This is a genomic window from Rickettsia africae ESF-5 (genome assembly GCF_000023005.1).
In the GTDB taxonomy this organism is placed as follows: Bacteria; Pseudomonadota; Alphaproteobacteria; order Rickettsiales; family Rickettsiaceae; genus Rickettsia; species Rickettsia rickettsii.
In genome coordinates this window covers 749729-807197 of sequence record NC_012633.1, presented here as the reverse complement: position 1 = coordinate 807197, position 57469 = coordinate 749729, and the positions used below count along the sequence as shown (strand labels likewise).

The window sequence follows — 57469 nt, the reverse complement described above, 5'->3', positions numbered from 1 at the left end:
TAACTGCAGAGACCGGTTTTTCGGAAAGTATTTTAAGGGCTTGAGTACTATTAGCGGCAACCTTAGGGTTAAAACCTTCATCTTTCAAATTTGCAGCAATGAGATTTCGTATACTCTCTTCATCGTCTACTATTAAAACATCTAGTTGTGACATTACAATTTACCTTAAAAATAATAATACTAGGTTCTTGCGTACGATTGCTAATTGATTGATATTTTTTAGCGATAATTAATAAGATTTTTGAAAGAATTAGTTATTCATATTTCAAAAAAAATCTTATAATTTGTAGCAAAAAATATCAATCAATTAGCAATCGTACGCAAGAACCTAAATATATACGTTAATGCCGAATGTAAAAGAAAGCAACATTTTTTTATAACATTTTTGTCACAATAGCTATTTATAATGTAAAGGTTGGCTAAGATTACATAATATTAAAATTATTTAAGGAATTTTAATTAATTTTATTTGCAGTTTGTAGTGTTATAAATGATTATATATAATGAGAGGGGTAGGATATCCAAGTCGTCATTGCGAGCGACCGTAGGGAGCGTGGCAATCTCATGAAATAATAACAAGCTCCTGAGATTGCTTCGTCAATTACTTCGTAATTTCCTCACAATGACGATGACGATTGTGTATCCAACAGTAAAACCGATTTTAAAAATTATGCTTAACATCTTTTTAATTATTATTTCATTATTTATTTGCTTAATAACCTACCTATTTATCAGCAAAACGGATATTTTTACAAATTTATTGATTTTAAATAGCTTCACGACTTTAGCGAGTGTATTGATTTGTTGTTTAGGTTTATACTCAGGCAATAGTTCATATTTGGATATAGCAATTATTTATTTTCTTCTAAGCTTTATAGCAACAAACGGATATTTAAAATATTTCATAAATGAATCGAATGAAAACAAAACAGATTGATAGACATCTTGCCAAATTCGCTTATAGAGAGGAATTTGTAGGAGACACGAAACGCAGCACCGCAGCGTACACAAGCGTATGTGAGGATGCGAGTATCGGATCGACGCACAAATTACCTCTAGAAGTAGAAGAGTTTGGGAAGATGTCTAATACGGTAATTTTAGGATGCGGTCTTAGTGGCATGTTAACGGCGCTTTCTTTTGCACAAAAGGGTATAAAAACTACTATATTCGAGAGTAAATCGGTAAAAAGCCCAGAGTTTTTTAAAGATATAAGAACTACTGCTTTAACGCCGCATTCTAAAAATTTCTTATTCTCTATTGATATATGGGAAGAGCTTGAGAAGTTTGTAGCAGAAATGCAAGACATATATGTAGTAGATAATCAGGCTTCAGAGATATTAGACTTACGAAATGACGCTGACGCTGTACTTGGATATGTGGTTAAGAATAGCGACTTTAAAAAAATGCTATTGTCAAAAGTAACTAATAATCCGTTGATAACATTAATTGATAATAATCAATATCAAGAGGTTATAAGCCATAATGACTACTCGATTATAAAATTTGATGATAACCAAATTAAGTGTAATTTATTAATTATATGTGACGGAGCAAATTCAAAAGTGAGGTCTCATTACTTTGCTAATGAAATTGAGAAACCTTATCAAACTGCTCTTACATTTAATATTAAGCATGAAAAGCCGCATGAAAATTGTGCTATGGAGCATTTCCTGCCGCTTGGTCCTTTTGCTTTGCTGCCTTTAAAAGATCAATATGCTTCATCCGTAATATGGTCAACTTCTTCTGATCAGGCTGCTTTAATTGTTAATTTGCCTGTAGAAGAAGTTAGGTTTTTAACTCAAAGAAATACCGGTAATTCCCTAGGTAAAATTACTATTGATAGTGAGATTAGTAGCTTTCCACTAAAAGCCCGTATAGCAAATAGATATTTTCATAACCGTATAGTGCTTATTGCCGACACTGCCCACACAGTACATCCGCTAGCCGGACAAGGGCTTAATCAGGGCATAAAGGATATAGAGATTTTGAGTATGATAGTTAGTAATAATGGCACATTACAAGAATATCAAAAGTTAAGGCAAGAGGATAATTTTATTATGTATAAGCTGACTGATGAGTTAAATAATATTTTTTCAAATTATTCCAAAAATTTAAGATGTTTAAGACAAATAGGATTTAAGGTGATCAATAATTTTAAACCTGTAAAAAACTTGATTACTAGCTATGCGATGGGGAAGAGGTGAGTGTTCTTTTGTATCATTTCTAGCTAGTTCTGATGTCATTCCCGCGAAAGTGGGAATCCCGTAATCAAGAATCGATAAAAGCATTGTTTGTTTATACTTTTTAAAAGATGGATTCCCGCTTTCACGGGAATGACATAGAATGTGAAATAACATAGAACATAATTTTATGAGATATGCATGAGTAAAGAAAATTTAAGCAGTAAATCATCTATTAATACTCCTGAAGAAGGAATAAAAAATGCAGCAGAAGATAATAAGCTTAAATCTTCAATAAATACCCCTGAAAGAGTAGAGCTTTTAGAAGCAGCACAAACAAAAGCTTCTGAGCCTTCACAGGAGAACGGTAATCGTAAAATAAGCCAGCAGGAAAAAGAACGCTGCAAGAGGATACGGCACTTTACGGTGCTAGAGTTGCTCGTGCCGGAATCGCTGCAAGTGGAGTAGCAATCGAAGTGGTACAGGAGGGCAGTAAAGTTATCGCTAGTCCTACTCATATTAGTAGAAGGAGTAATTAACGTTGGAGAAAAAGTAGCAAAAGCTTATGATCCGGTTGATACACTTCAGCAAGGTGCAAAAATTAAAGAGAAAGGTCCCCCAAGTTCCGGTTTAGCCAATAAGGCATTAAATAAAATCATGACACTACCCGGTGGTGAAACTGCAGCAAATGTTCTAGAGAAAACATATAAAACATTAGGTAGTAAAGCAGTAAGACGTGTGGCTAGAATTGGCGGCGTTGCAGTATCGTTAGTCCTGAATCCCACTCCCGTCGGGGTTGGGCTTGCTGCACTTTCTTTATCAACCGTTGCTTACAATGTTGGAAAAGAAACTTTAGAAGTAAAAGAAGATAAGCGTTTAGATAGAAAGAAAAAACTTTAGAAAATATTAAAGCTAATTATGTGAAGCAATCAGAGTTAGTAGTTACTACTCGAATAGATAAAGCAAAAGATAGCCCTGAACTTAAAAATGTCTTGGATACTCAATTAGCTAAAATTTACCAAGAAAAAGTTGAATCTGAAAAATTAAATATAACTAGAACTAAAGAGATTTTAAAAGCAAGATACTACCTTAGAGACGGTATCTTTAGTAACACAAGTAAGCTCTGTAGGCGGTATTATAGGCGGTTTGGTAGCAGGTGCTATTGGGAGGAGGAGCGGAGCTAATGTAATAGGTGAAGGAGATGCTAATTTAGTGCGTATGGAGCGAAAAAAAGATAAAATAAATCAAATAAATAGTTTAAAACATCAATAGGAAATTATGAAGATAAGAAAGACTTGCTTGAAAAAGAAAGGCAAGCAAAAATAGATACCAAAGCATTAGAAGAATTTTTAACTATACCCTCTAAAATTGATCAATTAAGTGAAGGGCAGCTAAGAGAGCATTTTAATGTAACTAGAGCAAAGGTTGCAGCGAGACCTGAATTTGCTCCTCCTGCTGAAAAAACTAATTTTGAAAAAGTTAAATCGGCAGTAAAAGTAGGAGTCGGTTATTTTGTTGAATCACAATTTGGTGATTTAAAAGAAATGTACGGTAAAAAAGAAGAAATATTTCAATCTTTTATAACTCCAAATGTTAGTAATAAAATAAAACCTGAGCAAAATAAAGCTCATGAGCAAGCCAACATATGCAAGAGAATTTGTCACGTGGCAAGGGGGTTCGTTATGGTGCTAGCGCACCATCATCACACTCAACACCAAATGCTTCTAAACACCATGAATCTTCAAGAGGATTTTAATTGTTAATAAAGACTTATAATTATCTTATAGATTATATCTTGTCGCAGAGATGTTTAAGCGGTGCGGAAATACTAGGGGGAGCGGTGAATTTTGTAGCGATTGTTGGAAGAAGCTAGAGTTTATAGCAAGACCCTATTGTAGTATATGTGGACAAAGATTTAGTATAAAAATCTTAGATAACTGCATTTGTGGAAATTGTTATAGCAATAAACCTAATTATGAGTTTGCTCGCAGCTTATTTAAGTGTAATGAGCATAGCAAAAAAATAGTTCATCAGTTTAAATATCAAGATAAGACGATATTTGCTAAGACCTTTGCTAAGCTTTTATATAATAGATATAGCAGCGAGGATATAAAAGATATTGATTTAATCATACCTGTACCTACGAATGTATAATCCTGCTCATATTTTAGCTATGGAAATTGCAAAAGTTACCGATAAAATGTTAAAAGCTGAGATTTTAACTAAAGCAAAATGGACTAAGTCTCAGACTTTTCTCCCACGAAAACAACACAAAAATAATATAAAGGGTAGTATCAAATTTAACACAAAGTATAATATTGTAAGTAAAAAAATCTTATTAGTCGATGATGTCGTTACCACTGCTGTTACTATAAATGAATGTGCTAAAATTTTACGACAAGCCGGGGGTGGCGTCGGTAAAAGTCTTAAGTGTTTCTATGACATAACGTTATTGCAAGGGGACATGGTTGTGTGTATCGAAAAACACACTCGATGTCATCCCTTGGCTTGACCACGGAATCCAAAAAATAATAAAAATTTTTAGTATTTTTAACTGGACCCCATGGTCAAGGCAACGGGGTAACACAGAAGGTAACTTATGCAAAATGAAATAAAAAAAGTTTGTGTTATTGGTGCGGGAGTAATGGGTTCAGGGATTGCAGCGTTAATTGCTAATTCCTCTTATAAAATAGTGCTGCTAGTGCTGCTTGATATTATCGCTAAAGATTCCAATGATCCTAATAAAATAGTTAACACCGCTAAAGAAAATTTGCATAAACAAAAACCTCCACCTTTATCTTTTCCTGATAGAGCAAATTTCATTACCATCGGTAATTTAGAATATGATTTAGATTTAATTAAAGAATGTGATTTAGTGATTGAAGTTATTGTTGAGAAGTTAGAAATCAAACACCAATTATATAATAAAATTATTCCTTATCTTAAAGAAGATGCAATTATTGCTTCTAATACCTCTACATTACCGCTTGAAAGACTCAAAGAGAATTTACCAGATAATATTAAATCTAGGTTCGTTATTACGCATTTCTTCAATCCGCTAAGATAATATGGAACTGCTTGAGTTAATTATAGACCCTATGATAAAGGCTGAAGTAATAGAAAGAGTATCAGAGTTCTTAACGAAAACGCTTGGTAAAATTATAGTAAAATGTAATGATACGCCTGGTTTTATTGCTAATAGAGTAGGGTATTTTTTACTTGAATTAGTAGCCCGTAAAGCGATAAGTCAGAATCTTGATGTTGCTACTATAGATAAAATATTTACTATATTTTTGGGGTTGCCGAGTACCGGAATTTTCGGTTTATATGATCTAATCGGGTATGACGTAATGAAGTTAATTTCAAGTTCATTACTTGCCTCTCTTCCTGCAAATGATGCTTATCATAAAATAATATGTAAAGACCCCTGTTCTTGATAAGATGATAGAGAAGCAGTTAATTGGACGTAAAGGTGACGGTGGATTTGATCGTTTATCGGTATCAAAGGGCAAAAAGACTAAAGAAGTTATCAATATAAACGACTTATCATATAGTCCTGTTCAAAAAGTAGATATTTTAATCTTGATGCGCTTCTTGTAAGTGATTCGGTTTACGGTAAATTTTTTACTGAAATTATCACGGAATTTTATGTTTATTTAGCAGGTCTAGTTCCATCGGTTACGGATAATATTTATGATATCGATGCTGCTATGAAGCTTGGTTACAGCTGGAAATATGGTCCATTTGAATTATTGACTATAGCGGCTAAAAATGGTTGGAATTCGGTAATTAAAAATGCCGATTTAATGCATATCCCACTTCCGCAATATTTAGCCAATAAAGAATATCAAAAAATCGATAAACAAAAATTTAATTCTCACAAAGATATTTTACAAGCAAGTCAGATTAGTATTAGAGAATAGCTCGGCAAAATTAATACTTTATCAAGATGTTTTGATTTTTGTTATTACTATAAAAATGAATTGTTTAAATCATGAGGTGTTTTATTTACTACAAGAAGCAGCAAGTAAAGCCGAAAATGACGGTAAAAATCTTTATATTTATCCGCAAGGAAATAATTTTTCTGCCGGTGCTGATTTAAAACTTCTTCTGTCTTATATTGAAGATAAGAATTTTCACGATCTAGAGAATTTACTAAAGCTGGGACAGCAAACCATGCTCCACTTAAAATATTCCTCTGTACATGTTATTAGCTTGTGGTCTTGGTGTGGCACTTGGAGGTGGATATGAGCTGTTATTGCACTCAAGCTTTATTATAGGAAATCAAGAACTTAACGCAGGGCTTGTAGAACGTGGTGTTGGTTTAATACCCGGGTGGGGCGGTGTTACCGAAATGTTTGCTTGAAGTAATGGTAATAAAACTAAACTAATTAGAAATATCAGCAATATTATAGAGCAGAATAAAACAAGTTCAGCCGGATTACTTTAAAGCAGATTATGATGTAGAGAATATGCACGTAAATATGAACAAGCATTATATTTTAGAGGAAGCTTTAAAATTAAACCTACCTAAAAAGATAGTACCGATTCCGCATAAAATTACTTTGCCTAAAATAAATTTAGCACAACAGCAATAGATACATCAAAATATAACGATCTACAAAATAAGGTGCTTAGCAAATTTCAAGATATTATTGATACACATAATGAAACAAATGAAGAAGAGCTACTTGCCTATGAGCAGGAAATATTTTTAGAACTTGTAAAAGATCCAAAAACTATAGAGAAGCTGAAAGTAATTGTGGGATAAACTCCTACTATGTCATTCCTGCGAAAGCAGGAATCCAGAAAAAGTAGTCTTAATATTGACAAAATAAACCTAAAAAAACAAGTTTTTTGTAGGTTTTACTGGATTCCCGCTTTTGCAGGAATGACATAGAGAGCATTTACCGGTCCACGCAACAATGCTTCACGGGAATGACATAAAAACCGTGCGGGTAATGCTACTCCACAATAATATTGCCTATAACACCACGATAGTAAGTTTGAGGGTCGTACATAGCTTCACTGTAAATAGCAGGAGTAGAGAATATGCCCTTATTAACTGCTTTGATTTTATACTGATGCGTCATTTTTTGATCAGAAATAGTACCGAAAATCATAACTCTATCATCACGATTATTTATATATATCGGTTTCCATATCATTACTTCCTGCGTGCGTTCTAATATATTTATGTGGTTGTTATCCGGTAAAAGCTCGAAGCCTGCCGGTAATAAATCAAGTAGCACCATATTGCTCAAGGTTTTATTACTACCTGAACGTATGGTGATTTCCACCGTAATATTATCACCTAATTTTACTTTGCTAACCTCTTTATTATTTTCATCGAGATATTTTTTTGTTATTTCTATGCCTTTAACTATCTCTTTATTTTCTGTTAATTGCTTATCATAGCCTGAAGTTAAAAGCTGATAGAAAAAGCCGTTACTTGAGGATGTTAAGTCGATATTCTTATTTTCTACCGACAGCTCAGCAATCATCACTTTATTGCCTGTTAAAGTAACTTCTTTATCTGTAGAGGTTACTTTAATAGTAGTCTCATCTACATGATTTATTTTATCGGCATAGGCAAGACTTGCCATAATAGCATAGCTTGCGGATAGGCTATTATAGTTATCTTGAGCAAAAAGAGCGATATCCTGTACAATTTTTGGGTCAAAGTCTTTTAACCGTTCTGGAAAATGCATAGAAATTAAGTATAAATACTGACTATATTTTATTAGAGGATTGTAATACTGATAGTCTGTTTTTGATATAGGTTTATTTAGAGTAAATCTGTCTAATAATTTCTCTGCTTCTTCATTCATTTGCAGCATTTTATAGCTAGCTGCTAAATAAACGCTAGTCAAATCATCTTGCCATGTATTTTTATGGTACTCGTCTAAATATTTTAAAATATTTGCAATATAGCTTGTAGTAATAACGCTGTTTTGCGTCAGGATATAAACCGCATATGCCTTTTCTCTTGCTTCATCTAAGGAGTTTATTGATCTGTTAGCCATATTCTCTAAATAGTAAATACCTTGATTAAATGTATCACTTGGAACGGCTAAATATCTAGTTGCTCCCTCGCTTAAGAAATGCATAGCATAAACGGAAATAAATGGATCGGAATCGTCATTAAAATTGTTCCAATATCTAAATCCACCGTCATAATTTTGACGTTCTGATAAAGTTTGAAATATTTTTGATAATGATTCATCCATTTTTTTACGATCAGTTTTAAGAATCTGAACTAGTTCTTGTTCATTATATAATAAAATATTGGCAAAATTTTGGCTTATTAATTGTTCAGTGCAACCATAAGGATAATTATCTAGGAAATCTTTAAAGCCAGAAATAATAGCTAGCGGTGATTTAGAAGCGGAAATTTGTAGTTTAGCAAATTCAGGATATACATCCCGTAAGATTTTTAAATTAGCCTTGTTGTCTGTAATAAAGCCTGTATTAACTGTTGTAACGCTTGGACTAGCAGGGCGCACGCTCGTAGTACTAGTTAATTCGGAGCTATGTACTACTGCCATAGATATTATATCCGGCTTTAGGTGATTTATAGAAGCCACAACCTTTAAATCTGCTGAACCGAGTTGATCAGTCGCTTTTAATTTAACATTAATAGTAGCTTCCTTATTTTCGTCTATCGGGATCTCTTTAGGATAATCTAATATTTTAAGTCCTTCACTTGTTTCAATATTTAGAAAAACCTGAGCATTTCCTGAATCTTTTAGGTTATTAAATATTGTTACCGGTACTGTAAATTCATCATTTGGAGCTACAAATAAAGGTAAATTTGGATTGATAATAAGATCGGATTGGACTAATAAATCAGCTTTGGAAGTTCCTATAGAGTCAAGGCTTGAGGCTACCCCTATAACTCTTAAAGTGCCGTTAAAATAGCTTGGTATATCAAATGTGACTTCTCTCTCATCAAGATCTGCTTCTAAAATTCCTGACCAAAATGCTACGGGAGGTTGGCTTTTTCTTTTAAACGGATTAAGGTTTCGAGCGACATTTATACAACCGTCTCCGGCAGGAGCCGCCATATAAGCTTTCATTAATAAAGGACGCTCAGGTAATATTAAATCCATGATTTGTGATGTTCGGACTTCCAAGGCTTTATCGTTAATAAAGTAATTAAGCGGATCGGGAGTCTGATAACCAGCAAATGATAATATCCCTGCATCCACAGCAAATATTATTATTTTACCGGGATTTGTAGTACGGTAACGAATTGCTAGCTTTTCTCCCGATTTGATTTTTGCAGGAAGTGTTAATCCAATATCTTGTTTATGTTTATAAATGCCCGCAGTAAACGGTACTACTGCATAGCTAAACGGTGATATAAAGATTTCCGTAGCTTCTATGTCTCTTATAAATTGTACATTTACATATCCTTTACCCTCAAAGCCGTCAGGAATTTTTATTTCTTGAATGCTATTATTTTCATCAGCTTTAAACCATTCAAAATTATGTACTTTATCGGTTTCGATAGTAATTAACCCATAACCTGTATAAGGAGTTATAATATTTAAAAGAATAGTATCGCCGGCTGTATAATCATCTTTATCAAGTTTAACTTTTAAATTTGCTTTGTCTGTTAAATTAGCCGTAACATTTCCTTCACCTATTACCGAAAATTCAGCTTGGGCAAAGATTGTATCTTCTTTATCGGTTAAGTAAATAACGTAATCGCCTGCTTCTTTAGTAGGTACTTTATAAATATAACTTTCGTTTGCCGTGATATTAATTTTGTCAGAAGATATATTAGTCTCAATAGGTACTGAACTGTAAGAATAATTACCGTTACTATCTGCTACTAAGTTATTTACATAATTAATCTTTTTTAAGTTAAGAGTTAAATTAGGTGCAGCTACTTTTTCTGCTTTATTTGATATGGCTATGAATTCTATTGCCGCGCTTGTTCTTGTCTTAATATATTTTAGATCGCTATCGCTTCTAAATCCTATAATATAAGGCAGAGGTGACACTGTAAGCGATTTGCTTGCGTTTACGCTTCTTCCTGAATCAGGCTCAAATCCTTCTGCTGAAAATGTTAGATTAAAAGTAGCGTTATAATATTTCTCAAGGTTAAGGTCAAAGTTTGCCGTACCTTTAGAGTCGGTAGTAATATCTCCTAAACGTTCGTAAAAAAACTCTTTATTTCCTTTGCTACTATAAAATTTATATTCTTTAAATCTAGGTACGAAAAACTCGTTAGGTCTAATATCAATAAAGCCGCTGACTTTTCTATTTTCTGCAGGAGTGCCGTAAAGATTTATGAGATTAACGGTTGCTTTAAGATCTTTTGGATTCGTCCATAGCTCATCTTGTGAGTTATTGAAGTTTATGTTTATTTTCATGCGGTCAGGCTGAAAATCACCAACCCTGACAGACACGCTATTAAGATAGTTATTGCTGCCTTTATCTCCTACTAAATATAAGCTTATATTGTATAAGCCGGTTAAGGCATCATCAAGCGTTGAGAATAAATATTCGCCGAATCCTTCTGCATCTAGAACTATTTTACTTTTATCTATTACTTTTCCTCTAGGGTTAGTTACTTGTATTTCTAAAGGTAAGCCGTCAAATTTCCCTTGCCAGTCGGTTTGTTTGAGCATAATGCCTATGTGACCTTGCTCGCTTGGTCTATAGATGCCACGATCGGAAAATAAATAAGCTTTTAACCCTTGATCAGAACTAACGGCTCCTGCTACATCAAACCGAGAATAATTAACTTGTCTATCAATTCTACTATACGGCATAAATGAAAAATCATCCTTAGTAGTTAATATATAAGCCACTGGAGTTTTTTCTTTTGAAAAATCATTTATATTTGATAAAACGGCATGTCCTTTACTATCGGTTTTGCTGCTTACTAACACCTCACCGTTAAGTCCTATAATATCTGCTTTTACGCCTCCAGCCGGTTTACCGTTACTGATATAAGAAACAAAGATATGATGCGTCCCGGTTTTATCGGTTTTTACTATACAACCAAGATCGGTAACTAAAATTAATCTTTTATCTTGAGATATAATGTTATTATTGTCTTTAGCATAAACTTTTGCTAGAAATAACCCCTTGGAATAACTGCCTGCTTCTTCTAAATTAAAATATTTACTGAAATCTAAATCGGTATAATGAGGTAAATTTAAATTTTGAGAGTTCACTATTACTTCCTCTTGAAATACCTCGGAAATATTATACTCATTAAAGGTATATTCATTTATAAAAGTTGGGTTTTGGAAAATATTATATCTATTTGTTTGGCTGATTAAATGATTAACTTCTTGCTGATTAATCTTATCGATTTCTAAATATAATTTATCTATGCCAAGTGAATATACGGGAAGCTTTCTTTCGCCGGCTAATGAAAGAATAGAACCGTCGGACATTAGCTTAACTTCTTTAGGGTTATCCGGTATTTGTACGATTTGAAAATAATCTGAGCCGAGTGTTAAATTATCCGATGTTTTAACACCTTGATTTACTTTAACAAGCAAAGCTCTTGAGGCAAACGTATCTACTTTAAAACTATGCATAGTAGTAATGCTTGGGACGGAAGATAAAAGCTCAAAATTTATTTTTTCACTCGATTTAAGAATATCATCGGTTATTTCTTTCGGATTTTGCCATTTATAGTTTTTTTTGCCTGCAACTCCTAAGAAAGCCGGCTTATCCTGCGGTAATAAAAATAACTCTAAATGTTTTTTTATTTCCTCACCCGACACCGGTGTATTTGTGGTAATTATAATTATCTGTTCCGGTTTTAGTTTATCATCTTTAACAATTGTAGCAGTACTATTAGTGATTTTGAAATATGAGGATAGACTTGGAATTAATACATTTTCTTTATAAGAATATCTTATGTTATTTGGCGTCTTATTATTTGGATCTTTTACATTTTTATATGTGAAAACTTCTCCGCCATGTAGAGGTTTAACACCGTCTTTTATAATTACGGAAATTGTATCTTCTTTATCTGTAAGCGGTGGTATATTAGTAATAATCGTAGCTTCCGTATTATTGGTATTGAATTTGATAGAAAACGGTAATTTTTCTTTAGTTGAAGATTTTATAAACTCTATTCTTTCCTCTAGAGTTTTAGGATCGATAGGATAGTTAAAAGCTATTTTAGTTTGAACGAATTTTTTGGAAATATCGATATTATCCTGTAGATAATTCATTTCTTTAATAATAGGAAGTAGTGGTAAAGTCGTGAAACTTATATTATTACTTTTTAAACCGACAAAATTAGGGAATATATAATCTTTGATAGTAATCTTATAAGTTTGATGAGCTACAAAATTGCTTTCTGGAGTAAAATTTATGTTATACCACCAGCCAAATCGCCATTCTCCTTTAATATCAGGTGAAATAGATATGTAATCATTGATTTTTTTTCCGTTAAGCCCTAGCTCTCTTTGTGGCTTTGTACACCATTCTTTAATTCTAGAGTCGCAAAGGTCAATATTTAACGCATTTTGTCCTGCTAACAGATTTTCGTTAGTTAATTTAAAATATAAAGGTATTTTTTCGTTAAAGCTTGCAGCAATTAGTTGTAAATTTATTAAACATACGAAAATAGTAAATACAAATTTGCGGAAAATATTTTGCATATCTATAGCTTATTATTTATGATAACTTCAATTATATATAAATAAAATTAAGTAAAGTAATGAATAAGGATATTTTGTTCAATATTCAGCAAAAGTTTTTTTGTTATTTGGACAAGAAGAGTGTTATGAGATTATCATAATACTCGGATTTACTATATTAGGAGGCAACTATTTGCACAAGCTATTTGTGTATTACTTTTCACTACAATTTTAAATATATTGTTAAAATATACATTTGAAATACCTTTGAATCCTGCTCTAAATATTAAAGGTTTTGCTTTCCCTAGCGGTCATATGAGCAGCGGCGTAGTATTTGACGGTTGGTTTTTTGCAAATATTATATATTCCTTATTAAGAATAATAATAGTAGTGATTTTAACCGGTATGGGATTTTCGCTGATTTATAAGGGCTATCATTATCCGTTGATATTATTGCATCTATAACAATTGGAATAATGGTTATTGCTGTTATATATAGTGTAATCAAAGAAGAGATTATTCAAAAATATCCTTATATGTTTGGAGCGTTTTTATGGCTATTAACCGTACCGATGGTAGCTTATCTTAAAATTATTGACGTGAATTGTCTTGCTTGGGTATGGACGGTATTTTGGGGATTACTCGGTTTTACTATTTCTGGGGGGCTGTTTTATAAATATTTTGATTTTCCTCAATCAAAATTAAATCGTTTTATTAATTTAGCTATCATTGTTGCTTCAGTAGCTTTGATTGCATATATTAATTATCTATTCAAACAATATTTGGGATATAAGTTTTATTTAACTTGGTTCTTAATAGGTTTTAGTTTTCCACTATCGGTGAGGTTATGCCATATTCATATAAGATCAACGCATTAGTATATGAAGTGAGTTAAGTTGTACTTCGTTTCCTTATTTATCGTATAAAGCGAAATTTCCTATTGACTTTTATATAAAACAGTATAAGTTTCTTTACAATTTAATTTTTTATAAAGACATTATGCTCGGCTATGAGAAAGAACAAAGCAGCTTAAATCGTAATCAAAAAGAAGCAATAGGTTTATTATCTGTTTGTACATTTCTTGAATATTTTGACCTTATGCTTTATGTACATGTGGTAGTAGTATTCAATGAATTGTTTTTTCCAAAGGTTGATCCAAAAGTAGTTTTTATTTATTCATCTGCTTTTTGTTCAACATATTTATTAAGACCTTTTGGAGCTTTTTAATATTTGATTGGATAGGAGACGCTATAGGACGTAAAACAACAATTATTACTACCACCTTTTTCAATGTCTATATCTTGTGTAGCATAGATGATGTGAAGAAAGATGAGTCTCCCAAAAGACAAAAAATTGATCTTAGTCGAAATGATTTATTGTTGCAGAAAATTAAGAATAATGATCCTGAAATTGTTCGTGTAGAACTACCTTATGAAGAAGATAGTAGTTTTTTGTCAATTGTAATTAAAACTTTAGAGAAAAATACTGTAGTAAAAGAAATTGATTTATATGGCAGCAACCTTAGTAACGATGATATAAAAAATCTAAGTAAAATTGTAAAGTTAAATCAAATATTACATTTAAACCTGAATTCTACTTCTTTAGATAGTGAAAAAATAAAAATTCTTATTGATGTTTTAGCAGATAATACCTCTCTTGAATATTTATCTTTAAATTCTATTGCGCTGAAAATAGAAGATTTAAGAATATTAATAGATGATATTAAAAACCATCCTAATTTAAGTTCTTTAGCATTAGGTAGTAGTGAAGTAGGAAATAAAGGAGCAGCAATTATTAGTGAGTTGTTTCATTCAAAACTACCGTTAAAATCCTTAGATATAGGACAAATGAATATTACTGCCGAAGGGATAGACGACGTTATCGCAAATAATATTTAGCAGTGCAAAATTAATGTCGTTAAATTTAGGGTATAATAACCTTAGAAACGAGGGAGTCATAAAATTACTGCATGCTTTAATGGCTAATCAATATATTAAAGAATTAATATTAAATGAAACAAGAATCTCCGAAAAAAGTGCAGAAGTAATTGAAGGTTTTTTAACCTCACGCCTATTGATACTTTAAATTTAAAACAAATAACTGCAAATTAAATCCATGGTTAAAAACTCTAAATCTTAATAACAATAATTTAACCCATAATAATATAAAAGAACTTACTACTGCATTAACCGAAAATAAAGCGTTAGAAACTTTACTCATAAGCAATAATAGAGATAATAACATAACCAATTTGGGTGCGGAAAGCTTAAAAAGCATTCCAGGTAACATGATGATTTTAGTAGATGGTAATGATATTGATAATTCAATATTTGAGAAAAGCGTTGAGGCTTTAGGAGAAAATAATTAAAATTATAAAATAATATTTATATGGCAAATCTAACAAATGCACAGAAAGAAAGGTTAACAATAGAGTGTGTTAAATATGTAGATAGCCAGACAGTAGAGGAATCATAAGAGATAAAAAATCGAGAGAGGCTTTATTAAAAAGTATTATATTAAACGAATCTATATCTGCCTTAAAAATCCTTACTGAACACTATAAGAAAAAAAATAATAGTGAAGTCCTGGATGAAAGTTTTGAAAAATTAGCAGTTCTAGCGGTTTTAGCAAGTAAAACAGAAAAGATTATTCCAAAACAACTTGTGCCTTATATGGTATTTCATGTTGGATTTGCTGACGAGCATCCTACCCACGGGCTATTCAATGACAACCACAACTCAAATCTGCAGAATTTTGCATATGTTTTCCGTACTCGACTTAACTCAAAGATTATAAAAGAAAATGATACTCCTTTACAAAATAGATGCTTTGATGCCTTAGGTAGGTTAATTCAATATAATAGCCAATGTAGTGCCGTATGTTTTGACGGCAAACAAATTTTAGTAGCGTTCAACGAATTACATAATTCTAGTGTGAACACAAATAAAGTTGAACAAATTGAGACACATACCACAAAAGTTTTTAAATATTTACAAGATTATGCTACTTACACAGCTTGACCTACAGAAGAGCAAAAAAATTTTCTATAACAACAAAATCTATCTACTCAACGAAAAGCGCTACTTCTAGATGTTGCACAATATTATTATAAAAATAATAGCGACCATAAGGATATATTACCACGTATTTTGCAAGAGCTAGAAAAATATCCGAATAATAATCAAGAGGTTCAACAAAAAGTCTGTAATGTAACCAGTGTAAGCCCAAAAGTAGTGAAGGCAGTAGCTAGAGCTAGAAGAGATTTGATGAAATGAGAAGATGCATTAAACCCTGATACTATTGATGCAAGTAAAAAATTTGTCCATTCAATTATTGAAGCTATAAAACAACCATATAAAATTGTATTAGATGGTCCACTTAGCGATAAAGCTCATGCTGAAATGAGCATAATACAGTATATAAAAGCACAACTTCCAGATCGTGATAATCAATTAAGTGCAGAAATATAATACATAGGATTGTCTAAATTTTGTTGTATTAGTTGTGATTTAATTATAAATAAAGAAACGAAAAATGTAGATTTGCATTTTACTGATAAGAGTAAACAAAAACACTTAATACCGCTTAATATTACTACTAGCGGAGGAAATGGAGTAGGATATGAATGGGATTTAATAGATGTTATAAGAAAAAATCCTGACTGGTTAGAGGATTTTCTAGGTAAAACAGCATATGAACAATATAACGCTTTATCAGAACAGGAGAAGAAAATAGCAATTAACGGTATAGTAAGATATATAGGCAAAGGGGAATTAAAGATTAAAGACACCCCGCTTAAAATAAACCCGGAGAAAGAACATAGCAAAGATAAAGAACATGAACCTTTGAAAAAACAGAGACAAAAGAAATTGACTGCTGACACTTCTCCTAGTGAAGTTGAAGCAAAAAATGAACCTAGGCAAAAGATAATTGCTGCTAAGTACAATGGCAAGCTTTAAACGATCAGTCAAAAAGCAATATCTCAACTGGGAGATAACTCTATAATAGAAGAAAAATCTTTATTTCCCGGGAATAAATGTGTTTCTTTCTTGCTTAAATCTCACTTGGTAAAGCTAAATCCACCTCGCTCAAAATATAGTCCGTTCCAGCTTACGGCATTTAACTAAGCCTTTAAGTTCTTTATCCTTTACATAGGTAATTGTGTTTAAGAAGTCAAGATAAGAGCTAACTTTTTGGCTTTTCCTTTTTTTACAAGTCTTTTATAAAAAGGTTTAACTGCAGAATTATATCTTACAGACGTAACAGTTGCCATATATAATGCCGCCCGCATCGTTTTTCTACCACCTTTAGTTTTTCTAACCTAACACTTAAACCTGAAAAGCTTGATTTTATGCTGCGTCCACCGTTTGATTCATTCATAAAAGTGAAAGAAATTGAAGAATGGCGCACCCGAGAGGAGTCGAACCCCTAACCTTATGATCCGTAGTCATATACTCTATCCAATTGAGCTACGGGTGCCTAAGTTTGAAGTACTTATTTCTAAGCCTTATTTCTTGTTGCTAACATACGAAGAAGCATATATAAAAGCATAGCATTTGTCAAGAAACATAGAGTGTTCTTATGTTTCTCTGAATAATAAAATATAAAAATTACAATTAATAGTTGAATTATCATATTATATATTGTATATAGAGGTTCATAAATTGATATGAGAAAAAAATGAATAAAATAAAATTAATCATAATTTACTTACTTTGGATTAATATGACTGCACAAGCAGACAATATATCAGAAAGTGCTAAAAAAAATTTAGCAGTAATTAACTTTTTCAATGTTGAGGAAAAGTGGTAGAAAGGTAATGTAATAAATTGTAAGTCGGGAGAAACTTTATTAGAAGAAACAGAAAAATATAATTCTCCTAAGTTAAAGCGTTTGACTCATTGTAGTTGTTTTGCGTATGCTGCTAGTGCAGCCTTGGGGCTTCCAAATCAGTCTCTACCATCCTGAAAGCGATAAAATTTTTATACCGTACTTTATCAAATAAGCAAGCTGAGTGGCTTGAAAAAGACCGAATAAAGAACGGATGGCATTTTGTTAAAGCAGGAAATCGTGATGATAGTTTTATTCAAGCGCAAAAATTTGCTAATCAAGGATATTTTGTTGTATTCGTATATAACAATGCTAATCCAAAAAGAGCAGGGCATATTGCCGTTGTAGTACCAAGTAGTAAGGATATAGAGAAAATAAAAAATGAAGGACCGGATACGGCTCAAGCCGGTAATATTAATTTTTCCTGTAGCTCTTTGAAAAAGGGTTTTAGGAATAAAAAAGATGCATTTAAAAACAACGAAATAAAATTTTATTATTATAAAATATAACAGATATCAGTAAGGTAACTGGACAGTTTTTATTCTATGTCATTCCCGTGGGGCATTGCCTGTATGGATCGATTTCCTGTTGTCATACCGTGGCTTGACCACGGGATCCATAAATATGATAAAAAAAAATACTAGTATTTTTAACTGGACCCAGCAGGTACAGGCTACGGGGTGACAATGGTGGAATCGATCTACGCGGGCAATGTCTTCCTGCAGCAGCGGGCATCCCCAGTGTTTTAAGTTATTTTTTTGGATACCGTGGTCAAACCACTGTATGACACAGTGGATTTTACTGATTCATGCAACAATGTCTTGCGGGAATGACACCGATTTATGCAACAACGTCTCTGGTTTGCAGGAATGACATAATCAGTTTTTTTAGTTATTGGCTATTTTAGAGATTTATGCAACAGCATCTACTCATGAAATTTCTATGCTACCGACTAGATCCACTTGAGGAGTTTTGCTGTAGCTTGGTAAGTTATCATGCACAAGATGAGCTAAGCCGGCTATTCCGTTTACTATTCCTGCTGTATGTTCATAAGCAAATTTTGCTGCTTCTATTCCTGTATAAGTCGTATTTTTTAATAACTCAAATGTGTTCTCCGGCGAATATGCAAGAGCTGTTCCAACACAAATCCCCATAGCAACTGTAGGATGAGCATAAAATCTCCATGCAGCCGTTGATATTGCTGCTTTTACAAATATTCGCATGATAATCTAATATATCAAGTATTGACAAAGTACTTACATTCTTTATAACATTGAAAATGTTTGTATTATGAGTATCAAACTAGATTCTTACTAACAAGATATTGAAGATAATTTTGAAAAGTAGCAAAAAATTGATGATAGAAGTGCAATAGCTTTGCTTCAAAAATTTGCAAAAGCACATATTAGTAAAAAAAGATCTGTTACTATTAGGATTGCAGAACATGACATAGAAGCAATAAAAATTAAAGCTTCTAAGTATGGTTTGCCTTATCAGATCTATCTTAATATGCTAATTCATTCAGACCCTACTAAACTCTAAATATTATGACCAAGTATAGATATAATCATGAACAGAACGTTAAGTTATTGAATGAGCGTGGTATAGGCTTTGAAGAAATAATACAGTCGATTGTTGATGGTAATTTATTAGATATTAAATTACATCATAATCAAGAGCAATATAAAGGTCAAAAAATTTTATATGTTCAAATGATTGCGCAAGTATATGCAGTACTTTTATAAAAGGTGATAAAGATGCTATTTTCCTTAACATTTTATTTCCTAGCAGAAAAGCAAAAAAGGAATTTTTAAAAAATAAGAAATAATATATGCGTTTTATAGAAGAATTTATAAATAAAGGATATTTCCATCAATGTACCGATTTGGATCGGTTAACTGCTATAACGAAAGAAACAAAAATAGCTGCGTATATAGGTTTTGACTGTACTGCTACATCACTCCATATCGGTAGTTTAATGCAGATAATGATTCTGCGATTGCTTCAGCAGCACGGGCATAAGCCTATTGTAATTATCGGCGGTGGTACGAGTAAAATCGGTGATCCTACTTGGAAAGACGAAGTGCGCAAAATTGTAAGCAAAGAAGATATAGCTAAAAATGCCGAAGGTATTAAAAAATCTTTGTCGAAGTTTATCAAATTCGGTGACGGTAAAAGTGATGCTATTATGCTGGATAACGCAGAGTGGTTAGATTCGTTCAATTATCTAGATTTTCTACGGGATTTCGGTAGCTATTTCTCGGTAAACCGTATGCTGACTATGGATTCGGTAAAACTAAGGCTTGAGCGTGAGCAGCATTTAAGCTTCTTAGAATTTAACTATATGTTATTGCAGGCCTATGATTTTTACTATTTAAGCAAGCATTACAATTGCAGCTTGCAGCTTGGCGGTAGTGATCAGTGGGGCAATATCGTAATGGGAGCGGATTTAATTCGTAAAATAAGCGGCAAAGAAGTATTCGGTATGACGACACCGCTACTTACGACTAGCTCTGGTGCTAAGATGGGCAAGACTGCTGCGGGAGCGGTATGGCTTAATGAAGATTTGTTAAGCCCGTATGATTATTACCAATATTGGCGTAACTGCGAAGATGCCGACATAGTTAGATTTGCCAAATTATATAGCGAGTTCACTCAAGAAGAGCTTAATAGGTTTGAGAGTTTAGCGGCAGAAGATATTAATGCAGCTAAAAAACAGCTTGCTTATGAGCTAACTAAGCTTTGTCACTCGGAGCAGGCAGCAAAATCAGCTCTAGAAACTGCAGTAAAGATATTTGAAGAAGGACAAATCGATGAGAATTTACCTACCGTTGTTTTAGAGAAGGAAGTATTACAAGCAGGTATTAGTGCATATGAATTATTTCATGAAGCAGGGCTTGTTACTTCTAAATCGGAAGCACGCAAGCTTATAAGAGGGAATGGTGCTAAGATAAATGATAGATTAGTCGAAGATGAAAATATGATAATTAACACTAATTTCTTACTCGATAAAAAAGTTATAAAGCTCTCTGCCGGTAAGAAAAGACATATATTGGTTAGGGTTTGAATATTTTTCTAGATTACCATGTTCCCTTCAATTGCAGCATTATTGTATGGCTCAAATATATTATGTCTAATTGAAACTGTAACTTTCAATTAGACAAATTGTATATTTTCTATCTAATGGGCCCTTATAACATAAGTTAAATTCAAATTTAAACAGTAATGACTAAAATAAGGCTTGATAAATATTTGCTGCAAAAAGGTTTTGTAACAGATATTACCATAGCACGAAGTTTGATTATCCAAGGTAAAGTACATAATAAGCATGAGCAGTTAATTAAGCCTGGGATACAGGTTAATATAAATGACACCGACATTAAGGTAAAGCTACCGCAGCATAATTATGTTTCAAGAGGGGCATTAAAATTAATTGCCGCTTTGGATTATTTTAAAATTGATCCCGAAAATTTAGTTTGTATTGATATCGGTAGTAGCACCGGTGGTTTTACAGAAGTGTTACTTGAGCGTAAAGCAAAATTAATTTTTGCCGTAGATGTCGGTTATGGCGAACTTCATCCTAAATTACGCGACAATTCACACATTAAGGTGCTTGAGAAGACTAATGCACGATATTTAACCGATCAACAAATAATAACGAAACCTGATTTAATTGTTTGCGATGCCAGCTTTATTAGTTTAACTACTATATTACCGACTGTACTAAATTTAGTTAAAGAAGATTGCATGCTTATTGCTTTAATAAAACCGCAGTTTGAGGTCGAAAAGCATGAAGTAGAGCAGGGAGGAGTTATTAAAAATCCTCTCTTACATCAAAAAGTATGCAATAAAATCAAAGCTTGGCTTGAGAAAGAGCATAATTTTAAAATATTCGGTATAATAGCAAGTCCAATACTAGGAGCTAAGGGGAATCAAGAGTTTTTAATATGCGGAAAAAGAAAAACGCTTATTTTTCTATAGTTTATCCTTAATTTGAATTGTTTTAGTAATCATTGCATCTTCTAATGTATAATTATTCAATGTTTTTATAAATGCTTCACTTGCTTCTTTAATAAAATGTTTAAATTGGCATGAATTTGTAATTTTGCAGCTATTAGTATTTTTATTGAAACATTCTACTATATCCATATTAGGTTCTAATTTTTCTATTATATCTCCCAACTTCATGGAAGAAGGGCTAAATGCTAGCTTAATTCCTCCTCCTTTTCCTTTACTACTATTAATATATCCTAATTGTGCTAATCTATGAATCACTTTTATCAAATGATTAAGGGAAATATTATGGTACTCTGATATCTCTTTTACACTACAAATTCTTTCCGGTTTTGAAGCAAGATATATAAGGCTACGTAATCCGTAATCGGTAAAACTTGTTAACTGCATAAAAATTTTATTTATTTTTATCTTGAATATACAAAAAAACGTCTATATAAGTCTAGTTACTATAATATGTATTTTAAATGTATATTATAGTAAAGGTTATATTATTCAAAAAGGAGTAATTATGTCTAGAACAACTATAGTGAGAGAAATAAGAAAAACTGCTGAGCTATTTAAGAATTTTGATATTACTAAATCTTTAAATTTTTATGGAAATTTAGCAACTAAATATGAAGCAGTGGTAAATGAATTTTTTAATAGTAAGGGTTTTAATACTGAAAAACCTGAGAAAGGAATACAGCCAAATGCAATGAAAAATTTTTTAAATCTTACCGGCAGTAGTATTCTAAAGGTTTTAAGTGCATATAGCGAAACAGATGAAGTAGGTCTTTTAGAAGTGATCCAATCCAAGCATTAGAGAATGATCATAAATGTAAAAGGGCGGTATCAAAAATTGTTGGTATACATGTAGGGCATAATATTCTTTCAGAGTTATGTCAACCTGTTGCTGAAGAGCTTATATCAAATGTAGATGAGGGTAACAAGCTGGTAACCGAAATATTAAATATAGTAGGAAAGCATTTTGTAAGTGCTGAAAAGAAGCAATATGATGAATTAAAAGCAAAGTATAATATAGCGAGTTTTGAAAGTCATAAAATAAAAATCGAAATAGAAAGTGCTGAACAAAAAGTAATACCGCACAAACATAGGCAAATTATTACTGTTAAAGTAGGAGCAATATACAGTGAATTTACAGTTATAAAAACCGGTCATGATGAAGAAGGTCATTATTATGAATACTTAATAAAGAAAAATCCTAATGGAACTGTAACAAATTATCTATTTGATTCTGAAAATCATCTGGTAAAAGTACACCCTTCATATATTGAATCGGATATAGAAAACAATAAAGATCTCGTTCTTATCAGCGGCGGGTCGGGAGGCAAGCCATTCTATTTCTAGAATTAATAGTATAACAAATGAAGAAAATGTTAAGCTTTCCGTCGTTATGCACATTATTCACTCTACTAGAAATAAAAACAGTGATACATTTCAATTAGATGCAGCTGTAAAAAAATTAACTGATATGGCAGCAATATGCGATACTGAAATTCACTATAAATTTTATACTCAAGATAGTTATAATAATATTAATGAGAACGATAATATACATTATCATACCGGTAGAATAGCTGAAGAATTTTTATGAGGCCTTTTAAAAGGTGAAACTGATGAAATTTGTGGTCCTCATTCTTTTAACGATCATGTGCAGCATATATTAGAAGCGAAAATGGGGGTTATGTGTATACTCAGATTCATGTAGAAGCGTTTTATTCATCAGGAGGAGACTATGATCCATCTCTAAGCAGACCAGAGGGATTATCGAGTATTTGCCCCTTTATGAATATGTAGTTTTACAAAAATATAAAGTTAAATATTGCTTATATATTCTAATTAGTGTATTTTCGTTACGGATAAGCATTATAAAAATTATAGATAGGTGGGTTTATCCCACCTTTTTTGTTATAAATATCAAATATGCAAACTATTGAACAACAAATAGCAAACGTAATAGAAGAATCCTTGACAGATATGGGGTTTGAGTTAGTTCTTGTGAAGTTTAAAGGTGTTAACCCTAAAGTAGTCGAGATATTGATTGATAGCTTAAACAGCGAAAAAATATCTGTGGAAGATTGTACTAAAGCAAGTAGGACTATCTCCGCTATTCTAGATGTTGAAGATTTAATAGAAGCTGCATATTCTTTAGAGGTAGCATCAAGCGGTCTTGAACGTCCGTTAGTAAAGTTTGAAAATTATAATAGATTTTTAGAAAGAGAAGTTAAAATCACACTTAAAGAATTATTGAACGGCAAAACTCGTTATCAGGGTAAAATAATTAAAGCCGAAAATAATAAAATATATTTAAAATGTGAAGAACAAGAAGTACTAATTGATTATGATTTAATTAAAAATGCTAATCTAGTTTTAACTGAAGAAGTATTTAAAAAATTGCTAAAGCAATAAGAGATAATGTATGTCTAATATAGGTAATGTAGAAATTTTACAAATTATAGATTCTGTAGCTCGTGAGAAAGGAATATCAAAAGAAATTTTGATTTCAACGGTTGAACAAGCGGTACAAGCAGCAGGACGAAAAAAATACGGTAATGAATATAATATTAAAGCTCAGATAAATAGGAAAACCGGTGAGATAAATCTTTTAAGGATCTTAAAAATAGTAGAAGATGTAGAAGATTACTTAACGCAAATCTCACTTGAAGAAGCTTTAATAAAGAATCCGGAAGCTAAAATCGGTGATGAGATATATGAATATTTACCGCCGATTGATCATGCTAGAGTATCGGCTCAAGCTGCAAAACAAGTTATAACTCAACGTGTTATAGAAGCTGAACGTGAAAAACAATATCATGACTTTAAAGATAGAAAAGGCGAAATTATAAATGGGATAGTTAAGAGAATAGAATACGGTGATATAATAGTTGACCTGAGTCGTGCTGAAGCAATAATAAAAAAAGATCAATTAATTAAGGGTGAGAATTTTAAACCTAATGATCGTATAAAAGCATATGTACAGGATGTAAGGCAAGAAACAAAAGGACCGCAGATTTTCTTGTCTAGAGTAGATAACCAGATGCTAGTTAAACTATTTAAGCTAGAAGTACCTGAAATTCTTGAATCTATTATTCAAATAAAATCAGTAGCACGTGATCCCGGTTCAAAAGCAAAAATAGCGGTATTTGCTTCGGATAGTAGTATAGATCCCGTAGGCTCATGCGTAGGTATTAGAGGTAATAGAGTAAAAGCCGTAACAAATGAATTAAACGGAGAGAAAATTGATATAGTATTATGGAGTAATGATCTTGCACAGTTTATAGTTAATGCTCTTGCACCGCTTGCACCTGGGGAAATCACAAAAATTTTGATTGATGAGGATAGGCATAAGGTAGAAGTAGTAGTTTCGCAAGAAAATCAAAGTATTGCAATAGGTAGAAGAGGGCAGAATGTTCGTTTAGCTTCTCAGCTTACAGGTTGGAATATCGATATAATGACCGAAGAGCAAGAATCAAAAAGAAGAAATGAAGAGTTCTTAACTTCTACGGCATTATTTATGGAAGCTTTAGATGTTGAAGAAGTTATAGGTCAGCTTTTATCGGTAACGGGATTTAATTCAGTAGAACAAATTGCTAGTAGTGAGATTAGTACTTTAACAAGAATTGAAGGCTTTGAGGAAGAACTTGCCGTAGAGATTAAAAATCGAGCTATTAATTACGTCGACCTTAAGAATGAAAAGATTATCAAAAAGCTAGAGGATCTAGGAGTTGAGCAAGAATTAATAGATATATTAGAATTATCGCTTGAATTAATATTACAATTTGCCGAATATGGTATAAAGACCATAGAAGATTTAGGAGAGATGAGTGTAAATGAATTTAAAAATTTAGCTCCAAATTCTAATATAACGGACGAAAATATTAAATTGCTGATTAAAACTGCTAGACAGCATGGTGCATTGAAGGATAGTTAGTGGGTTGAATGTAGGGTGTATGTCATTCCTGTGAAAGCAGGCATCCAGAATAAATAGCTTAGTAATTAGGGCGTCCTTGAAAAATAAACCTATAAAAATAAGTTTTTTTTATAAATTTTAGTGGATTCCCGCTTTCGCGGGAATGACATAAACGAGCCATGCGAGCAACGCCGCTTTTAGTTAGGAATGACATAATCAAGTAGTAGACGGAAAAAAACAGAAACACAAAGGTTTTAAATATGACGGATAACCAGGAAATCAAACCCAAAAAGTTGACACTTGGCAATTCAAAATTATCGCTTAATAAGTCTTTTGACTCTCTTACAGGAGCTCAAAGCTTTGTTAATGCTAAATCTAAAACGCTAGTAGAAGTGAGAAAAAGCTCTACCGGTAGTGCTACTACCCTTTCATTAAATAAAGAAAGGAATAGTTTAGATCAAACTGTTATTGATGCTAATAAGGAAGAATTTAACAGACGTTTATCTATTCTTAAAAAAGCTGCTGAGCAATCTCAATTAAATGACCCTTTAAAAATAAGCACTTTAAGCAAACTTGCAAGTATTAACCAGTCTGCTAACTCAAAAATAGAACCGCTGGAAACTGATAAAGAAGTTGAACAAAAACAGCAAAATACCGAAGAAAATAAAGTAGAAGTTAGTGCTAAAATCGTTCAAGATGATGAAGATATACCGTCACAAATACCTAAAAAGAAAGAAGAAACTTTTGTAAAGTCTCCTTTAGTAGGAATGCGAACACGTTACGGTATAGAATCAGAGAAAGAATTAGATAAAACAGCAGAGAGTAAAATAATAGCACCAAAAATTAAGCTAGAAGAGCCAAAAAAATTCAAAAAAGCCGATCTTTTCAATATGCTTAGCGACGACGAAAGCGGCAGCGGTAGAACTAGAAGTCTTGCTTCTATAAAAAGAGCTAGAGAAAAAGAAAAGCGTAAATTAGTATCACAAGCACCTGAGAAAGTATATAGAGAAGTAACGATCCCGGAAGCTATCGGAGTCGGCGATCTTGCAAATGCTATGTCTGAAAGAGTGGCTGATGTAATTAAAGGATTAATGAAACTCGGTATTCTTGCAAATGCTAGCCAAACAATAGATGCCGATACGGCAGAATTAGTTGCAACAAATTTAGGGCATACGGTAACAAGAGTCCAAGAGTCAGATGTTGAAAATGTTTTAATTAGTGATGATAAGGTTGAGGATTTAAGAACGCGTGCTCCGGTTGTGACGGTAATGGGTCATGTCGATCATGGTAAAACCTCATTGCTTGACTCTCTTAAGTCTACAGATATTGCTGCAGGTGAGCTAGGCGGAATTACACAACATATTGGGGCTTATAGAGTAACTCTTGCAGACGGTAGAGCAATTACTTTTATTGATACTCCGGGGCATGAAGCTTTTTCGGAAATGCGGTCAAGAGGTGCTAAAGTAACGGATATAGTTATTATAGTGGTCGCAGCAGATGATGGAATCAAAACGCAAACGGTTGAGGCAATTAATCATGCAAAAGCAGCGGGCGTTCCTATAATTGTAGCTATTAATAAGATTGATAAGCCTGATATTGATATTGAGCGTGTAAAGAACGAATTATATGTCCATGAAATTATCGGCGAAGAGGCAGGTGGTGACGTTATGATTATTCCTATCTCGGCACTAAAGAAAATTAACTTAGATAAACTTGAAGAAGCAATTTTATTAATTGCAGAAATGCAGGATTTAAAGGCAAATCCTTTCGGTTCAGCTGCCGGTGTTGTAATCGAGTCAAAAATTGAACAAGGAAGAGGAACGCTAACCACTATATTAGTGCAGCGAGGTACTTTAAGAAACAGTGATATTATAATAGCTGGTACTGCTTACGGTAAAGTTAAAAAGATGACTAATGATAAGGGACTAGAAATAGTAGAAGCAACTCCGTCTGTTCCTGTAGAAATTCAGGGGTTAAATGAAGTGCCTTTTGCCGGTGATAAATTTAACGTAGTACAAAATGAGAAACAAGCAAAAGATATAGCCGAATATAGAATGCGTCTTGCTAAAGAAAAAAAAATATCTATTGCACCGCGTTCAAGTTTAGAAGATTTGTTTTTAAAAGCTTCCGGTAATAGTAAAATTAAGGAATTACCTTTAATTATTAAAGGTGATGTTCAAGGCTCGGTTGAAGCTATTTCAGGTAGCTTATTAAAATTACCGAGTGATGAGATAAAGCTTCGTATACTTCATAGCGGCGTAGGTCCGATAACGGAATCCGATGTATCTCTTGCACATGCTTCTTCGGCTATTATTGTCGGCTTTAACGTTAGAGCAGGGGCAAATGCCTTAACTGCCGCAGAAAAAGAAAAAGTCGATATTCGATATTATAGTATAATATATCATTTAATTGATGATATAAAAGCCATTATGAGCGGTATGCTTGATCCGATCGTTAGAGAGCAGTATATCGGAAGCGCAGAAATTAGACAAATATTTAATATTACCAAAGTTGGCAAAATCGCAGGTAGTTATGTAACTAAAGGGATTATTAAGAAAGGAGCGGGCGTACGCTTATTACGTGATAATGTAGTCATGCATGAAGGAAAACTCAAAACTTTAAAACGCTTTAAAGATGAAGTTAAAGAAGTTAGAGAAGGATATGAGTGTGGTATAGCATTTGAAAATTACCAAGATATTAGAGAAGGAGACACAGTTGAAGTTTTTGAGCTAATTCAAGAACAAAGACAATTATAATATACTCGTTGAACTTCAAAAATTGGCTACCTTATCATACAAGTACTGCGGCGTTGTTGCATGGATACTACTAAATCGTCATTGCGAGTAGTTGTAGACTGCATGGCAATCTCATGAAATAATAACAAACTCCTGAGATTGCTTCGTAATTTCCTCGCAATGACGAAAAGTTAGAACCACGCAACAATGCCCTGCTTTCGCGGGCATGACATTTAGTAGAATATCCCTTTTTGATAAATTAATCAATTTTAAGTAAAATATAATAAAAAGTTAATAATTATTAGCCTTTATCTTGACCTCCTCATAATTTCTATTATAATGCAATGTTGATTATTATAATCAGAAATGAGGAAAAATTATGGCCATAACATTAATTTTTAATAAGTTACAAAATTTAATCCCAAATAATACCTCTCCAAAGTCAGCCTCCTATCTTGCTAACGATGAATTTGAGTTTATAACTTCTCCTACTAAGCAAGAAGAAAATACTGATTTTTTAGCAGCGTGAGATAATTCAATTAAGCAGTATGACGAAAAAAGTGCAAGATGTAATAAAAAAATAGTAGAAGCTCAAGCTAAATATCCTTTTTTAAATTCTAAAATAATCTTCCAAGAAGCAGTAAAAGGTCAGCCAGATACTCTAGGCATCTCTCAAATCAGATTTACAGATCTTTTAAATAAGCTTGATGGTAGTGAAAAAGTAACTAACACACCTAAAAGTAAAGGTTTTTTCAGTACATTTAGTTCATCATTAAAAACAGTTTATGATTTCGGAGTAAAGAGTTTTAATTTTATAAAAAATACATCTAGTATTCTTTCTTCTAAAGTTGCTGAAACTTTTAATTTTGTGAGTAATAAAGTTTTTTCTTATTTAAATAATAACGCTGAAGAAACATTTAATCTCTTAGATCAACTAGAAACTCTTCCTGATAATGAGTTAGTAGAAGCAATTTTAAACACGTCTGAAAATGCATTAGATGAAGTTTTTGAAAAGATAACATATAAAAAATTGGTAGAATTAATAAATAATATTTCTGATGAACAAGCACAAAAATTAGTTCATTATATTTTGCCGGAGCATTTTGAAAAATTAATGCAATTTATTCCAGTAGATAAATTAAATACATATATGGATACTACCCTTTCTTTAGAAAAGCTTACCGAGCAGGAACTAAAAAAATTATCAGATGAGGATATTTCTGATGAACAGCTTGAAAATATAATTATTTTAGCAGGAGAAGAAAAGCTTGCAGAAAATTTTGATATTATTCCAAATAAAAATTTAGTAAGAATCATGAGCCATATTTCAAATGATAAGCTAGCACCAATAATTTCGCACGCCTCAGATGAAAGTCTAGTAAGAATCATTGATATTATTGACTCGGATAATCATGATTTATCGAAATCATTAGTTGGGCAAATAATAGCCTTAATACACGACAAGAAGTGTGTAAAGCAAGAATCAGGTGCAGTATCTGATAGTGATTCCGGATTCTTTGATTATGAAGATGAAATAAAAGTATCAGACAATCAAGTAGAATACTCTAATAGTGATTTTACTATGAAATTATCTTATAATTTTGGAGTCTTTAATTATGAAGATGATGTAGTATACTTATAATAAAGCGCTTATATCATTTCGTTGATTATAGAAATCCAGTAAATGGATTCCTACTTTTCACTAGGAATGGCATAATTGATTGCGATTTTAGCATCAGGAGGGCGTATGTATAGTGGCTCGATAGAGTTATTTAATTTTACATCGCTCGACAATCTACTAGCAATATATCTACAGGTAACCCAAGCTTTAACTCGTGCAAAACGTGGCAAGGTTATTATATTCGGCAAATGCATAATTTGGTGATATATAAATTCAAGTCCGCTACCGCAACAAACTATATTCCCTTTCTCATTTGTAAGCAGTTGTATAGCATACTCGAAATCTATCAATAACGGCTCTTCTATTTGTCCTGATTTATGAAAAACTTGCATATAAAGCTGTGAGCGATAAGCGTTTAAAAAGACATATATTTTATCATAATCTGTAACTTGAGTTATGGCTCTAAAATAAGCATATTCAAAATTGCTAACCGCTACTGCTTTAATATTCTCCTTGGAAAATAATATACCTTTAGCACTAGCAAGTCCTATTCTAATGCCGGTAAAGCTACCGGGTCCGTTAGTTACCGCTAAATAATCTAAATCATCATATGCACATTTAGCTGATTTCATCACGTCTTCTATCATCGGCATTAGATTTTCTGCTTGCATAGAAGGACGTAACTCTTCTATACATGCAAGGATATTCTCATTTTCGGATATTGCTACCGATGCAGTATTATTGGCTGTGTCAAATGCTAGTATTTTCATAGATTATTATTTGAATAAGTCACTATGTGTACCGGTATGTATATAGATAGTGTACCAGGAAATTTTTAAAAAGTCCTTATGTCATTCCTGCGAAAGCAAAAATGACATGGAATAAAATAGTAGAAGGTTTGCAGAATCATATTAAATTAAGCTTTTTATACATTTCTTTATACGCAGAATATTTATTAATATTTAAACCTTTTGCTGATTCTTCTAATATTTTTATTGATTCTGCATTTAATGCTTTTTCCTGTGCTATTTTATGATATATCGCTTCTCTTACAAAATTCATAATAGTATCATTTTTATGTGCAGTGTGAACTTTAAGAAAATGATGTAATTCGTTTGGTATATCTATGCTTATTCTAGTCATATTACATACTTATTTAAGTAATTACTTAAGTAAGTATATCATAAAATAAGAAAAATAAAAGTAAAAATATAGTCTCTAAAAATTATTTAAAGTATATTCAATAAAAGTTTGGCGTGCTTCAACCTGTCTATTATTATGAAATAAATATCTATTAAAAAAATAGTTTGTTAGAGCTAAAGCTTGCCGTTTTTCTTCTAATGTAATCTCACTATTATCTGAAAGTAAAAATCTTGGTAACATCAATAATTTATCTTTATAAGGTTTTCCTACTGCATATGATAATGCTCTAGCTGATTTAGGTGATACATAGATTAAATCAGTTGTAACATGGCTCACGCCGCATTTGGTAAGATCAAGCTTATAACCCGTCTCGGCAAGTAAAGCTAGCTCAAAATTAATATAATCACGAAAACAAAAATTCTTTGATAAATTATCTAAATAGTTAATTAGAAATGAAAAAAATTTAGAATGTTCTTCTCTTTCATGAAATAACTCTTTGATTAAAGATATAACGGAATTAAAGGCATATAATTTAGCTTTATTTGTGATAAAATAACCGGTGTAAGATTTAATGAGTTCACATTTAGCCATGCCAATATGTTCATGTAATCTTGCCTGCCAAAGAAAATCTATAATATTCCCTTCTTGATATATAAATTTACTTTTTTTAGAAAATTCTTTTACAACTCCCGAATATAAACCATGATTTTTAGTAAAAACCGTAATAATAAATGTATTTTCTTTCAAAGTTTTTTTAGCAATTATTACTCCTATATCTTTGATATTCATGGTTTTTTATTAAATTTTCGTCATTGCAAGGAAAATTACGGAGTAATTGACGAAGCAATCCAGTTAAAAATGCTAATTTTTAGCATTTTTTTAATTATTTTCTGGATTGCCGTGCTCCTTTCAGTCGTTCGCAATGACGGTTTGATATTCGTACAACAACCCCCTAGCTTCCTCAGAATTGCCTGTATATGATATATTCTTATACCCTAGTTTGATTGCAGTAAATAAAGCGGCGTGATCCTCTCCTACATTTACGGTAAGATCTAAAACTTTTTCCGGAAATTCTTTACTTAGAGTTTTAAACATGTAATCAATTGCTAGCATACCGTAATATTTTACGCTAGAGGCATGATTTGTTAATATCAGCTGTTCTTCTACACTAGATAAAAAATTACGTGCTTCTTCCAAATTTCTTATTTCATAAACTATACTCATTTAATTATCTCTTTTAGGTCCTTTAAATGTGAGACGGAAGACATGAAGTCATACGTTAAATTTTCAAATTTAGAGCAGATAATCTTATTAAATCCAAGTTTTACGGCTTCTTTTATTCTTGTTTCTGCTTTTGCGGTTTTTCTTATTTCACCCGATAAACTGATTTCGCCGAAAAAGACGCTATGTTCGGGTACAGGGTTGCCGGTTGCAGCAGATATTAAGCTCGCTGTTACTGCTAAATCAGAAGCAGGATCGGCAATTTTAAGTCCCCCCGCAATGCTTAAATATACCTCATAATTAGCAAGATTCAGTCCTATCCTACTACTAAGTACGGCAAGTATCATTGATAATCTATTAGCATCCCAGCCCACCGCAGAGCGTCTAGGAGTTACCATATTTGAGGGTACTATAAGGGCTTGTACTTCCATAAGTAACGGTCTTGAACCTTCGATTCCTGCAAAAATAGACGTACCTATAACGTTCTGTTCTCGCTGCATTAAAAATAGTTCAGACGGGTTTGTTACTTCAATAAGCCCGCTGCCGCTCATCTCAAATACTCCTATTTCACCCACACCGCCAAAACGATTTTTATATGAGCGTAAAATACGGAAATGATTATTATGATCTCCCTCAAAATATAGCACGGTATCAACTAAATGTTCAAGTATCTTAGGACCTGCTAGTTGTCCGTCTTTAGTGACGTGACAGCTTAATAAAATAATTATATTGTTTTGCTTAGCATAATTAACAAGCTCATTTGCACATGTACGAATTTGCGAAACAGTGCCTGGAGGCGATGATAATTCTTTTGTGGTAATTGTTTGAATAGAATCAATCACTATTAAATCAATATTATTTTTATTAGCTTCTATACTCGCAATAATATCTTCCAAATTAGTAGCTGCTAAAATATCGGTATTATAGTTAGTTAGGTTTAGCCTTATGGCCCTTAATTTTATTTGGTCTAACGATTCTTCGCCTGTTATATATAAGCAATTAATCTTTGATGCAAAGTTACTTGCTGCTAGCTGTAGTAACAAAGTAGATTTGCCTATACCAGGGTCTCCTCCTATTAATATAGCAGAACCAAGCACTAAACCGCCGCCTAGTACTCTATTGAATTCACCTATAGGGGTAGGGATGCGTAACTGCTCGGTTACATGCCCTGAAAGCTTATCGAAGTCTTGCTTACTACCGACTTTAACAATTGCTTGATTTGTACTTATTATCTCTTCGACAATACTACCCCATACACCGCAATCAAAGCACTGCCCTGACCATTTAGGACTAATATTTCCACAGTTAGAACATATGTAATGTTTTTTGGTCATGTTTGTTTTTTAATGTCTTGTTACGCGGTTCTATGTCATTCCCACGAAAGCGGGAATCCAGAAAAAATAACCTTAATACAGGTACAAAATTACATACTATTAATAAAATAAAAATATAAAAACAAGTTTTTATATTTTATATGTGTTACTGGATTCCCGCCTTCGCGGGAATGACGGTAAAGCTCAAAACCAACAGCTTACTCTTACCATATAGTTTTTCACGTATAATTTCAATATTTTCATCTAAAATATAATCATCTGTTTTAGCCATCTCAATAACTATAATAGCACCGTCTTTGAGCCAATTATTTTTTATCAGCAGTTTCATTACTTTAGGCACTATATTTTTATGATAAGGGGGGTCTATAAAGACAAGATCAAATGATTTATTAGACATCTTCCCAAACTTCGCTTCTAGAGGTAATTTAGACGTCGATCCGGTACTCGCATCCTCACGTACTAGTGTGTACGCTGCGGTGCTGTGTTCCGTGTCTCCTTTAGATCCCTCTCTATAAGCTGGTTTAAAAAGATGTCTAGTAGCTTTCGGTAGATTTAAAGCATTAATATTAACGAAATTAACATTATTTTCAATGTTTAGAGATTTAGCAAACCCTTCTGCTATTTTTAATGAGGATGTATCAATATCAATTAAGGTAGCAAAACCTGCTCCTCTTGATATGCTCTCAAAAGCAAGGCTACCGCTACCGGCAAATAAATCGAGAATGTGAGTATTTTCGTTAAATAATTTATTACCGGTAAACTCACCGGAGGTTAATACACTAAATATTGCCTCTTTGAGCTTACCGGTGGAAGGTCGATATTTGATATTTTTAGCGGTAGGTATAATTTGGTTTCTATATTTACCGGATATTATTTTTAACACTTATTTAGTTATATGCTTCTTTTATTGAGTGTGATTTTTTTTCGTCTTTTATTTTTGTGGCAAATCCTTTGCCTTTAGTGTTAGGCTTGAATTTTGCTGCGAATGTATTAGATTTTGCTTGTTGTTTTTCTACAGTTTTATCTTTCTTTTCTTTGATTTCTACTTTTGGCGTTGCTTGGTTTAAATTATTTTGTGCTTGTTTTAAAAGATCTTGTTCTTTAGCTTTATCAATATTATTATTAACATTATTTAAATTTTCTTCCCTTTTTTTAGATTTTTCTGTCTCAGCTTTTTGTCTTGCTTGTTGTTTTGCTGTTACTAATTCATCAATATTTTTAGGAGGTGGTGAGATATATTTATCTATACTACTAGTTAAGTTTTCAAATGACTTCTGAAGATTGCGTAAAGGTTTTTGAGTGAGTTTATAAGTTCCGGTAGCGATTAGCCCTCCGGCCACAATACCTGCTCCTAGAATGAAAGCTTTAGTAGTAAGGGCCGTGCCGGTGACCAATAACACAGGCATTGCTACGAAAGGTGCAGCTGCTACTGCAAGACCGGCTACTACGGCAAGTCCTACTACAAATTTTTTACTTGCTAAAAATTTTGTTACGCGGCTAATTCCTGATGTAGTACTTTTAGCAAGTTTTGTACAAAGCTGTCCTACTCCGGTTTTCAGAAACCAACCGCTTTTCTCTCTTGCATGAATTTTATCTTGTAATTTAGCATGTTCGTTAACATTGACAGATGTTTTTTTACCGTCTTTATCTTGATGATCTAAATTCCCTTTAGCCTCACCTTTAGTATCATGCATCTTTGTAGCATCGTTGATTTTTGCTTTATCAAAATCTGCTCCTTCTTTATTAATTCCAGCTAGATTTGCTGCTTTTAGATTCGCTTGTTTTAGATTTGCTTCTTTAAATATAGCCTCGGCTGCTTCCACTGCTTGCATATCGGCATTTTCCAACACTGCTTTAGTGAAATTGGCTTTAGTAAGATCGGCACGCTGCATAATTGTATTTTTAAAGTTAGCTTCCTTAGCATTAATATTTTTAGCAATAGCATCCGAAATATTTAATCCCTCGGCTTCTGCTTTTTCTAAAGTAGCATTACTTAACTTAGCAAATTGTGCAGTTGCATTAGTAAGCGTAGCGTTTGTAAGATCGGCATATTCAAGATTTGCTTTATCAAGCTGTGCTTTTGTTAAATCAGCGTTCTTAAGTTTAACACGCTGCATTATAGCTTCTCTTAAGTCAGCTTCTTTTAAAGATAGTATATTTTCAAATTCAGCATCGCTAAAATAGGCATTTCTTGCAGTTATGCCTTGCATGTTACATTGCTCTTTAAATTTTGCTTCTAATGCATGTGTTTTATTCATAAAAACATTTTCAAGATTAGTAGAAACGATATTTGCTTGATCTAGAAGTGCATTATTTAAAACTACCCCCTGCATTTGAACTCTTTGCATATCTGCATAGGCAAGTGATATACCGGTAAGATTAGAATTTGTCCATTCTGAATCTTTAATAATTAACTTTTCGGCATCGGCATTAACCATCATAACCGCATTAAATTTGCTATTTGTTACCTCTACTTCAGATAAATCTACTTTAGGCATGTAAGCTCTTGACATATCACTATTTTCAATTTTGCTCTTTTTAAGATCAGCAAAAAGAAATCCTGCGTTACGAGCCGTAACATTTTGAAAAACGGCATTTTGTAAATTAGCTCCTTCAAAATTAGTAAAATCTAAATTACAATTTGAGATTTTGACATTCTCTAAGTTGGCTGAAGCAAATAATGTGTTCTTCAGGTTAAGATTAGTAAGAGTTTTACCTGATAAATTAATCGCTGAAAGATCAGGAACTATATTTAAATCTTCTGAAAGATTTTTTTGCTTTCTAACAAATTCGGTAAGAGATAATTTTGTATTGGATTGTTTTGCTGCTTCAGCTAAATATAGATCAAATTCGACAGAAGTTAATTTTATATATTCTTTCGGTATATCTCGTTCTGTGGCAGTCGAACCTATAATATATGATGGGTCTAGTGTTATTTGTATTTCTTCGTCTTTTAACTGCTCAAAAATACCATCTAAACCCTTACCGCAGAACATTCTAAGATTATCTAAAGCATATACTTCAGTTTCTAATTTGTTTACTTCATGCTGTAACTTGTTGATTTTTTCTAGTTCGTTTTGTCGGTTTCTAGCAATAGTTTCTGCACTATTCCAAAAAGCATTTAAAAGATTGGTAGCAATCCCAGGATTATCTAAATTTTGCTTTAGAGTTTCTAACTCTTCTTGCTTAGTCTTTAGTTCTTTTGATTTGATGTCCCATAAAGTTTTTTCGTCTTCTCCAGCCAAAATATATTTCTTTGTCTTCGTAGCTTCATCTATAACTATTTCTTTGATATGTTCTTTTTCTAAATCTTTATCTATATATTGATTTAATCTTGCAAGATCTGAAAAAGATAGTTTTATATCTCGTATTTTATCTTTGAGATTGGGAATTTTATAGTTATCATAATCTTTATAATTAAAATCTGTATAATGAAGATTTGCTCCTCTAAAGTCGGTACCGATAAATGTACAATCATTAAATTTTACATTTGTTAAATCTGAATCACATAATATGGTATTTGTTAAGTCACAATTATTAAATACGGCATCTGTTAGTATTGTACCTTGGAAATTAGCATTGGCTAAATCTGCGTTAATTTCCATATTTTCTAAACTAGTAATGATAATGTTATCATTATCTTCAGCGAAATATTTATTTTTGATAAAATCATTTAGCGAGACACTAGGGGTATCTTTTATATAACCAAGGTAATCGTTTAGGTCTTTTTCTGTACATTTATATATATTAAGATTTGTCATATGTATTCTATATGATTAGTTAAAATGTATTAATAATAACACATTACTAATGATTTTCCAGTATTTTATTATTTATTTCTTTATAATCTCCGGGTTTTAGATTATCTATTGTAAAACTACCATATTGAATCCTAATTAATTTGTTAACTTTTAGTCCACAATACTCGAATATTCTTCTAATTTCACGATTTTTTCCTTCAAATAAAACTACTTCAAACCAACAATTAGTTTTATTTTGCTTAAGTAATTTTATCGAATGAGGGTTATAAAATATCCCGTCAATTTCTAAATTTTTATAATTGCTTTTTAGTAGAATATCAGACTTCCCATACGCCCTAACATGATATACTCGCTTTAACCTACTTGAGGGGAGCTCAAACTGACGAGCTAAATCACCGCTATTAGTTAGTAATAATAAACCTTCGCTATTTAAATCCAGCCTACCTATTGAAATAACACGAGGTAAACCGGTTAGCTGTTCAAACACCGTTTTACGAGATAAAGGATCTTTATGAGTGGTAATTAAACCAACAGGTTTGTAATAAATCCAAAGCCTTGGTTTGTGTATATTATTGATTAATGTGCCTGATACTTCAATTTGATTACTAATATCAACATTTGTAGTTGGTGATAAAATTGTAACGCCGTCTACTTTTACCTGTCCTTCAACTATCAGCTTTTCAGCATCACGCCTAGAACAAACTCCTGCATTACTAATTATTTTAGCTAATCTATGCATTTTTAAATATAGTAATTTTCAATAGACCTCTTCCCAAGCGTCGTTTCTAGAGATAATTTATACGTCGATTCGGTACTCGCATCTTCACGTATTTCTATATATGCTGTGGTGCTGTGTCCCGTGTCTCCGTTAAATTCCTCTCTATAAGTTGGTTTGGGAAGAGGTCTAATAAGAATATATAAAAATACCCTTAAAAAGCAAGATTAATAATTTTACATAAATTATTAATATAATTATACTATACCGCTACATATGTTTTAACAAAATTATACGAATGTTAATTTTACTTATCAAAACTTTTTATTCTTTAAAATTCTTATCGTCTTTTTTTAGCTGAGTTTCTTTTTAACAAAAATTAAGTCCTTTGCTTTAATCTAAACTTCATTAAATTATGCAAAAACTTATTGGTTCAATCCTGTTAATTTCAGGTACTTGTATAGGTAGCGGTATGATAGCACTACCCATGGTATTAGCAAAATTAGGTTATAATACCTAGTATAATATTGATGTTTGTAATTTGGTTTATAATGTATTATACTTCTTTAATTAACCTAGAGCTTAATCTTCAAGCGGGTAAAGGCTTAACACTTGGGCATTGGGAAAATATTTTTCAGGACATACTGCTCAAATCATCGGTACTGTAAGCCTTAAGCTCCTTTCATATGCTTTACTTGCAGTATTTATATACGGAGGCTCTTCAATATTACAGAAGTTATTAGCTTTAAATACAAGTATAACTTATTTATATAGGAGCATGGTGTATTATTACCTCTAAAAGAAATATCTATATGAGGTATAGTCACTCCGGTAGTTTTTACTTCATTTAGTTTCCAAGTAATCTGTCATACCTTAACTAATTATTGTAACAAAAATGCTAAAGACGGCATTTTTATTTGGAAGCTTAATTCCTGCAATAGTATATATAATTTGGACTTGTAGTATTCTTATTGTAGTACATCATAATAATCCAACATTTTATCAACAAATGATTACCAGTAATGTAGAAGTCGGAGATTTAAGGAATTAAGTAATATAGCAAAATGGCCGTTCGTACAACTATTAGTTTGGATAATTTTAACTCTTGCTATCGTTACATCAATACTCGGAGTAGGAGTAGGGCTATGTGATTCCCTTAAAACTATGTTTATGAATCCGATACCGAATGTAGTAATGCGTAATATGACCGCTTCTATCGTTACTATATTACCAGTTTATATTGTAGCAGTAGTACCTAATGCTTTTATTATAATTTTAGGATTTGCTGGTATGATTCTCGTAATTATTGCAATTTTATTACCGGTTTATCTGTTATATAAAGTAAAGATAAATAATTTATTATCTTGAATTACAAAAACAATATCTAATTATTATATGTGTAATTGTTGAAATGCTTATAATGGGCTATGAACTTGTTAATATAGTAACTAAATAATAAGGTTATTTATTATTAAATACACTAATAATATTGAAAAATAGGAATTTTGTAAATATAAATATTATGATAATAGGAAATAATATAGAAATAATCAAACATGTAAGAAATAATGGGCAAATATCCGTGGGGAAGAAATATGCAGGAAAACAGATACAAGTTTTAACATCAAGTGACGGTACTATAATAATAAAGCCCGGTAAGTTCATTCCTTATAATGAGATGTGGCTTTATAGGAACAATAATAATGAGGTGTTTGATAAAGCAATATGATAGACAGAAAAAAATAAAAGATAAACATCATCATTGCGAGGAAGGTACGAAGTAACTGACGAAGCAATCTCAGGAAAAATTCCTGAGATTGCCACGCTCACTAACGTTCGCTCGCAATGACGATTTGGTATTCACGCAATAATGATGTAAAACAATTCTGATTTAATTAGAGTTAAAAGTTCTTGTCTCCAAATTACCAAATTTAGAAAATTGACTATCATAATAAATCGGAACATTTCCAACTGGTCCGTTACGATGTTTTGCAACAATTATATCGGCAATATTATATACTTTGTTGAGTTTATCTAACCATGCGGCATGTTTAGCATCGCCTGCTGCCGGTTCTTTTCTAGTTAAATAATATTCTTCACGATAAATAAACATTACTATATCAGCATCCTGTTCTATAGTTCCCGATTCTCGAAGATCGGATAGCATAGGTTTTTTGTCCTCACGTAGTTCTACCGCTCTTGAAAGCTGAGATAACGCAATAACCGGAATATTTAACTCTTTTGCTATTGCTTTTAAACCTTGGGTTATTTCTGAAATCTCGCTAACTCTATTTTCGGATTTACTTACTCCTCTAATTAATTGTAAATAATCAATAAATAATATACCGAGATTATGCTTGCGTTTCATTCTTCTAGCTCTTGTTCTTATAGCGGAAATAGATAGAGCAGGGGTATCATCGATAAAAAATTGTAATTCCGATAAAGTATTTGCTTCCTTGCGAAGACGGTTATATTTTTCTTCACCTAGAATCCCCGTACGAAGAGAAGTAGAATCAATTTCTGCACACATTGAAAGTAGACGTGTGGTTAGCTGTTCTGAGGACATTTCTAAAGAGAAAAAACCTACTGACTGAATTTCTTGATTATCTCTAATATTTTTAAGACGCATATTATTACAGGCATTAAGTGCAAGATTTATAGCAAATGCCGTTTTACCCATAGACGGACGTCCTGCAAGAATTATAAGATCGGAATTATGAAAGCCGCATAATTTATTATCTAGATCAATCAAACCGGTAGATATACCGATTATATGATCATTATTTTTCATAGCCCTATTAATACTAGCTAGTGATTCTGAAATAGATATACCGATTTTGGTAAAACTTTTTTCATTCAAGCCTTCACTAGCTAAATCGTAAAGTTTAGCTTCGGCATGTTCAATCTGTTCCTTTGCTTCAACTTCTAATGAAGAATTATAGGCATTATTTACTACTTCTTCACCGATATTTATTAAATTACGCTTTATTGCTAAATCATATATTATTTTACCATAATCACGCGGATTTATTACCATCATTGACATAGTTATCAATTTTGCTAAATACTCCGCTCCTTCTACTTCTTGAAATAGTTCATCTTGAGTTAACATACTACGTAAAGTAATAGGTGTAGCTGTCAGCCCTTTTTCAGTAATTTTCTCAATTGCCTTATAGATTTTTTGATGAATAGGTTCAAAAAAATGTTCATCACGTAAAAATTCCGATACGTAATTTAGTAATTCGTTATTGGTTAAAATCGCCCCAAGTAGCATTTGCTCTGCTTGAACATTTGAAGGTAAAACCCTTGGTATAGGTAAATTATCTTCGTTATCAGCTAATATATTTGTTTCGTTATTTATTTTATTACGTGCCATTGTTGTTTGTTAAATTATTATATGGTTTGAAAAAAGAAGCCCTTTATGTCATTCCCACGAGGTATTGTTGCGTGGATACCGAGTCGTCATTGCAAGCAGCCGTAGGCTGCGTGGTGATAAAAAAATTCTGTAAATCAGAATTTTTACTGGATTGCTTCGTCAATTACTTATGTAATTTCCTCGCAATGACGTTAAAACCGATCCACACAACAAAGCCCAAAACAGAACATTTTACATTATTCATTCTTTGCTTCATTTCTACGTTCAGCGATTAATTTATCTACTAAACTTTCTTCCGGTGAAAAATATTTGTTAATGATATTACAGGCTTTTTTAAATGCAAGTTTTAATAGTAAAGTTGATACTTTATTGCTCATAACTATCCCAGCGTTTAATTAAATTAGTTTCGATATCGAAAAAATCTAAAACTCTAGTAATAGAATGATTCACTATATCATCTATACTTACAGGGTTATTATAAAAAGCCGGCACGGGCGGCGATATAATGCCGCCGTAACTCGCTACTTTTAACATATTTTCTAAATGTCCGATATGCAAAGGAGTTTCACGGGTCATTAAAATAAGTTTCCTTCTGTCTTTAAGTACAACACCTGCCGCTCTACTAATTAAATTATCTTCCATTGAGTGAGCAAGACTTGCTAAGGTCTTCATACTACAAGGGGCTATTATCATGCCTGAAGTTTTAAAAGAGCCGCTTGAAATAGTAGCACCTAAATCTTTATCGTCATAATAATAATTAGCCAGTAGTTTAACTTTATCTATAGAATACTTAGTTTCGAGCTTTATAGTAAGAGCTGCTCCCTCTGAAATAACCAAATGAGTTTCGATATTTTGTTGCTTTAGTATTTCAAGCAAACGAATACCGTATATTGCTCCTGAAGCTCCAGAAATTGCTATAACAATTTTTGTTTCTTTATTCATCTAGGTTTCTATAATTTATCAGTTTAGTATATAATAAAAAAAAAATTATAAAATACATTATATATGCGAATAGCAAAAATATTATTACCGGTAGCAAAATTATTTCCGCTAGATTATTTAATACCTGAAGATTTAGAGCTAAACATAGGTGATCTTGTTGTAGTGCCTTTTAGAAATAAGGAATTAACCGGCATAGTATGGGAGCTTGTTTCAAATTCCGAGGCAAAAAAAATAAAAACTATTAGAGTGAAAGTACCGTTAAACTTAAATATTACTTCAGAAGTTTTAGAATTAATTAAATGGATGAGTAGCTACTATATGTCAGAGCTTGGGAGCATAGCCAAGTTAGTATTACCTATGGATATTGCTGAAAAACCGATTAAAGTTAAGGAGCAGAAAGTCAATAATAACTTTGTGCTACCTGATTTGTCAGAAGAGCAGAAACAAGCAGTAACAATTTTAAATGAAAGTAATAAGCCAACACTTGTTAAAGGTATTACGGGATCAGGTAAAACAGAAATATATTTTCATCTAATAGCAGATTACTTAGCAAAAGGCAAACAAGTGCTTGTTATGTTGCCTGAAATTGCTTTAAGTACACAAATTATTAATCGTTTTATAGAGCGATTCGGTTTTGAGCCTATCATATGGAACTCAAGCGTTACCAAAGCGCACAAGAAAATGATTTTAAGAGGTATATTAAGCGATAAAGTTAAAGTAGTAATTGGGGCTAGAAGTAGTTTGTTTTTACCTTTTAAAAATCTCGGTTTAATAGTTATAGATGAGGAACATGACGATTCCTATAAACAAGATGACGGTATATTATATAATGCTAGGGATACGGCTATCGTAAGAGGTACATTTGATAAAGCACAAATTGTTTTGTGTTCGGCAACACCGTCTATTGAAACGATACATAATATAGAAATTGGTAAATATCAATTGGTTACATTGGTTAATAGATACAAAAATGTCGATTTGCCAAATATAGAAATAATCGACATGACTAAAGAAAAGCTATCTAAGAATTCCTATTTATCCAAGCTTCTTATAGAAGCTATCAAAGGTAATTTAGATAATAAAAAGCAAGTCTTATTATTTCTTAATAGGCGTGGTTATGCTCCGCTCATGCTATGCAAAGCTTGCGGTCACAGATTGACCTGTAAATTCTGCTCTTCTTGGATGGTAGTACATAAAGCGACTAAAAAACTTGAATGTCACCATTGCGGTTATCAAAGTAAAATTTTTAGTTCTTGTCCTGAATGTCTAGAGGATGAAACATTAACTATCTGTGGTCCAGGTATAGAGAGAATAGAGGAAGAAGCAAAAGCACTTTTTCCTGAGAGTAAAATTGCGGTGATAAGTAAAGATCATGCTAAAAGCCCGGAAAAAATAGCACAGCTTCTACATCAAATGGAAAATTTAGAAATTGATATTTTAATAGGCACACAAATAATAACAAAAGGTTATCACTTTCCGAATCTTACTTTAGTTGGAGTAATAGATGCCGATCTTGGAAGCAATAATGCCGATCTTAGAGCATCTGAGCGAACTTTTCAGCTACTACATCAGGTAGGTGGTAGAGCGGGTAGAGGAGATAGTAAAGGTGTAGTATATTTACAAAGCTATTATCCTGATAATACAATTTTTAGTTATGTTAAAGCCGGTGATGAAGATAGTTTTTTTGCAAATGAACTTGAAATAAGAAAATCAGCAGATATGCCGCCATTTTCCAAAACAGCATCGGTAATTTTGTCAGGTTCCAGTGAGGCTAAAATTCTAGAAATTGCTAGGGATATGGTCCGAATTGCACCAAAAGCAAACGTGAAAATTTTAGGACCGGCAAGCTCATTAATGTCAAAGCTCGCTGGTAAATATCGTTACCGAATACTTATTATAGCCGATAAGAAATTTAATTTGCAGAAATATTTAAAATTTTGGCTAAGCCTTATAAAAATTCCTTCTTTTTGCCATCTAAAAATAGATATCGATCCTAAAAGTTTTTATTAGCTTCTATATCTTTCTCCTTGATTCTTCGACGGTGGAACATTAGATGAATGAGGAGAAGGATTGGTAAGAGATTTTTGTATTTCTGCTATAGCTTTTTTAGTATTTTGAGTAGAATTTTTATAGCATCTTTATAAAAAGCAGCTTTAGCTTTATCTCCAGTAAAAGAATATTTTATAAAATTACCAATATTTTTCCAAATAGGATTATTATCCATTTTTGTAGTTTCTTCACACCATTTACCTACCTCTTGCAGTTTTGCTTCAACTTGAGCTATAGCAGCTGGATTATGTTTATTATCATCATAAATCTGAATAATATTATTTACTTTTTCTTTAAATTCAATGTGTTTTCTACTTTGTTTCAAATGAGCTATTATAATCATCATTGTTTACTAATTCTCTCAGATTATCAATTATATCAGATAGTGTAGGTGGTTCAGGTAATTTATAATGTTGATTGATTTTTTCAAATTTATCTTTGTGTGGATGATTCTTGATTAGATCATCTTCTATAAAAGAAACAAACTCTTTTTGAGGTACTCCTACTTGTTTTATTAGCCGTCCTAATGATTGTTCATAAGCTTTAATAGTTAACATCAAGACGCTTCCCTGCCATAGAACCGCTTAATGCTATATAGTGGCTAAATTCCGGAATCAAAGCATCTTTAGTATCAATATTATGATCTTTAAAAAATTGCTCTATTTTCTCTTTTACGGTTAAATTGGATTGTTTTTTAGGTGTTGTTTCCGGTACTTTTGTTTGTTCCGGAGCCGGTTTTGAAAAAATAATAGGCTTTTGGGTTTCAACTTGCGGAGATGGGGTGTCAACAAATATATCAAGTGCTTGGGAATGTGTAGTTAAGTCAGTCTGTTTTTTATGTGCTTCGTTCCATGCCTTTATTTGCTCAGAAGTGGGTTTTGGAGGAACAGCCGGTTTTGTATTTTTTGGTGGGTTATTTGACATATTTTTTGATTTTTTTCCCACTCTTGTATTCTATCTTTGACTGATTTTGGAATATTATCTTGTGCCATATTAAGCTCCTATGTTTATTTACATAATTAAACAGCTTGCTTAAATTTTTTATAAATTGCAAGCAAAATTTCTTTTTGTAATGCAATATTTTTACTATAAGATAGTTAGGTTATATATTTTATATATTAGAATCCAAGTTATTAACTAAAATGAGATATGAATTTTATGTACCCCCATATTAGACTTAGAAGAAATAGAAAAGCTTTTTGGCTTAGAGAGTTAATATCCGAAAGTAATTTATCGGTTAGTGATTTAGTGTTGCCTTTATTTGTTGTTGAAGGACATAATGAAAGGCAAGAAATTAAAACTATGCCTGGTATATATCGTTTATCGATTGATCAAATAGTAGAAACGGCAAAAGAAGCAGCAGAGCTGGGTATTAATGTTATTGCATTATTTCCGAGTATTGATCAAAGTCTAAAAAGTGAAAATGCCGATGAGGCTTATAATTTAGATAATTTAATATGTAGAACTATTAGAAGCATCAAAAACGCTAATATCGATATTGGTATAATATGCGATGTAGCACTTGATCCTTATACTACACATGGTCATGATGGTATTGTGCATCATGGGGAAGTTGATAATGATAGATCAGTAAGAGCTTTGTGTAATCAGGCATTAGTGCTAGCAAAAGCTGGAGTAGATATTGTTGCACCTTCCGATATGATGGATGGAAGAATCAGGGCTATACGGGAATATCTTGACAAAGAGGGATTTATAAATGTTGGAATTCTTGCTTATGCCGCTAAATATGCTTCAAGTTTTTACGGTCCGTTTCGCGATGCTGTTAAGAGTAATAAAAAGAATTATTTAGATAAATCAAGCTATCAAATGGATGTACGTAATATTAAGGAAGCAATACTTGAGATTGAGCATGATATAGCAGAGGGAGCCGATATGGTAATGGTGAAGCCTGGTATGCCGTTTTTGGATGTTATTCGTGAAGCGGCAAATAATTTCAATGCTAAAATTTTTGCATATCAGGTTAGTGGAGAATATGCAATGTTAAAATTTGCAGCAGAAGCAGGGGCAATGGATTGGGGGAGAGCTTTGATGGAGTCATTAATTAGTTTTAAACGTGCCGGTGCCACAGGTATATTTACCTATGCAGCTCTTGAAGTAGCTGAAATATTAAAGAACAATAAAATTAAGTAGAAAACGGCTTCTGATATAAAATAAATAATATGTTTTATAATTATATCAAAATTATCAATGTGGTGTAAATCATTATAAAGAGGCGAAGATGACGCAAAATAAGCAATCAGTATTTAAAGGTTGGAATTTTTTAAAGCCTAAAGAAGGCGGAGCTAATGAGGTAGGAGAGCATGGCGGAGTATATCAAAGCTTAGACGGTAAAATTACGGCGATGATAAAAAAAGAGGCTTCAAGCTCAAAAAATATAGCCGAGTTTTTAGGATCTCAAATTTTTGAAGCTATAAGTCCTGGAAATGGAGCAAAGGTTAATTTAATTGCTCCTGATGATTTTAATAAATCTAAAGCTGTTGATTTGCAAATATATGTCAAATCTGAATTTTTTGAGAATTATAGTAGTGATATGTATGTGGACATGGATAAACATATGTCTGCTAAAACTAAACCGAGTTCTTGGTTTAGAAAGGATGGCGGTAGACCACTTTTTATGGGGACTAGAAATAAGTTATTTAGAACCTTAGAAAATGCTTTTAAGGAAATTAAGTATCAGAACTTTGAAAACATTATGCCGGCAAGTTTATTGATCGGCGATTTTGATATACATGTTGGAAATATAGGAGTTATCAGAGATCAAAAAAATCCAAAAACTTTACCTAAATTAGTAAGAATTGATTTTGCTGGTAGTTTTGATAATTTAACAAATAATATATATCCGCATTCAAGAGCCAAACATTTGCCTGGATTCGGTCCCACTAACCATTTTAGAGAATTTCCTTCTAATTTAAGAACAAAAAATCCTAATTTTGCCGATAGCTTACTTGCAGTTTCTAAAATTGATTTAAGCAAAACTATTGATAAAAGTTTTGATGCATTAACTAAATATTATAGTAATGAAGCAATTGCAGAATTTGCAAAACAAGCGATGCCACAGCAATTTAATAATAAACAATCTAAAGAAATAACGCCTGAAGAAATTAAGGCTAGTTTAATAGATACAATGAAAAAAAGGCAAGAATCCTTAAAGGAATACGGCTTAGAAATTAAAGTAAATAGTTTAATTTCTAAAAAATATAGTTTTCCTTATTACGAAGTGAAAGAGCAAGGATTAAAAACATTAATGAAAGAGTATCCTGATTATTTTGCGAAAATTCTTAATTATGAAGAAAGAAAAAAAGGAGGACAAAAACTTAAATTAAGAAATAAAATTACTACTAATTTTGCAAGAATTTTAGAAATACTTGGTATTAGAGATAGTGCGAAAAAACATTTAATAAAGACAATAAAAAGTTTAAATGAAGATATTAAAGATGAAAGAAATTTAGCTGGTTCTTCTGATAAAATAAAGAAAGAACCAAAACAAAAATTGGTAAAGACAAATATATATGCAAACAGAGAATATGTAGATGCTCTAGAAAAATTTAAGAAAGAAGTTGGAACGGATGATATTGTTAGTGTTACTCCAAGTCAATTAGGTCTAGCTAAGAAAGCTAAACAAAAAGACCAAGATGTATTAAAATTAGATGAAGAAAATCTAAAACATATAAAGAATCTAAAAGAAAAGATTATGAAGCCTACTCAAACTACTGTAGTTAGTGTTGTTAATAAAAAGTCTACACCGGCTAAAACGAGATAATAAATGAACCAAGCAACAAGAAGCCTACAACTAAGTAATTAATCAGTAAAAGCCCATATTGCATCGGCAGCTTAATTATCTCAATCTTTTTAGAAAAATACATGGCTTTTACTACTTTAAGATAATAAAACGCAGCAACTACGCTGGTAAAAATACCACAATAAGCTAATGCGAATTCTTCTTGATTAATTGCTTGGTAAAAAAGGTAATATTTACCGAAAAATCCTGTAAGAGGAGGGATTCCAATCATTGAAAACATAACTATGCTAATTACGGCAGCTATAGTTTTATGATACTCTGCAATTCCTTGTATAGTTTTAAAACTAGCTTTATCGACGTCTTTACCGAGCAGTATAATTAAGCAAGTAAAAAATCCTATACTCCCTACCGCATATATTAGAATATATAGCAGAGCTGCTTTATATCCTTCTTGATTATGCAGAAGAACGCCGATTAATACATAACCGATATTTAAAATAGTACTATAAGCCATTAATCTTTTTAGAGAAGTTTGACGAATGGCTCCAAAAGCTCCAAACAGCATAGATAATATAGCAATTATCTTTATTAAATTATAATTAATAGGATAGTAATTACCTATAATTAATTTGCTGATATTTAATAAAACAATAACCATACCTATTTTTGAGGCAGCGTTGAAATAAGTAACCGAAGTAATCGGTGATCCTTCATATACGTCAGGGACCCAAAAATGGAGTGGAACACTTGAGAGTTTAAAGAAAATACTACTTAAAAATAGTATAATACCGATTATTAAACCAAGATTCATTCCGGAATTATCATTTAGTTTATATAAGATATCCTCAAATTGTAGGCTTCCGCCGAATCCGTATATAAAAGAAATACCGAATAATGATAAACAACTAACTAAACTACCTAAGATAAAATATTTTAAAGCACCTTCCGATGATTTCATATCATTTAATTTGAATCCTGCAAGTGCATATGAAGTTAAAGCAGTAAGCTCCATACCGCAGAATAATAATAGAAAATTCCGTGATGAAATTGCAACAAAAATACCTACAACCGATAATAACATTAAAGTAATAAATTCAAACTTTAATTCATCAGCAACAAGAATAGAGTAATCACGGTATATAATCATGGAGATAATAGTGAATAGTAGCACTATGCTTTTACTAATACCGATATTTATTCCGGTAGCAAATGAGTACCATACTCCTTCATAACTTGAGTATTTAAAGGTAAGAAAAATTGATAATATGCATAGTAAAATAATGATATTAGAAATAATTCTATTTTTATTTGGGATCATTACGGCAAAAAACTGCCCTAAAAGTGCTATTAAAGTCAAAGTTATTTCAGGAAGTAGCAGTAGCATATAAAACTAATATTATTTATAGAAATATAAATATTAGTAAATAAATCATTTTTTATCAACAAACTTATATATAATATTGCACTTTAATACTACCTCTAATTAAAATTATTTTCTTCGTAAAATTATATTATACAAAAAAAAGCCTAAACATGATGAGATTGTACGTAGTGCATTTGAAAACCCTATAGTTGCTAAAGCCCTCTACAGCTTAGTTCTAATAATCCTTCTTTGTTCTTATTCTTTAGCAGGCTTCGTATCTTGTGCAAATATATTATTACCGGCTATTAAAATTCCTATGGTTAATATTTCATAACTATAAGTGCTAATTTTGTTGAGTGTATAATGTCTTATACATTAATAATTAATAGTTGCAATAAATAAAAAAATAAATTATTTTGGTTAATCAATTTTAAATTGCTTAAATAAAATTAAATTCTTAAACTCACACCTATAATTGTTTTAATCTAATTAGGTTTTCTAATAAAAATATACTTTCTACCATTAAGTAAAAATATGAAGCCTTCTACTTCAAAAGCATTAACAGACAAGTTAAGAACCTTATATAGTTCTCACGATACTTTACCAAAGCTAATAGAAGATACGAAAAAAAAGCTCAGTCTTTAGATGAATATTAAGTAAAATTACAGTTAAAGCCATAGATACGGAAAGATAAGAGAGTTGTTTAATAAAAATTATCAAGTTCAAGAAGAAAAAATTGATAATATAGTTAAGTCATAAATGAAGAACATAAGTTTGAGATACTTCACAGAAATCTACCTAATAAAAGTGAATCAGAAATAAAAAATATAATTGAGCAAGTAAACAGAATAAAAGCAGATGTCGGTAAAGTACTGTTACTCGGTAGTGCAGGAATAGGTAAAACCACGTTAATGCATTATATATCTTATAAATGGGGAAAAGGGGAGTTATGGAGTGATAAGTTTGATTATGTTTTTAGAGTTAAGAATTATTAAATGAAAGTTAGAAAGACGGTTATAGTGGGTATTTTGATATTAATAATTTATCTATAAAGATAAGATGTTGTTATTACTTGACGGGTATGACGAAGTAGCACATCTAAATACTCAAGATGTAAAAAGTTAATAGATAAAATATTAGAATATCAAAACGTAATAATGAGTTCTAGACCTAATGTGGTTGTAGAAGAAATGCGTAAAACAGGTTTGCGCGGAAAGTAGACAATACAGGACAGGCTGGGATAGTGAGGGAATAGAGCAATATGTACATAAAAATTTTGAGTATGATAAAGAGCTAGGAGTGCAATTAAAAAGCTTTTTGGATACTCATAGCCAAATAAAAGAAATATGTGAAGTTCCTATCAATACTGCATTAATATGTTTGGTTTGGAGTGATCAAGATATAAGGGATCAGTTTCACAAAAACAGCGATGAAGATTTGAATATAAGTCGTTTATATAGTGAAGTAATAAACTGGCTTAATAATAGGCATATAGAAAAAAACAAAATATAAAAATAAAACTGAAGCTAATGATATAGATGAAGTTATAGAACAAGGATGATTAAAAAGCAAAGGAAGTAATTATCAATTTATTCACTTAACTATTCAAGAATTTTTAGCCGCATGTTATTTAAAAAATCAGTTAACAGATAATAAGATGCAAAAATAAGGTTGAAAACCAGTAATTTTAAATTACTAGATGCCGGGGCAAATAAAAGATTAGATGCCTATGAAATTAAGATAAATAGCCACAATAAAACACTATAGTGGAACAATACAAAAAGCAGAAATCTTTAGAGAAATTGAAAGTTTAGTACAAGAAAGCCCATTATTATACGATTACTGTAATGCATTTTATTGGAATATAAAAATATCATAAATGCTTGCTGTATTGCTGAAACTAAAATATTTAAAAATAATATTAATGAGCAAGAGGGTATAATAAAAATATTAGTAAAAGGTATAGATTTAATAACGCAAAGTTTCTTAATAGATATATTAACAGATGTGGCTTGCAGTATAGTAGCAGCAAGGTATGAGAGAAAGCATGGAAATAAAGTAATTAGTATAAACGATATTATTCGCAATAAAATTGGAATAGAAGATTTAGACGATAACTTAAAGAAAATAGTTATTATTAAAACACAAGAACGTAGAAACGAAATAATAAATCTCTCAAAAACACCTATATCAAATTCTGATTCTACTAGATTTCGAGCTAATATAAAAGAATTAGGTAATGTAGTTAAAGAATTTAGGCTTTCTAAAGCTATAGAAAGACCTGATCAGGATAATATAGCTGTGCAACTAGCTTTAAAGGACTCTATTTTATTTATTGAATCTTTATATACAAACCGTGATGATATATTGAATGAAAAAAACGATTTTTACGTGCAGGATGAAAAGGGTGAAAATAGTAATATTGTCTAATGTTAATCTCTTCTGACATCTAATAAATGTAAAATCAGATAAGCAGCAATTGCCACTCTCCTAAGAATCATGTATGCTGGTTTTCCTGCACACAGCTCAAACCTTAATGCACATGTGATGAGTTTCGTTTGAGTCGGCTTACGCTTTTCAAAATATTTCTTATATGCCGGATCATATATTGTAGTATCCATTTTAACTTTCACATGTCTTACAATCGGTAAATATTTCATTTTGAGTCTCTTTATTCATACTCTTAGGTTCATTTAGTGACATAGATGGTTGCCTAGCGGAAACAACTCTTTGATACAACCTCGTTGTCACAAACTATTCTATTAAAAGGTTCTTGCACGATAAACTCAAAAACATGATCTCTAATACGTCCGATTGTATACCATACAAATTCTGGAATCTTCTTAAAACCGTCATATCCAAGCAAAGTAAAAATAGGATTAGTAATTAACTTATTATCATATATAACATAAGCTCTTTCGCTATAGTATATTTACCCGTCCTGGGCTTTCCTATTAAATAGATAATATTTTTAGAGGCAATTTCTATAGCCCCTAACTTTGAGCTATCGAACCAAGTATTATAGAAGTTTCTACAAGATTCAAAAACATCATATTGTCCACTCTGTAATCTTACAAAATCTTCCGTTAAGAAGAGGTGGTCAGTTCTAGTTTTTAATCTTTTTAATCGTTCTTCAACCGGACAAAAGATTCCTTAAAAAGGTTATTTTGTAACCATGTAGATATTTAAGATAAAATTTAGCAAGTTCTTGAGCATCCAGACCATCTAGTACCGTATCGATTACAATATTAAAATTTTTATCTAATAATGCTTTTGCGGTTGTAAGCAATATCAACGCAACAATTTTTCTTCTTGCTAACCTATTATTATTAAAACGACCTTTTAGTCTATCATCATTGTTTTCAGTGCCGGCTTCATTTTCTGCAAACTTAAATTCTGTAGGAAAAATCGTACTATAAAATGCTTCGACTTTATCAATTTGTAAATGAATAAATTTATTATTAGATTGCCTACAAATTTCTTTGGCTATTGTTGTTTTACCTGCACAAGAAGGACGGACCGTTGATTATTATAACTTGATTCATATTGAACTAATCTCAATTATGATATAATAAGTCGTTCCACAAGTAATTTTTAGAAAAAATATATTTATGTATAAACTTATTAAAGTAGTTTATTTACTTTTAAATCTTTCTTCAAGTTCCTTATCTAAAAGCCAAATATGTTCTTTTCAAGTATTTCATAACGTAATTGTTCTTTTTCTTTATCTATAATATGCTTTGATTTAACATGATCTTTAATGAAAATTGAATCACGATAACTATTAAATATTTTCATAAAATCATTTAAAATTTTAACTTCACTATATATTATGCACTTAAGTAATAACTCCATTAGGCTTATGCGTTGCACACATTATAGCGAGTGGAAAGAATACCATCGCATACGAACTGAACAAATCTTTGATACTATAAACGTAAAATATGATTCTAACCATCCAACTATAATGGCAGAGAATCATTATCATTTTGTGTTATATAAAAGAGTTAAAATCGTTGCAACTGCTCATATAGAATTTTTCAATGAAAATGAATTGGCACTAAGGTCACTTGCAGTAGATAGGCCTTATCAAAACCAGGGATTTGGTAAATATACAATGAAGCTTGCGGTTTTAAACCATTATTTTTAAAGCCACAAAACTATGAATTTAATATGGTGTTATGGTTAAGAATCTAGAATCTAACAATCCTCTACAAAATTTAATTCTGCTTGAGCAAGACGCACGGGGGCGGGGGCTATGGTTTTGATTGGCCGGATCATGAGATGATTTTAGAGCAGGCAATAGATGAATGTAGAGAGATAAAAGAAGCTATTGACGATGCCGAACCACCGGAAAGAATACAAGCAGAAATAGGGGATTTGCTCCATACGGCGATTTTGTTGTGTATTTTTTCAGGGTTGGATGTTGAGACAACGCTTAGCAAGACAAATGAAAAATTTGAGAAACGTATGAGAACAATAAAAATGCTTACCAAAAAGCATAACCTGCCAAATCTGCAAGGACAATCCGTAGAATTGATGCTGAAGCTTTGGAAAGAAGCAAAAGAGATAACTAAAAATGTTAAACCCTAAAAGCATTCTTAAATTAATAATCTTTCTTAGTATATTTTTACTTACTTTATACGGAGTAAATTTTGCTTTGCATTGGCATAATTCCGATGTAAATAATGAAGTAGCTGATGATATAGGAATTTGTTTATATAAAAATGCTCATAAAAGCCTACAGGTTAATTCTATGGGAATAGCATTTAATATTTCCTATACCCCAAATGCTGAAAAAGACTGTTTTAATCCATCTTTCCCTATTATTCATACTAAAACAGATGCAAAACATAATACTTGGTTTCACATAGTTCGCACTGATTTGCTCGGATAAGGAATTACAAGAGTTTATAGACGGTGATATAAAACTCAATTACTCATTTTACACTTTAGAACAAGATTTTTATGATGCTCCTTTATGGTACTACACACTTTTCTCTAAACCTTTATCTTACTGGATCGGTTACGTTTATGCCATTAAAATTGATCATGAGCGTAAAACAATAAAAGTTATAGACGGTATCAAATGGGGGTTTAAGCTCTCGTATTTTCCCATTAAGCCGAGCATGATTTTACCATCGCCGCTTAGTTTAGAAGACTGGCAAGAGGATTGGAATATTTTTACAGAAGAATTAAAAGGATATACAACGAATTAAACTATCACTCAAATATGATCTTTTTAAGATTTTTAAGAAATTTATTATTTACTCAAGTGGCATAATACGCTCAAAATATTCATCCCTTATTCCTAAAAACAAATCAAAAAAAGTAGAGCTAACTGCACTTTGTACATGGCAATACTCTATTTTAGAATTTTTTATTGTCCACTTCTCCTCAAGTGTTTTACTTACTTTTTTATGTATATTATTTATAATTATACTAACGATGTTATCTGCACATCATCTTTCAATGAGATATAATATATTCATATTTAGCAATTTGATGCCATATATCACTGACTTCTTTTTTCCATGATGAAGACCATTCACCTTTAACTATATTTCGCACAGAATTTAAATATTCTTTTTTTCGTATCTTCTATTAGCTTTGGTAAAGTATCGTGAGAACTATATAAGGTTCTTAACTTGTCTGTTAATGCTTTTTCTTGATTGAATTTGAAGGCATCAAGACTGCTTGTTAAAGGATTAATTAATACAAAATCTCTACGACCTAGATGTCCTACAATATGATCATTTAAATCTTCGTCCGGTGCTAAACTCGGTACAGAATATCCTTTTAAATATGGCTTTACAAATTCAAGGTCTTCAGAAGCAGCATGTTCTACTACACTTAATAAATATAAAGCATCTTTTAGAGTTAATTCTTCAATTGGTGGAGCTTTTTTTATACAAAAATGTATCTATTAAAATACGTCTTTTTGCTTCTTTTTCAGTTTGTTTTTGCTGTTTTATAGATTTCTCTTACAATTATCACATGAACAACTAGAGTTATTGTTATGATTACATATAGGACCCAATAGAGCAAAACTCGTTTCTCCATAAACATAGCTATAATAATTTCTACTCTTTAGCTTAATAACTCAATTTGTATCTCGGTAGTATTTACAGAATAATTTATGATGCGTAACAAGCGGCAATAAACTAACTAAACTATTGGGAAGATACATTAACATTAAATTCTTCTAATAAATTAGCTATTTTCTCATAGTTATAATAACGTTTTATTAAATCTTTGATTTGTTCTTCTGTTAAATGTGATAAATCTTTATGCGCCATAACTTAATATAAATTAATTGATTCTTAGGTATATAATTGTAACTTATAAAATTGCAGTTGTAATAAAAAAACAATATAAATATACAACTATTTTTATTATAAAAGTAAAAATAGAAATTAAAAGACTATCAATATGAGGTAATTAGTAAACGATAAGCTTTGTAAAAAGCTTTTAGACTTTATAAATGTAATAACAAATGCATATGAAACTTTTAAATACTCGACAGTGGAAACCTTGATTACTATTTGGCTTTCCGGTTCGATAAACTACAAAAATTGGCTAACTGTCCAGACTAGAGCATGGTAAGTTAGTATTACAGAAAAAAGATATTTTTGTTTAGGTAAAGTTGATGGTAATATTTTAACAGTCCGTTTTACATTCCGAGATAATCATATAAGAATTTTTAGAGCAGGATACTGGTGCAAAGGTAAGAGAATATGAGCAAGAGAATAAAATACACTGATGGGGAAATAGGGGAAGTAAAAATAGTAAAAGATTTCTTGCCGCACCCTAGAGAACTTTTATTAAAAGATGATTCAGTAAAAGTAACCATTTCTTTAAGTAAAGAGAGCGTAGAACTTTTTAAATCAGAAGCAGCAACTGCACATGTTCCTTTACTAGATAAATATACTAAGTATTATAAAGAAAATAAACGAGCATAACATACTCTTCTGCTTTTAAGAATTGCTCTTTGTTATTTGCATGAATTTACGTACTCACTTATTAAGTATAAACTGTACACACTCACCATTTGATAACAAATTCAATTCTTGAAATCATACGAGTATACCATAAACTGAGCTGGCGGAGAGAGGGGGATTCGAACCCCCGACACGTTGCCGTGAACACGCTTTCCAGGCGTGCGCCTTAAACCACTCGGCCATCTCTCCCAAATTTTTAGCATTGCTTGTATGGCTTCCTCCTATGTCATTCTCACAAGGTATTGATGTTGTTGCATAGAGTAAAAAGCCTACTCGATATCATCCCAGTGGGAAGCGAGGATCCCAAAAAATAAACCTATAAAAACAAGTTTTTTATAGGTTTTACTGGATTCCCGGTTTCTCGCAGGAATGACATAAAACAATCTATGCCACAAAGCCCTTAGTCGCTTGCAATGACGACTCGGGTATCCATACGACAAAGCTAAGACTTATTCTGAGAAAAAATATTATTAGCTTCTTCTAGCTCATTTTTAGTATTAACACCAACAATTAAATCATGATCAGTAGATAATAAATATGAAACTTTTTCACCGTGATTTTTACATATTTTTACTATTTCAGTTAAATAAACTTCCTTATGACCGTTAGTATTAGTAGCAAATAAAGGTAAGTATTTATTTAAAATTTCGCTACTGAAAGCCATAATACCTGAATTACAAAGCTTTATGTTTTTCTCTTCTGCGCTTGCATTTTTATGTTCGATTATCTCTAAAAATTCACCATTTTTATCAGTAGCTATTCTCCCATATTGAACCGGATTTGCTCTCTCAAAGCTTAAAGTCACTAATGCAGAATTAGTAAGGCTTAAATAAGCTATTAATTCATGCATAAGTTTTGGAGTAATAAGAGGATGATCAGCGTATAAAAC

64 protein-coding genes, 2 tRNA genes and 5 pseudogenes (2 of these 71 cut by a window edge) are annotated in these 57469 nt (G+C 31.8%); 44 read left to right on the top strand and 27 right to left on the bottom strand.

What is annotated here, in order from left to right; all coding sequences use genetic code 11:
* Nucleotides 1–154, bottom strand: partial view of a sigma-54-dependent transcriptional regulator gene (locus tag RAF_RS04325; protein WP_012719845.1) — the start only. The gene continues 1271 nt to the left of window position 1, outside the view; the window shows 154 of its 1425 coding nt (coding positions 1–154); it begins with the start codon at nucleotides 152–154; its stop codon lies beyond the left edge, outside the window.
* 516 nt (nucleotides 155–670) lie between these two features.
* Between RAF_RS04325 and RAF_RS04320 the strand changes: the two genes are divergently transcribed.
* The 15 genes from RAF_RS04320 to RAF_RS09930 all read left to right on the top strand — a co-directional run bounded on the left by RAF_RS04320 (nucleotide 671) and on the right by RAF_RS09930 (nucleotide 6951).
* The gene (locus tag RAF_RS04320) at nucleotides 671–937 is read left to right on the top strand and encodes a monovalent cation/H+ antiporter complex subunit F (protein WP_012719844.1); all 267 of its coding nucleotides are present in this window, start codon (nucleotides 671–673) and stop codon (nucleotides 935–937) included.
* Nucleotides 918–2204, top strand: coding sequence for a 2-octaprenyl-6-methoxyphenyl hydroxylase (gene ubiH, locus RAF_RS04315; protein ID WP_041471897.1), 1287 nt, complete (start codon nucleotides 918–920; stop codon nucleotides 2202–2204). Before RAF_RS04320 ends, ubiH begins: the two co-directional genes overlap by 20 nt.
* 177 nt (nucleotides 2205–2381) lie before the next feature.
* A complete protein-coding gene (locus RAF_RS04310; RefSeq protein WP_012719842.1) occupies nucleotides 2382–2648 on the top strand; it encodes a hypothetical protein in 267 nt (88 codons plus the stop codon).
* Between the two features lie 189 nt (nucleotides 2649–2837).
* On the top strand, nucleotides 2838–3080 hold the full coding sequence (locus RAF_RS04305; RefSeq protein WP_041471896.1) for a hypothetical protein: 243 nt from the start codon (nucleotides 2838–2840) through the stop codon (nucleotides 3078–3080).
* 20 nt (nucleotides 3081–3100) lie between these two features.
* Entirely contained in the window at nucleotides 3101–3364 is a 264-nt protein-coding gene (locus RAF_RS07975; RefSeq protein ID WP_148206971.1) for a hypothetical protein, read from the top strand.
* A gap of 111 nt (nucleotides 3365–3475) precedes the next feature.
* Nucleotides 3476–3943, top strand: coding sequence for a hypothetical protein (locus RAF_RS04300; protein WP_041471895.1), 468 nt, complete (start codon nucleotides 3476–3478; stop codon nucleotides 3941–3943).
* Between the two features lie 115 nt (nucleotides 3944–4058).
* Nucleotides 4059–4334 carry a ComF family protein gene (locus RAF_RS09935; protein ID WP_231287785.1) on the top strand — a complete coding sequence of 92 codons (276 nt, stop codon included), beginning with the start codon at nucleotides 4059–4061 and terminating at the stop codon, nucleotides 4332–4334.
* Complete coding sequence (locus RAF_RS04290; protein WP_012719840.1) at nucleotides 4327–4692, top strand: ComF family protein; 366 nt, start codon at nucleotides 4327–4329, stop codon at nucleotides 4690–4692. Before RAF_RS09935 ends, RAF_RS04290 begins: the two co-directional genes overlap by 8 nt.
* An 87-nt stretch (nucleotides 4693–4779) precedes the next feature.
* On the top strand, nucleotides 4780–5247 hold the full coding sequence (locus tag RAF_RS04285) for a 3-hydroxyacyl-CoA dehydrogenase family protein (protein WP_041471894.1): 468 nt from the start codon (nucleotides 4780–4782) through the stop codon (nucleotides 5245–5247).
* A gap of 1 nt (nucleotide 5248) precedes the next feature.
* Entirely contained in the window at nucleotides 5249–5617 is a 369-nt protein-coding gene (locus RAF_RS04280) for a 3-hydroxyacyl-CoA dehydrogenase family protein (protein ID WP_041471893.1), read from the top strand.
* A gap of 4 nt (nucleotides 5618–5621) precedes the next feature.
* Nucleotides 5622–5780 (top strand): hypothetical protein, encoded by a 159-nt coding sequence (locus RAF_RS09405; protein WP_200858167.1) that lies wholly within the window; start codon nucleotides 5622–5624, stop codon nucleotides 5778–5780.
* Between the two features lie 110 nt (nucleotides 5781–5890).
* Complete coding sequence (locus tag RAF_RS04275) at nucleotides 5891–6103, top strand: hypothetical protein (RefSeq protein ID WP_041471892.1); 213 nt, start codon at nucleotides 5891–5893, stop codon at nucleotides 6101–6103.
* A gap of 55 nt (nucleotides 6104–6158) precedes the next feature.
* Entirely contained in the window at nucleotides 6159–6431 is a 273-nt protein-coding gene (locus RAF_RS08765) for an enoyl-CoA hydratase/isomerase family protein (RefSeq protein ID WP_148206970.1), read from the top strand.
* Nucleotides 6409–6546 carry an enoyl-CoA hydratase/isomerase family protein gene (locus RAF_RS08760; protein ID WP_234943868.1) on the top strand — a complete coding sequence of 46 codons (138 nt, stop codon included), beginning with the start codon at nucleotides 6409–6411 and terminating at the stop codon, nucleotides 6544–6546. The genes RAF_RS08765 and RAF_RS08760 overlap by 23 nt, the downstream gene beginning before the upstream one ends.
* A gap of 264 nt (nucleotides 6547–6810) precedes the next feature.
* A complete protein-coding gene (locus RAF_RS09930; RefSeq protein ID WP_231282932.1) occupies nucleotides 6811–6951 on the top strand; it encodes a hypothetical protein in 141 nt (46 codons plus the stop codon).
* Nucleotides 6952–7144: 193 nt separating this feature from the next.
* Here RAF_RS09930 and RAF_RS04265 read toward each other — a convergent pair whose 3' ends face one another.
* Nucleotides 7145–12823 carry an alpha-2-macroglobulin family protein gene (locus RAF_RS04265; protein WP_012719839.1) on the bottom strand — a complete coding sequence of 1893 codons (5679 nt, stop codon included), beginning with the start codon at nucleotides 12821–12823 and terminating at the stop codon, nucleotides 7145–7147.
* A gap of 219 nt (nucleotides 12824–13042) precedes the next feature.
* Between RAF_RS04265 and RAF_RS09925 the strand changes: the two genes are divergently transcribed.
* The 6 genes and pseudogenes from RAF_RS09925 to RAF_RS04230 all read left to right on the top strand — a co-directional run bounded on the left by RAF_RS09925 (nucleotide 13043) and on the right by RAF_RS04230 (nucleotide 16761).
* Entirely contained in the window at nucleotides 13043–13267 is a 225-nt protein-coding gene (locus RAF_RS09925; RefSeq protein WP_010977441.1) for a hypothetical protein, read from the top strand.
* Nucleotides 13268–13278: 11 nt separating this feature from the next.
* Entirely contained in the window at nucleotides 13279–13680 is a 402-nt protein-coding gene (locus tag RAF_RS09920; protein WP_012719838.1) for a hypothetical protein, read from the top strand.
* A gap of 121 nt (nucleotides 13681–13801) precedes the next feature.
* Nucleotides 13802–14029 (top strand): hypothetical protein, encoded by a 228-nt coding sequence (locus tag RAF_RS04250; protein ID WP_012719837.1) that lies wholly within the window; start codon nucleotides 13802–13804, stop codon nucleotides 14027–14029.
* A gap of 92 nt (nucleotides 14030–14121) precedes the next feature.
* A pseudogene (locus RAF_RS09400) lies at nucleotides 14122–14887 on the top strand (hypothetical protein).
* 587 nt (nucleotides 14888–15474) lie between these two features.
* Nucleotides 15475–15822 carry a hypothetical protein gene (locus tag RAF_RS04235; RefSeq protein WP_041471890.1) on the top strand — a complete coding sequence of 116 codons (348 nt, stop codon included), beginning with the start codon at nucleotides 15475–15477 and terminating at the stop codon, nucleotides 15820–15822.
* A gap of 459 nt (nucleotides 15823–16281) precedes the next feature.
* Nucleotides 16282–16761, top strand: a complete 480-nt coding sequence (locus tag RAF_RS04230; protein ID WP_012719834.1) for a hypothetical protein — start codon at nucleotides 16282–16284, stop codon at nucleotides 16759–16761.
* A gap of 443 nt (nucleotides 16762–17204) precedes the next feature.
* Here the strand turns inward: RAF_RS04230 and RAF_RS04220 are convergent.
* Nucleotides 17205–17281 (bottom strand) — tRNA-Arg (locus tag RAF_RS04220).
* Between the two features lie 1280 nt (nucleotides 17282–18561).
* Nucleotides 18562–18855 (bottom strand): hypothetical protein, encoded by a 294-nt coding sequence (locus RAF_RS04215; protein ID WP_012719833.1) that lies wholly within the window; start codon nucleotides 18853–18855, stop codon nucleotides 18562–18564.
* A 100-nt stretch (nucleotides 18856–18955) separates the two neighbouring features.
* On the opposite strand from RAF_RS04215, the pseudogene RAF_RS04210 reads away from it, so the two are divergent.
* The 4 genes and pseudogenes from RAF_RS04210 to RAF_RS04195 all read left to right on the top strand — a co-directional run bounded on the left by RAF_RS04210 (nucleotide 18956) and on the right by RAF_RS04195 (nucleotide 21613).
* Nucleotides 18956–19174: pseudogene (locus RAF_RS04210) on the top strand (CopG family antitoxin).
* Between the two features lie 5 nt (nucleotides 19175–19179).
* Nucleotides 19180–19460: pseudogene (locus tag RAF_RS04205) on the top strand (hypothetical protein).
* Nucleotides 19461–19463: 3 nt separating this feature from the next.
* Complete coding sequence (tyrS, locus tag RAF_RS04200) at nucleotides 19464–20699, top strand: tyrosine--tRNA ligase (protein WP_012719830.1); 1236 nt, start codon at nucleotides 19464–19466, stop codon at nucleotides 20697–20699.
* A gap of 158 nt (nucleotides 20700–20857) precedes the next feature.
* The gene (locus RAF_RS04195; RefSeq protein WP_012719829.1) at nucleotides 20858–21613 is read left to right on the top strand and encodes a TlyA family RNA methyltransferase; all 756 of its coding nucleotides are present in this window, start codon (nucleotides 20858–20860) and stop codon (nucleotides 21611–21613) included.
* On the opposite strand, the gene RAF_RS04190 is transcribed toward RAF_RS04195, so the two are convergent.
* Complete coding sequence (locus RAF_RS04190; RefSeq protein ID WP_012719828.1) at nucleotides 21608–22036, bottom strand: Rrf2 family transcriptional regulator; 429 nt, start codon at nucleotides 22034–22036, stop codon at nucleotides 21608–21610. The genes RAF_RS04195 and RAF_RS04190 overlap by 6 nt on opposite strands.
* A gap of 121 nt (nucleotides 22037–22157) precedes the next feature.
* Between RAF_RS04190 and RAF_RS09910 the strand changes: the two genes are divergently transcribed.
* From RAF_RS09910 to RAF_RS04160, 6 genes and pseudogenes are all read left to right on the top strand, one after another.
* Nucleotides 22158–22451 (top strand): hypothetical protein, encoded by a 294-nt coding sequence (locus RAF_RS09910; RefSeq protein WP_012719827.1) that lies wholly within the window; start codon nucleotides 22158–22160, stop codon nucleotides 22449–22451.
* 591 nt (nucleotides 22452–23042) lie between these two features.
* Nucleotides 23043–23357, top strand: a pseudogene (locus RAF_RS10610) (hypothetical protein).
* A gap of 215 nt (nucleotides 23358–23572) precedes the next feature.
* Nucleotides 23573–24058, top strand: coding sequence for a ribosome maturation factor RimP (rimP, locus tag RAF_RS04175; RefSeq protein ID WP_004998168.1), 486 nt, complete (start codon nucleotides 23573–23575; stop codon nucleotides 24056–24058).
* A gap of 10 nt (nucleotides 24059–24068) precedes the next feature.
* Nucleotides 24069–25580: a transcription termination factor NusA gene (gene nusA, locus RAF_RS04170; RefSeq protein WP_012719826.1), complete on the top strand. Its 1512-nt coding sequence runs from the start codon at nucleotides 24069–24071 to the stop codon at nucleotides 25578–25580.
* A 239-nt stretch (nucleotides 25581–25819) separates the two neighbouring features.
* The gene (gene infB / locus RAF_RS04165) at nucleotides 25820–28315 is read left to right on the top strand and encodes a translation initiation factor IF-2 (protein WP_012719825.1); all 2496 of its coding nucleotides are present in this window, start codon (nucleotides 25820–25822) and stop codon (nucleotides 28313–28315) included.
* A gap of 358 nt (nucleotides 28316–28673) precedes the next feature.
* A pseudogene (locus tag RAF_RS04160) lies at nucleotides 28674–29936 on the top strand (hypothetical protein).
* 50 nt (nucleotides 29937–29986) lie between these two features.
* On the opposite strand, the gene tsaB reads toward RAF_RS04160, so the two are convergent.
* The 8 genes from tsaB to RAF_RS04120 form a co-directional block, all read right to left on the bottom strand.
* Complete coding sequence (gene tsaB, locus RAF_RS04155; RefSeq protein WP_012719823.1) at nucleotides 29987–30685, bottom strand: tRNA (adenosine(37)-N6)-threonylcarbamoyltransferase complex dimerization subunit type 1 TsaB; 699 nt, start codon at nucleotides 30683–30685, stop codon at nucleotides 29987–29989.
* A 136-nt stretch (nucleotides 30686–30821) separates the two neighbouring features.
* Entirely contained in the window at nucleotides 30822–31058 is a 237-nt protein-coding gene (locus RAF_RS04150) for a hypothetical protein (protein ID WP_041471889.1), read from the bottom strand.
* Between the two features lie 75 nt (nucleotides 31059–31133).
* Nucleotides 31134–31847 carry a DNA repair protein RecO gene (recO, locus tag RAF_RS04145; protein ID WP_012719822.1) on the bottom strand — a complete coding sequence of 238 codons (714 nt, stop codon included), beginning with the start codon at nucleotides 31845–31847 and terminating at the stop codon, nucleotides 31134–31136.
* 120 nt (nucleotides 31848–31967) lie between these two features.
* The gene (locus tag RAF_RS04140; RefSeq protein ID WP_012719821.1) at nucleotides 31968–32282 is read right to left on the bottom strand and encodes a hypothetical protein; all 315 of its coding nucleotides are present in this window, start codon (nucleotides 32280–32282) and stop codon (nucleotides 31968–31970) included.
* On the bottom strand, nucleotides 32279–33613 hold the full coding sequence (radA, locus tag RAF_RS04135; protein WP_012719820.1) for a DNA repair protein RadA: 1335 nt from the start codon (nucleotides 33611–33613) through the stop codon (nucleotides 32279–32281). Before radA ends, RAF_RS04140 begins: the two co-directional genes overlap by 4 nt.
* Nucleotides 33614–33758: 145 nt before the next feature.
* The gene (locus RAF_RS04130; protein WP_012719819.1) at nucleotides 33759–34496 is read right to left on the bottom strand and encodes an RsmD family RNA methyltransferase; all 738 of its coding nucleotides are present in this window, start codon (nucleotides 34494–34496) and stop codon (nucleotides 33759–33761) included.
* 4 nt (nucleotides 34497–34500) lie between these two features.
* The gene (locus RAF_RS04125) at nucleotides 34501–37374 is read right to left on the bottom strand and encodes a pentapeptide repeat-containing protein (protein WP_012719818.1); all 2874 of its coding nucleotides are present in this window, start codon (nucleotides 37372–37374) and stop codon (nucleotides 34501–34503) included.
* Nucleotides 37375–37420: 46 nt separating this feature from the next.
* Nucleotides 37421–38113 carry a pseudouridine synthase gene (locus tag RAF_RS04120; RefSeq protein WP_012719817.1) on the bottom strand — a complete coding sequence of 231 codons (693 nt, stop codon included), beginning with the start codon at nucleotides 38111–38113 and terminating at the stop codon, nucleotides 37421–37423.
* A gap of 391 nt (nucleotides 38114–38504) precedes the next feature.
* On the opposite strand from RAF_RS04120, the gene RAF_RS10780 reads away from it, so the two are divergent.
* The 3 genes from RAF_RS10780 (at nucleotide 38505) to RAF_RS04105 (ending at nucleotide 39818) form a co-directional block, all read left to right on the top strand.
* A complete protein-coding gene (locus RAF_RS10780; protein WP_012150982.1) occupies nucleotides 38505–38609 on the top strand; it encodes an aromatic amino acid transport family protein in 105 nt (34 codons plus the stop codon).
* Between the two features lie 536 nt (nucleotides 38610–39145).
* Complete coding sequence (locus tag RAF_RS04110) at nucleotides 39146–39457, top strand: aromatic amino acid transport family protein (protein WP_083762109.1); 312 nt, start codon at nucleotides 39146–39148, stop codon at nucleotides 39455–39457.
* A 154-nt stretch (nucleotides 39458–39611) separates the two neighbouring features.
* On the top strand, nucleotides 39612–39818 hold the full coding sequence (locus tag RAF_RS04105; protein WP_041471888.1) for a hypothetical protein: 207 nt from the start codon (nucleotides 39612–39614) through the stop codon (nucleotides 39816–39818).
* A gap of 162 nt (nucleotides 39819–39980) precedes the next feature.
* Here the strand turns inward: RAF_RS04105 and RAF_RS04100 are convergent, their stop codons facing one another.
* The 3 genes from RAF_RS04100 to RAF_RS04095 form a co-directional block, all read right to left on the bottom strand.
* On the bottom strand, nucleotides 39981–41465 hold the full coding sequence (locus tag RAF_RS04100) for a replicative DNA helicase (protein ID WP_012719815.1): 1485 nt from the start codon (nucleotides 41463–41465) through the stop codon (nucleotides 39981–39983).
* A gap of 236 nt (nucleotides 41466–41701) precedes the next feature.
* Nucleotides 41702–41842 (bottom strand): hypothetical protein, encoded by a 141-nt coding sequence (locus tag RAF_RS09395; RefSeq protein WP_014273580.1) that lies wholly within the window; start codon nucleotides 41840–41842, stop codon nucleotides 41702–41704.
* On the bottom strand, nucleotides 41832–42407 hold the full coding sequence (locus RAF_RS04095; protein WP_012719814.1) for a UbiX family flavin prenyltransferase: 576 nt from the start codon (nucleotides 42405–42407) through the stop codon (nucleotides 41832–41834). Before RAF_RS04095 ends, RAF_RS09395 begins: the two co-directional genes overlap by 11 nt.
* Before the next feature lie 63 nt (nucleotides 42408–42470).
* Between RAF_RS04095 and RAF_RS04090 the strand changes: the two genes are divergently transcribed.
* A complete protein-coding gene (locus tag RAF_RS04090; protein WP_012719813.1) occupies nucleotides 42471–44417 on the top strand; it encodes a primosomal protein N' in 1947 nt (648 codons plus the stop codon).
* 85 nt (nucleotides 44418–44502) lie between these two features.
* Here RAF_RS04090 and RAF_RS09390 read toward each other — a convergent pair whose 3' ends face one another.
* The 3 genes from RAF_RS09390 to RAF_RS09380 are packed head-to-tail and all read right to left on the bottom strand — an operon-like array spanning nucleotide 44503 to nucleotide 45380.
* Nucleotides 44503–44781, bottom strand: a complete 279-nt coding sequence (locus RAF_RS09390) for a hypothetical protein (RefSeq protein ID WP_041472029.1) — start codon at nucleotides 44779–44781, stop codon at nucleotides 44503–44505.
* Nucleotides 44768–45013, bottom strand: a complete 246-nt coding sequence (locus RAF_RS09385) for a hypothetical protein (RefSeq protein ID WP_041471887.1) — start codon at nucleotides 45011–45013, stop codon at nucleotides 44768–44770. The genes RAF_RS09390 and RAF_RS09385 overlap by 14 nt, the downstream gene beginning before the upstream one ends.
* Nucleotides 45000–45380, bottom strand: a complete 381-nt coding sequence (locus tag RAF_RS09380; protein WP_200858166.1) for a hypothetical protein — start codon at nucleotides 45378–45380, stop codon at nucleotides 45000–45002. The genes RAF_RS09385 and RAF_RS09380 overlap by 14 nt, the downstream gene beginning before the upstream one ends.
* 234 nt (nucleotides 45381–45614) lie before the next feature.
* Between RAF_RS09380 and hemB the strand changes: the two genes are divergently transcribed.
* A complete protein-coding gene (gene hemB / locus RAF_RS04070; protein WP_041472028.1) occupies nucleotides 45615–46607 on the top strand; it encodes a porphobilinogen synthase in 993 nt (330 codons plus the stop codon).
* An 88-nt stretch (nucleotides 46608–46695) separates the two neighbouring features.
* Nucleotides 46696–48237: a hypothetical protein gene (locus RAF_RS04065; RefSeq protein WP_012719811.1), complete on the top strand. Its 1542-nt coding sequence runs from the start codon at nucleotides 46696–46698 to the stop codon at nucleotides 48235–48237.
* Here RAF_RS04065 and nuoN read toward each other — a convergent pair.
* A complete protein-coding gene (gene nuoN / locus RAF_RS04060) occupies nucleotides 48224–49600 on the bottom strand; it encodes an NADH-quinone oxidoreductase subunit NuoN (RefSeq protein WP_012719810.1) in 1377 nt (458 codons plus the stop codon). The two genes, RAF_RS04065 and nuoN, sit on opposite strands and share 14 nt — an antisense overlap.
* A gap of 890 nt (nucleotides 49601–50490) precedes the next feature.
* Here nuoN and RAF_RS10775 point away from each other — a divergent pair.
* The 3 genes from RAF_RS10775 (at nucleotide 50491) to RAF_RS04045 (ending at nucleotide 52009) form a co-directional block, all read left to right on the top strand.
* Nucleotides 50491–50574: an NTPase gene (locus RAF_RS10775; protein ID WP_410524341.1), complete on the top strand. Its 84-nt coding sequence runs from the start codon at nucleotides 50491–50493 to the stop codon at nucleotides 50572–50574.
* Between the two features lie 322 nt (nucleotides 50575–50896).
* Nucleotides 50897–51091: an N-acetylglucosamine kinase gene (locus RAF_RS09370; protein ID WP_233417435.1), complete on the top strand. Its 195-nt coding sequence runs from the start codon at nucleotides 50897–50899 to the stop codon at nucleotides 51089–51091.
* Nucleotides 51092–51436: 345 nt separating this feature from the next.
* Complete coding sequence (locus tag RAF_RS04045; protein ID WP_012719809.1) at nucleotides 51437–52009, top strand: hypothetical protein; 573 nt, start codon at nucleotides 51437–51439, stop codon at nucleotides 52007–52009.
* A 2-nt stretch (nucleotides 52010–52011) separates the two neighbouring features.
* Here RAF_RS04045 and RAF_RS04040 read toward each other — a convergent pair whose 3' ends face one another.
* The 3 genes from RAF_RS04040 to RAF_RS10405 form a co-directional block, all read right to left on the bottom strand.
* Nucleotides 52012–52239, bottom strand: a complete 228-nt coding sequence (locus RAF_RS04040; RefSeq protein ID WP_041471885.1) for a hypothetical protein — start codon at nucleotides 52237–52239, stop codon at nucleotides 52012–52014.
* 473 nt (nucleotides 52240–52712) lie between these two features.
* Complete coding sequence (locus tag RAF_RS09115; RefSeq protein ID WP_162465576.1) at nucleotides 52713–52868, bottom strand: hypothetical protein; 156 nt, start codon at nucleotides 52866–52868, stop codon at nucleotides 52713–52715.
* 380 nt (nucleotides 52869–53248) lie between these two features.
* On the bottom strand, nucleotides 53249–53377 hold the full coding sequence (locus RAF_RS10405; protein ID WP_267878479.1) for a hypothetical protein: 129 nt from the start codon (nucleotides 53375–53377) through the stop codon (nucleotides 53249–53251).
* Between the two features lie 64 nt (nucleotides 53378–53441).
* On the opposite strand from RAF_RS10405, the gene RAF_RS04030 reads away from it, so the two are divergent.
* From RAF_RS04030 to RAF_RS04020, 3 genes are all read left to right on the top strand, one after another.
* A complete protein-coding gene (locus RAF_RS04030; protein ID WP_041471884.1) occupies nucleotides 53442–53729 on the top strand; it encodes a GNAT family N-acetyltransferase in 288 nt (95 codons plus the stop codon).
* Nucleotides 53730–53863: 134 nt separating this feature from the next.
* Nucleotides 53864–54172 (top strand): MazG nucleotide pyrophosphohydrolase domain-containing protein, encoded by a 309-nt coding sequence (locus tag RAF_RS04025; protein WP_041472026.1) that lies wholly within the window; start codon nucleotides 53864–53866, stop codon nucleotides 54170–54172.
* Nucleotides 54159–54476: a hypothetical protein gene (locus RAF_RS04020; protein WP_012719805.1), complete on the top strand. Its 318-nt coding sequence runs from the start codon at nucleotides 54159–54161 to the stop codon at nucleotides 54474–54476. The genes RAF_RS04025 and RAF_RS04020 overlap by 14 nt, the downstream gene beginning before the upstream one ends.
* 370 nt (nucleotides 54477–54846) lie before the next feature.
* Here the strand turns inward: RAF_RS04020 and RAF_RS10605 are convergent, their stop codons facing one another.
* Nucleotides 54847–55029 (bottom strand): hypothetical protein, encoded by a 183-nt coding sequence (locus RAF_RS10605; protein WP_083762146.1) that lies wholly within the window; start codon nucleotides 55027–55029, stop codon nucleotides 54847–54849.
* Between the two features lie 723 nt (nucleotides 55030–55752).
* The gene (locus RAF_RS10400) at nucleotides 55753–55878 is read right to left on the bottom strand and encodes a hypothetical protein (RefSeq protein ID WP_268738925.1); all 126 of its coding nucleotides are present in this window, start codon (nucleotides 55876–55878) and stop codon (nucleotides 55753–55755) included.
* A 438-nt stretch (nucleotides 55879–56316) separates the two neighbouring features.
* On the opposite strand from RAF_RS10400, the gene RAF_RS09895 reads away from it, so the two are divergent.
* The gene (locus tag RAF_RS09895; protein WP_004998215.1) at nucleotides 56317–56541 is read left to right on the top strand and encodes a hypothetical protein; all 225 of its coding nucleotides are present in this window, start codon (nucleotides 56317–56319) and stop codon (nucleotides 56539–56541) included.
* A gap of 140 nt (nucleotides 56542–56681) precedes the next feature.
* On the opposite strand, the gene RAF_RS04005 is transcribed toward RAF_RS09895, so the two are convergent.
* Both RAF_RS04005 and RAF_RS04000 read right to left on the bottom strand, forming a co-directional pair.
* Nucleotides 56682–56769, bottom strand: a tRNA-Ser gene (locus RAF_RS04005).
* Nucleotides 56770–57022: 253 nt separating this feature from the next.
* Nucleotides 57023–57469, bottom strand: the 3' portion of a protein-coding gene (locus RAF_RS04000) for a sugar phosphate nucleotidyltransferase (RefSeq protein ID WP_004998219.1). Its footprint extends 300 nt past the window's final position; only the last 447 of its 747 coding nucleotides appear in the window; the start codon falls outside the window, past its right edge — the gene reads right to left on this strand; it ends in the stop codon at nucleotides 57023–57025.

Bases quoted from the DNA above. Each gene is read 5' to 3' on its own strand.
- RAF_RS04320 (WP_012719844.1), top strand. From the start codon at position 671: ATGCTTAACATCTTTTTAATTATTATTTCATTATTTATTTGCTTAATA.
- ubiH (WP_041471897.1), top strand. From the start codon at position 918: ATGAAAACAAAACAGATTGATAGACATCTTGCCAAATTCGCTTATAGA.
- RAF_RS04310 (WP_012719842.1), top strand. From the start codon at position 2,382: ATGAGTAAAGAAAATTTAAGCAGTAAATCATCTATTAATACTCCTGAA.
- RAF_RS04305 (WP_041471896.1), top strand. From the start codon at position 2,838: ATGACACTACCCGGTGGTGAAACTGCAGCAAATGTTCTAGAGAAAACA.
- RAF_RS04290 (WP_012719840.1), top strand. From the start codon at position 4,327: ATGTATAATCCTGCTCATATTTTAGCTATGGAAATTGCAAAAGTTACC.
- RAF_RS04285 (WP_041471894.1), top strand. From the start codon at position 4,780: ATGCAAAATGAAATAAAAAAAGTTTGTGTTATTGGTGCGGGAGTAATG.
- RAF_RS04280 (WP_041471893.1), top strand. From the start codon at position 5,249: ATGGAACTGCTTGAGTTAATTATAGACCCTATGATAAAGGCTGAAGTA.
- RAF_RS09405 (WP_200858167.1), top strand. From the start codon at position 5,622: ATGATAGAGAAGCAGTTAATTGGACGTAAAGGTGACGGTGGATTTGAT.
- RAF_RS04275 (WP_041471892.1), top strand. From the start codon at position 5,891: ATGAAGCTTGGTTACAGCTGGAAATATGGTCCATTTGAATTATTGACT.
- RAF_RS08765 (WP_148206970.1), top strand. From the start codon at position 6,159: ATGAATTGTTTAAATCATGAGGTGTTTTATTTACTACAAGAAGCAGCA.
- RAF_RS04265 (WP_012719839.1), bottom strand. From the start codon at position 12,823: ATGCAAAATATTTTCCGCAAATTTGTATTTACTATTTTCGTATGTTTA.
- RAF_RS09920 (WP_012719838.1), top strand. From the start codon at position 13,279: ATGGTTATTGCTGTTATATATAGTGTAATCAAAGAAGAGATTATTCAA.
- RAF_RS04250 (WP_012719837.1), top strand. From the start codon at position 13,802: ATGCTCGGCTATGAGAAAGAACAAAGCAGCTTAAATCGTAATCAAAAA.
- RAF_RS04235 (WP_041471890.1), top strand. From the start codon at position 15,475: ATGGTATTTCATGTTGGATTTGCTGACGAGCATCCTACCCACGGGCTA.
- RAF_RS04215 (WP_012719833.1), bottom strand. From the start codon at position 18,855: ATGCGAATATTTGTAAAAGCAGCAATATCAACGGCTGCATGGAGATTT.
- tyrS (WP_012719830.1), top strand. From the start codon at position 19,464: ATGCGTTTTATAGAAGAATTTATAAATAAAGGATATTTCCATCAATGT.
- RAF_RS04195 (WP_012719829.1), top strand. From the start codon at position 20,858: ATGACTAAAATAAGGCTTGATAAATATTTGCTGCAAAAAGGTTTTGTA.
- RAF_RS04190 (WP_012719828.1), bottom strand. From the start codon at position 22,036: ATGCAGTTAACAAGTTTTACCGATTACGGATTACGTAGCCTTATATAT.
- RAF_RS09910 (WP_012719827.1), top strand. From the start codon at position 22,158: ATGTCTAGAACAACTATAGTGAGAGAAATAAGAAAAACTGCTGAGCTA.
- rimP (WP_004998168.1), top strand. From the start codon at position 23,573: ATGCAAACTATTGAACAACAAATAGCAAACGTAATAGAAGAATCCTTG.
- nusA (WP_012719826.1), top strand. From the start codon at position 24,069: ATGTCTAATATAGGTAATGTAGAAATTTTACAAATTATAGATTCTGTA.
- infB (WP_012719825.1), top strand. From the start codon at position 25,820: ATGACGGATAACCAGGAAATCAAACCCAAAAAGTTGACACTTGGCAAT.
- tsaB (WP_012719823.1), bottom strand. From the start codon at position 30,685: ATGAAAATACTAGCATTTGACACAGCCAATAATACTGCATCGGTAGCA.
- RAF_RS04150 (WP_041471889.1), bottom strand. From the start codon at position 31,058: ATGACTAGAATAAGCATAGATATACCAAACGAATTACATCATTTTCTT.
- recO (WP_012719822.1), bottom strand. From the start codon at position 31,847: ATGAATATCAAAGATATAGGAGTAATAATTGCTAAAAAAACTTTGAAA.
- RAF_RS04140 (WP_012719821.1), bottom strand. From the start codon at position 32,282: ATGAGTATAGTTTATGAAATAAGAAATTTGGAAGAAGCACGTAATTTT.
- radA (WP_012719820.1), bottom strand. From the start codon at position 33,613: ATGACCAAAAAACATTACATATGTTCTAACTGTGGAAATATTAGTCCT.
- RAF_RS04125 (WP_012719818.1), bottom strand. From the start codon at position 37,374: ATGACAAATCTTAATATATATAAATGTACAGAAAAAGACCTAAACGAT.
- RAF_RS04120 (WP_012719817.1), bottom strand. From the start codon at position 38,113: ATGCATAGATTAGCTAAAATAATTAGTAATGCAGGAGTTTGTTCTAGG.
- RAF_RS10780 (WP_012150982.1), top strand. From the start codon at position 38,505: ATGCAAAAACTTATTGGTTCAATCCTGTTAATTTCAGGTACTTGTATA.
- RAF_RS04105 (WP_041471888.1), top strand. From the start codon at position 39,612: ATGATAATAGGAAATAATATAGAAATAATCAAACATGTAAGAAATAAT.
- RAF_RS04100 (WP_012719815.1), bottom strand. From the start codon at position 41,465: ATGGCACGTAATAAAATAAATAACGAAACAAATATATTAGCTGATAAC.
- RAF_RS09395 (WP_014273580.1), bottom strand. From the start codon at position 41,842: ATGAGCAATAAAGTATCAACTTTACTATTAAAACTTGCATTTAAAAAA.
- RAF_RS04095 (WP_012719814.1), bottom strand. From the start codon at position 42,407: ATGAATAAAGAAACAAAAATTGTTATAGCAATTTCTGGAGCTTCAGGA.
- RAF_RS04090 (WP_012719813.1), top strand. From the start codon at position 42,471: ATGCGAATAGCAAAAATATTATTACCGGTAGCAAAATTATTTCCGCTA.
- RAF_RS09385 (WP_041471887.1), bottom strand. From the start codon at position 45,013: ATGTTAACTATTAAAGCTTATGAACAATCATTAGGACGGCTAATAAAA.
- RAF_RS09380 (WP_200858166.1), bottom strand. From the start codon at position 45,380: ATGTCAAATAACCCACCAAAAAATACAAAACCGGCTGTTCCTCCAAAA.
- hemB (WP_041472028.1), top strand. From the start codon at position 45,615: ATGTACCCCCATATTAGACTTAGAAGAAATAGAAAAGCTTTTTGGCTT.
- RAF_RS04065 (WP_012719811.1), top strand. From the start codon at position 46,696: ATGACGCAAAATAAGCAATCAGTATTTAAAGGTTGGAATTTTTTAAAG.
- nuoN (WP_012719810.1), bottom strand. From the start codon at position 49,600: ATGCTACTGCTACTTCCTGAAATAACTTTGACTTTAATAGCACTTTTA.
- RAF_RS10775 (WP_410524341.1), top strand. From the start codon at position 50,491: ATGCATTATATATCTTATAAATGGGGAAAAGGGGAGTTATGGAGTGAT.
- RAF_RS04040 (WP_041471885.1), bottom strand. From the start codon at position 52,239: ATGAAATATTTACCGATTGTAAGACATGTGAAAGTTAAAATGGATACT.
- RAF_RS10405 (WP_267878479.1), bottom strand. From the start codon at position 53,377: ATGAAAATATTTAATAGTTATCGTGATTCAATTTTCATTAAAGATCAT.
- RAF_RS04030 (WP_041471884.1), top strand. From the start codon at position 53,442: ATGCGTTGCACACATTATAGCGAGTGGAAAGAATACCATCGCATACGA.
- RAF_RS04025 (WP_041472026.1), top strand. From the start codon at position 53,864: ATGATTTTAGAGCAGGCAATAGATGAATGTAGAGAGATAAAAGAAGCT.
- RAF_RS04020 (WP_012719805.1), top strand. From the start codon at position 54,159: ATGTTAAACCCTAAAAGCATTCTTAAATTAATAATCTTTCTTAGTATA.
- RAF_RS10400 (WP_268738925.1), bottom strand. From the start codon at position 55,878: ATGGCGCATAAAGATTTATCACATTTAACAGAAGAACAAATCAAAGAT.
- RAF_RS09895 (WP_004998215.1), top strand. From the start codon at position 56,317: ATGAGCAAGAGAATAAAATACACTGATGGGGAAATAGGGGAAGTAAAA.